The 54,393-nt window shown below is 61.6% G+C and carries 60 protein-coding genes and 1 pseudogene (1 of these 61 only partly in view); 27 read left to right on the top strand and 34 right to left on the bottom strand.

The features are described 5' to 3' along the window. A protein-coding gene (locus J3L12_RS11190) for a VWA domain-containing protein (protein ID WP_208015140.1) crosses the window boundary here: on the top strand, positions 1-101 show its end. It extends 793 nt beyond the left edge of the window; the window shows 101 of its 894 coding nt (coding positions 794-894); its start codon lies beyond the left edge, outside the window; it ends in the stop codon at positions 99-101. After that, the gene (locus J3L12_RS11185; RefSeq protein WP_208015139.1) at positions 102-1,061 is read left to right on the top strand and encodes a VWA domain-containing protein; all 960 of its coding nucleotides are present in this window, start codon (positions 102-104) and stop codon (positions 1,059-1,061) included. A gap of 2 nt (positions 1,062-1,063) precedes the next feature. On the opposite strand, the gene J3L12_RS11180 is transcribed toward J3L12_RS11185, so the two are convergent. The 14 genes from J3L12_RS11180 to hpaB all read right to left on the bottom strand — a co-directional run bounded on the left by J3L12_RS11180 (position 1,064) and on the right by hpaB (position 15,727). Continuing rightward, positions 1,064-1,672 carry an LON peptidase substrate-binding domain-containing protein gene (locus tag J3L12_RS11180; RefSeq protein ID WP_208015138.1) on the bottom strand — a complete coding sequence of 203 codons (609 nt, stop codon included), beginning with the start codon at positions 1,670-1,672 and terminating at the stop codon, positions 1,064-1,066. Between the two features lie 8 nt (positions 1,673-1,680). Further along, positions 1,681-2,142: a thioesterase family protein gene (locus J3L12_RS11175; RefSeq protein ID WP_208015137.1), complete on the bottom strand. Its 462-nt coding sequence runs from the start codon at positions 2,140-2,142 to the stop codon at positions 1,681-1,683. Between the two features lie 65 nt (positions 2,143-2,207). After that, positions 2,208-3,551, bottom strand: coding sequence for a phenylacetate--CoA ligase (locus J3L12_RS11170; protein WP_208015157.1), 1,344 nt, complete (start codon positions 3,549-3,551; stop codon positions 2,208-2,210). Positions 3,552-3,640: 89 nt separating this feature from the next. Beyond that, positions 3,641-4,390 carry an SDR family oxidoreductase gene (locus J3L12_RS11165; RefSeq protein ID WP_208015136.1) on the bottom strand — a complete coding sequence of 250 codons (750 nt, stop codon included), beginning with the start codon at positions 4,388-4,390 and terminating at the stop codon, positions 3,641-3,643. Positions 4,391-4,455: 65 nt separating this feature from the next. Next, complete coding sequence (locus J3L12_RS11160) at positions 4,456-5,658, bottom strand: acetyl-CoA C-acyltransferase (RefSeq protein ID WP_208015135.1); 1,203 nt, start codon at positions 5,656-5,658, stop codon at positions 4,456-4,458. A gap of 56 nt (positions 5,659-5,714) precedes the next feature. Beyond that, the gene (paaI, locus tag J3L12_RS11155; protein ID WP_208015134.1) at positions 5,715-6,095 is read right to left on the bottom strand and encodes a hydroxyphenylacetyl-CoA thioesterase PaaI; all 381 of its coding nucleotides are present in this window, start codon (positions 6,093-6,095) and stop codon (positions 5,715-5,717) included. Between the two features lie 2 nt (positions 6,096-6,097). Beyond that, positions 6,098-6,829 carry an ABC transporter ATP-binding protein gene (locus J3L12_RS11150; RefSeq protein WP_208015133.1) on the bottom strand — a complete coding sequence of 244 codons (732 nt, stop codon included), beginning with the start codon at positions 6,827-6,829 and terminating at the stop codon, positions 6,098-6,100. 25 nt (positions 6,830-6,854) lie between these two features. Next, complete coding sequence (locus J3L12_RS11145) at positions 6,855-8,630, bottom strand: branched-chain amino acid ABC transporter ATP-binding protein/permease (RefSeq protein WP_208015132.1); 1,776 nt, start codon at positions 8,628-8,630, stop codon at positions 6,855-6,857. Further along, positions 8,630-9,661: a branched-chain amino acid ABC transporter permease gene (locus tag J3L12_RS11140; RefSeq protein ID WP_208015131.1), complete on the bottom strand. Its 1,032-nt coding sequence runs from the start codon at positions 9,659-9,661 to the stop codon at positions 8,630-8,632. The genes J3L12_RS11145 and J3L12_RS11140 overlap by 1 nt, the downstream gene beginning before the upstream one ends. A gap of 82 nt (positions 9,662-9,743) precedes the next feature. Next, complete coding sequence (locus J3L12_RS11135) at positions 9,744-10,937, bottom strand: ABC transporter substrate-binding protein (protein ID WP_208015130.1); 1,194 nt, start codon at positions 10,935-10,937, stop codon at positions 9,744-9,746. Continuing rightward, the gene (locus J3L12_RS11130; protein ID WP_208015129.1) at positions 10,934-12,511 is read right to left on the bottom strand and encodes a 3-hydroxyacyl-CoA dehydrogenase NAD-binding domain-containing protein; all 1,578 of its coding nucleotides are present in this window, start codon (positions 12,509-12,511) and stop codon (positions 10,934-10,936) included. Before J3L12_RS11130 ends, J3L12_RS11135 begins: the two co-directional genes overlap by 4 nt. A 142-nt stretch (positions 12,512-12,653) precedes the next feature. Continuing rightward, positions 12,654-13,625 (bottom strand): 3,4-dihydroxyphenylacetate 2,3-dioxygenase, encoded by a 972-nt coding sequence (gene hpaD / locus J3L12_RS11125; protein ID WP_208015128.1) that lies wholly within the window; start codon positions 13,623-13,625, stop codon positions 12,654-12,656. A gap of 90 nt (positions 13,626-13,715) precedes the next feature. Beyond that, positions 13,716-14,189 carry a 4-hydroxyphenylacetate 3-monooxygenase reductase subunit gene (hpaC, locus tag J3L12_RS11120; protein ID WP_208015127.1) on the bottom strand — a complete coding sequence of 158 codons (474 nt, stop codon included), beginning with the start codon at positions 14,187-14,189 and terminating at the stop codon, positions 13,716-13,718. A 38-nt stretch (positions 14,190-14,227) separates the two neighbouring features. Further along, entirely contained in the window at positions 14,228-15,727 is a 1,500-nt protein-coding gene (gene hpaB, locus J3L12_RS11115) for a 4-hydroxyphenylacetate 3-monooxygenase, oxygenase component (protein ID WP_208015126.1), read from the bottom strand. 97 nt (positions 15,728-15,824) lie between these two features. Here hpaB and J3L12_RS11110 point away from each other — a divergent pair, with 97 nt between their 5' ends. After that, a complete protein-coding gene (locus J3L12_RS11110; RefSeq protein WP_208015125.1) occupies positions 15,825-16,196 on the top strand; it encodes an endonuclease domain-containing protein in 372 nt (123 codons plus the stop codon). Positions 16,197-16,228: 32 nt separating this feature from the next. Here J3L12_RS11110 and hpaE read toward each other — a convergent pair whose 3' ends face one another. Beyond that, entirely contained in the window at positions 16,229-17,746 is a 1,518-nt protein-coding gene (gene hpaE / locus J3L12_RS11105; protein ID WP_208015124.1) for a 5-carboxymethyl-2-hydroxymuconate semialdehyde dehydrogenase, read from the bottom strand. Between the two features lie 127 nt (positions 17,747-17,873). Here hpaE and J3L12_RS11100 point away from each other — a divergent pair, with 127 nt between their 5' ends. After that, positions 17,874-18,098 (top strand): hypothetical protein, encoded by a 225-nt coding sequence (locus J3L12_RS11100; RefSeq protein ID WP_208015123.1) that lies wholly within the window; start codon positions 17,874-17,876, stop codon positions 18,096-18,098. Continuing rightward, entirely contained in the window at positions 18,086-18,526 is a 441-nt protein-coding gene (locus tag J3L12_RS11095) for a PIN domain-containing protein (RefSeq protein WP_208015122.1), read from the top strand. Before J3L12_RS11100 ends, J3L12_RS11095 begins: the two co-directional genes overlap by 13 nt. Before the next feature lie 2 nt (positions 18,527-18,528). Here J3L12_RS11095 and J3L12_RS11090 read toward each other — a convergent pair whose 3' ends face one another. Continuing rightward, the gene (locus tag J3L12_RS11090; protein ID WP_208015121.1) at positions 18,529-19,323 is read right to left on the bottom strand and encodes a fumarylacetoacetate hydrolase family protein; all 795 of its coding nucleotides are present in this window, start codon (positions 19,321-19,323) and stop codon (positions 18,529-18,531) included. Positions 19,324-19,382: 59 nt separating this feature from the next. Next, positions 19,383-20,324, bottom strand: coding sequence for a 2,4-dihydroxyhept-2-ene-1,7-dioic acid aldolase (gene hpaI, locus J3L12_RS11085; RefSeq protein WP_208015120.1), 942 nt, complete (start codon positions 20,322-20,324; stop codon positions 19,383-19,385). A 122-nt stretch (positions 20,325-20,446) separates the two neighbouring features. On the opposite strand from hpaI, the gene hpaR reads away from it, so the two are divergent. Then, complete coding sequence (gene hpaR, locus J3L12_RS11080) at positions 20,447-20,920, top strand: homoprotocatechuate degradation operon regulator HpaR (RefSeq protein ID WP_208015119.1); 474 nt, start codon at positions 20,447-20,449, stop codon at positions 20,918-20,920. A gap of 1 nt (position 20,921) precedes the next feature. Here hpaR and J3L12_RS11075 read toward each other — a convergent pair whose 3' ends face one another. Then, positions 20,922-21,491 carry a GNAT family protein gene (locus J3L12_RS11075; protein WP_208015118.1) on the bottom strand — a complete coding sequence of 190 codons (570 nt, stop codon included), beginning with the start codon at positions 21,489-21,491 and terminating at the stop codon, positions 20,922-20,924. 360 nt (positions 21,492-21,851) lie between these two features. Here J3L12_RS11075 and J3L12_RS11070 point away from each other — a divergent pair, with 360 nt between their 5' ends. Then, entirely contained in the window at positions 21,852-24,008 is a 2,157-nt protein-coding gene (locus tag J3L12_RS11070; protein ID WP_347708887.1) for an ABC-F family ATP-binding cassette domain-containing protein, read from the top strand. A 25-nt stretch (positions 24,009-24,033) separates the two neighbouring features. Here the strand turns inward: J3L12_RS11070 and J3L12_RS11065 are convergent, their stop codons facing one another. The 5 genes from J3L12_RS11065 to rpoD form a co-directional block, all read right to left on the bottom strand. Continuing rightward, positions 24,034-24,468 carry a SufE family protein gene (locus tag J3L12_RS11065; protein WP_208015116.1) on the bottom strand — a complete coding sequence of 145 codons (435 nt, stop codon included), beginning with the start codon at positions 24,466-24,468 and terminating at the stop codon, positions 24,034-24,036. A 59-nt stretch (positions 24,469-24,527) separates the two neighbouring features. Beyond that, positions 24,528-24,791 (bottom strand): DUF1871 domain-containing protein, encoded by a 264-nt coding sequence (locus tag J3L12_RS11060; protein WP_208015115.1) that lies wholly within the window; start codon positions 24,789-24,791, stop codon positions 24,528-24,530. Between the two features lie 86 nt (positions 24,792-24,877). Next, on the bottom strand, positions 24,878-25,555 hold the full coding sequence (locus tag J3L12_RS11055) for a hypothetical protein (RefSeq protein WP_347708886.1): 678 nt from the start codon (positions 25,553-25,555) through the stop codon (positions 24,878-24,880). A 52-nt stretch (positions 25,556-25,607) separates the two neighbouring features. Continuing rightward, on the bottom strand, positions 25,608-25,982 hold the full coding sequence (locus J3L12_RS11050) for a VOC family protein (RefSeq protein ID WP_208015114.1): 375 nt from the start codon (positions 25,980-25,982) through the stop codon (positions 25,608-25,610). 6 nt (positions 25,983-25,988) lie between these two features. Then, positions 25,989-27,437, bottom strand: coding sequence for an RNA polymerase sigma factor RpoD (gene rpoD, locus J3L12_RS11045; protein ID WP_208015155.1), 1,449 nt, complete (start codon positions 27,435-27,437; stop codon positions 25,989-25,991). Here rpoD and J3L12_RS11040 point away from each other — a divergent pair. Beyond that, positions 27,400-28,026, top strand: a complete 627-nt coding sequence (locus tag J3L12_RS11040) for a hypothetical protein (RefSeq protein WP_208015159.1) — start codon at positions 27,400-27,402, stop codon at positions 28,024-28,026. The two genes, rpoD and J3L12_RS11040, sit on opposite strands and share 38 nt — an antisense overlap. Positions 28,027-28,330: 304 nt before the next feature. Here the strand turns inward: J3L12_RS11040 and J3L12_RS11035 are convergent, their stop codons facing one another. Together J3L12_RS11035 and tsaB are read right to left on the bottom strand one after the other, a co-directional pair. Beyond that, complete coding sequence (locus J3L12_RS11035; RefSeq protein ID WP_208015113.1) at positions 28,331-29,431, bottom strand: methyltransferase; 1,101 nt, start codon at positions 29,429-29,431, stop codon at positions 28,331-28,333. Further along, complete coding sequence (gene tsaB / locus J3L12_RS11030; protein ID WP_347708885.1) at positions 29,428-29,958, bottom strand: tRNA (adenosine(37)-N6)-threonylcarbamoyltransferase complex dimerization subunit type 1 TsaB; 531 nt, start codon at positions 29,956-29,958, stop codon at positions 29,428-29,430. The genes J3L12_RS11035 and tsaB overlap by 4 nt, the downstream gene beginning before the upstream one ends. Positions 29,959-30,170: 212 nt before the next feature. Here tsaB and proC point away from each other — a divergent pair, with 212 nt between their 5' ends. The 6 genes from proC to metG all read left to right on the top strand — a co-directional run bounded on the left by proC (position 30,171) and on the right by metG (position 35,792). After that, on the top strand, positions 30,171-30,953 hold the full coding sequence (proC, locus tag J3L12_RS11025) for a pyrroline-5-carboxylate reductase (protein ID WP_208015111.1): 783 nt from the start codon (positions 30,171-30,173) through the stop codon (positions 30,951-30,953). A 73-nt stretch (positions 30,954-31,026) separates the two neighbouring features. Then, positions 31,027-31,578: a hypothetical protein gene (locus J3L12_RS11020; RefSeq protein ID WP_208015110.1), complete on the top strand. Its 552-nt coding sequence runs from the start codon at positions 31,027-31,029 to the stop codon at positions 31,576-31,578. 3 nt (positions 31,579-31,581) lie between these two features. Beyond that, positions 31,582-32,070: an adenosine-specific kinase gene (locus tag J3L12_RS11015; RefSeq protein ID WP_208015109.1), complete on the top strand. Its 489-nt coding sequence runs from the start codon at positions 31,582-31,584 to the stop codon at positions 32,068-32,070. A gap of 231 nt (positions 32,071-32,301) precedes the next feature. Further along, positions 32,302-32,778, top strand: coding sequence for a thioredoxin-dependent thiol peroxidase (gene bcp, locus J3L12_RS11010; RefSeq protein ID WP_208015108.1), 477 nt, complete (start codon positions 32,302-32,304; stop codon positions 32,776-32,778). Between the two features lie 200 nt (positions 32,779-32,978). Next, positions 32,979-33,665, top strand: a complete 687-nt coding sequence (gene rpiA / locus J3L12_RS11005) for a ribose-5-phosphate isomerase RpiA (RefSeq protein ID WP_208015107.1) — start codon at positions 32,979-32,981, stop codon at positions 33,663-33,665. Between the two features lie 219 nt (positions 33,666-33,884). Further along, positions 33,885-35,792, top strand: a complete 1,908-nt coding sequence (gene metG / locus J3L12_RS11000; protein WP_208015106.1) for a methionine--tRNA ligase — start codon at positions 33,885-33,887, stop codon at positions 35,790-35,792. A 93-nt stretch (positions 35,793-35,885) separates the two neighbouring features. On the opposite strand, the gene aroH is transcribed toward metG, so the two are convergent. After that, positions 35,886-36,254: a chorismate mutase gene (gene aroH, locus J3L12_RS10995; RefSeq protein WP_208015105.1), complete on the bottom strand. Its 369-nt coding sequence runs from the start codon at positions 36,252-36,254 to the stop codon at positions 35,886-35,888. 96 nt (positions 36,255-36,350) lie between these two features. Here aroH and rpmE point away from each other — a divergent pair, with 96 nt between their 5' ends. Both rpmE and J3L12_RS10985 read left to right on the top strand, forming a co-directional pair. Beyond that, the gene (rpmE, locus tag J3L12_RS10990) at positions 36,351-36,578 is read left to right on the top strand and encodes a 50S ribosomal protein L31 (protein WP_208015104.1); all 228 of its coding nucleotides are present in this window, start codon (positions 36,351-36,353) and stop codon (positions 36,576-36,578) included. 215 nt (positions 36,579-36,793) lie between these two features. Then, entirely contained in the window at positions 36,794-37,396 is a 603-nt protein-coding gene (locus J3L12_RS10985) for a thymidine kinase (RefSeq protein ID WP_208015154.1), read from the top strand. Positions 37,397-37,644: 248 nt separating this feature from the next. On the opposite strand, the gene J3L12_RS10980 is transcribed toward J3L12_RS10985, so the two are convergent. Beyond that, positions 37,645-38,049 (bottom strand): Hsp20/alpha crystallin family protein, encoded by a 405-nt coding sequence (locus J3L12_RS10980; protein ID WP_208015103.1) that lies wholly within the window; start codon positions 38,047-38,049, stop codon positions 37,645-37,647. 41 nt (positions 38,050-38,090) lie between these two features. On the opposite strand from J3L12_RS10980, the gene miaA reads away from it, so the two are divergent. From miaA to J3L12_RS10960, 4 genes are all read left to right on the top strand, one after another. Then, positions 38,091-39,029, top strand: coding sequence for a tRNA (adenosine(37)-N6)-dimethylallyltransferase MiaA (gene miaA / locus J3L12_RS10975; protein WP_208015102.1), 939 nt, complete (start codon positions 38,091-38,093; stop codon positions 39,027-39,029). Between the two features lie 202 nt (positions 39,030-39,231). Further along, a complete protein-coding gene (gatA, locus tag J3L12_RS10970) occupies positions 39,232-40,671 on the top strand; it encodes an Asp-tRNA(Asn)/Glu-tRNA(Gln) amidotransferase subunit GatA (RefSeq protein ID WP_208015101.1) in 1,440 nt (479 codons plus the stop codon). Between the two features lie 389 nt (positions 40,672-41,060). Next, positions 41,061-41,870 (top strand): 3'-5' exonuclease, encoded by an 810-nt coding sequence (locus tag J3L12_RS10965; RefSeq protein ID WP_243455166.1) that lies wholly within the window; start codon positions 41,061-41,063, stop codon positions 41,868-41,870. 7 nt (positions 41,871-41,877) lie between these two features. Continuing rightward, a complete protein-coding gene (locus J3L12_RS10960) occupies positions 41,878-42,996 on the top strand; it encodes a hypothetical protein (protein ID WP_208015100.1) in 1,119 nt (372 codons plus the stop codon). A 47-nt stretch (positions 42,997-43,043) separates the two neighbouring features. On the opposite strand, the gene J3L12_RS10955 is transcribed toward J3L12_RS10960, so the two are convergent. From J3L12_RS10955 to J3L12_RS10930, 6 genes are all read right to left on the bottom strand, one after another. After that, positions 43,044-43,484 carry a hypothetical protein gene (locus J3L12_RS10955; protein WP_208015099.1) on the bottom strand — a complete coding sequence of 147 codons (441 nt, stop codon included), beginning with the start codon at positions 43,482-43,484 and terminating at the stop codon, positions 43,044-43,046. Further along, positions 43,484-43,774, bottom strand: a complete 291-nt coding sequence (locus J3L12_RS10950) for a hypothetical protein (RefSeq protein WP_208015098.1) — start codon at positions 43,772-43,774, stop codon at positions 43,484-43,486. Before J3L12_RS10950 ends, J3L12_RS10955 begins: the two co-directional genes overlap by 1 nt. 448 nt (positions 43,775-44,222) lie before the next feature. Beyond that, entirely contained in the window at positions 44,223-45,497 is a 1,275-nt protein-coding gene (gene icd / locus J3L12_RS10945; RefSeq protein WP_208015097.1) for an NADP-dependent isocitrate dehydrogenase, read from the bottom strand. An 88-nt stretch (positions 45,498-45,585) separates the two neighbouring features. Beyond that, positions 45,586-46,146: a CPBP family intramembrane glutamic endopeptidase gene (locus tag J3L12_RS10940; RefSeq protein ID WP_208015096.1), complete on the bottom strand. Its 561-nt coding sequence runs from the start codon at positions 46,144-46,146 to the stop codon at positions 45,586-45,588. A 7-nt stretch (positions 46,147-46,153) separates the two neighbouring features. Then, the gene (locus J3L12_RS10935) at positions 46,154-46,438 is read right to left on the bottom strand and encodes an Lrp/AsnC ligand binding domain-containing protein (protein WP_208015095.1); all 285 of its coding nucleotides are present in this window, start codon (positions 46,436-46,438) and stop codon (positions 46,154-46,156) included. A gap of 362 nt (positions 46,439-46,800) precedes the next feature. After that, on the bottom strand, positions 46,801-47,532 hold the full coding sequence (locus J3L12_RS10930; RefSeq protein ID WP_208015094.1) for a metallophosphoesterase: 732 nt from the start codon (positions 47,530-47,532) through the stop codon (positions 46,801-46,803). Between the two features lie 164 nt (positions 47,533-47,696). On the opposite strand from J3L12_RS10930, the gene J3L12_RS10925 reads away from it, so the two are divergent. Beyond that, entirely contained in the window at positions 47,697-48,155 is a 459-nt protein-coding gene (locus J3L12_RS10925; RefSeq protein WP_208015093.1) for a regulatory protein RecX, read from the top strand. A gap of 150 nt (positions 48,156-48,305) precedes the next feature. Here the strand turns inward: J3L12_RS10925 and J3L12_RS10920 are convergent, their stop codons facing one another. Beyond that, positions 48,306-49,535 carry an aminopeptidase gene (locus tag J3L12_RS10920; protein WP_208015092.1) on the bottom strand — a complete coding sequence of 410 codons (1,230 nt, stop codon included), beginning with the start codon at positions 49,533-49,535 and terminating at the stop codon, positions 48,306-48,308. A gap of 378 nt (positions 49,536-49,913) precedes the next feature. On the opposite strand from J3L12_RS10920, the gene trpB reads away from it, so the two are divergent. The 6 genes and pseudogenes from trpB to J3L12_RS10890 form a co-directional block, all read left to right on the top strand. Beyond that, positions 49,914-51,164, top strand: a complete 1,251-nt coding sequence (gene trpB, locus J3L12_RS10915; protein ID WP_208015091.1) for a tryptophan synthase subunit beta — start codon at positions 49,914-49,916, stop codon at positions 51,162-51,164. Then, on the top strand, positions 51,161-51,949 hold the full coding sequence (gene trpA / locus J3L12_RS10910) for a tryptophan synthase subunit alpha (protein WP_208015090.1): 789 nt from the start codon (positions 51,161-51,163) through the stop codon (positions 51,947-51,949). Before trpB ends, trpA begins: the two co-directional genes overlap by 4 nt. 10 nt (positions 51,950-51,959) lie before the next feature. Continuing rightward, entirely contained in the window at positions 51,960-52,820 is an 861-nt protein-coding gene (locus J3L12_RS10905; RefSeq protein WP_208015089.1) for a site-specific DNA-methyltransferase, read from the top strand. Further along, on the top strand, positions 52,789-53,652 hold the full coding sequence (locus J3L12_RS10900) for an MBL fold metallo-hydrolase (protein WP_208015088.1): 864 nt from the start codon (positions 52,789-52,791) through the stop codon (positions 53,650-53,652). The genes J3L12_RS10905 and J3L12_RS10900 overlap by 32 nt, the downstream gene beginning before the upstream one ends. Next, entirely contained in the window at positions 53,630-54,043 is a 414-nt protein-coding gene (locus J3L12_RS10895) for an SWIM zinc finger family protein (protein ID WP_208015087.1), read from the top strand. Before J3L12_RS10900 ends, J3L12_RS10895 begins: the two co-directional genes overlap by 23 nt. Positions 54,044-54,080: 37 nt before the next feature. After that, positions 54,081-54,393, top strand: a pseudogene (locus J3L12_RS10890) (hypothetical protein); the annotation flags it as partial.

Below are 54,393 nucleotides of genomic sequence, written 5' to 3'. Positions count from 1 at the left end.
GGCTCCAGACCCTCGAGGTGAGCGGCATCCTGAGCTTGCTGGCAGCGTTCCTGCTAGCCTTGAGCCTGGGCTGGTCGGCCTTGCGGCGGCAGGTGGTTTGAATGGTGTTTATCTGGCCCTGGGCTCTGGGTTTGTTGTTGCTGATACCGCTCTTCATCTGGCATTACCGCCGGGCTTTGCGCCCGCCTGCCGAGTCGGTGGTGCTGCACCCGGACGTGGCCCTGCTGGCGCGGGCCTCGAGGCGAACCCAAAACTGGCGGCAGCACCTCCCCGCCGGGCTTTATTTGCTGGCGCTCGTGGCAGCGGTTTTGGCCCTGGCCCGCCCTACCCTTCCGGTGTTGCAGGCCGACCCCCGCGCGGCGGTGGTGCTGACGGTGGACATCAGCCGCTCGATGCAGGCTACCGATGTGCAGCCCAGTCGGTTCGAGGCCGCCCGAGCCGCGCTGCGAACCTTTATCCGGGAGTTGCCGGAAGGGATGCGGGTGGCGCTGGTAACGTTTTCCCGCGATGCCCAACTGGTGGTGCCCCTCACCACCGACCGGGCGCGCTTGTTGGAAGCGGTAGACTTCCTGGACCTGAACCTGGGCACCGCCATTGGCGACGCCATTCTGGAGAGCATTACGGCCCTGCCCCCCCTGTCCGAACGGGCTGAGGCCCCGGATCCCAAGAGTCTGGCCACCATCATCCTGCTCACCGATGGCCGCAGCCTGGCGGGGGTTGACCCGGTGGAGGCGGCCCAGGAGGCCGCCCGCTTGCAAATTCGGGTGCATGCCATCGGTATTGGCCGCACCACCGAAGGCCCGGTGCCGGGGCTGCCCGAGCAGTATGCGCTGGCTGCACAGTTCGACGAAGAGACGCTCAAGGAGATAGCCCGGGTGGGGGACGGAGAGTATTTCTTCGTGGACTCGGCGGGCAAACTCAAAGAGGCCTACCGCAACCTGACCCGACAGATGATGTGGCGCATCCGTCGGGATGAGGCCACTGCCTACCTGGCCCTGCTGGCCGGGATGTTCTTGATGTTGAGCCTGGGGGTTGCCCAGTTGCGACGTCGGGTGGTGTAGTATCAGGCCTCCGCAGCGGTACTCGAGATGGAACCCTGGCGCATGAGGGTTTGGGCCAGCTCGAGCCTCGCTACCAGCGAGGGGGCCTCCAGCAGCGCTTGCCGATCCAGGGCCGGAACCCGCAGGTTCACGCACAAAAACGAAGCCTGGTACAAAGGGTCGTCGGGCAGGTTGGCAATGGCCTCTTCCAGGGCTTGCGGGTCGGCCACCCCGGCCACATAGCCCCGAAAAGCCTCCATTGCATCCCAGGCGGCCACAATCTCCTCGCTGCGGGCGGTGCGCTCCAATGGAAAGGGGATGTCCAGCGTGGTCTGGTAGAGGTTTTTCTCGAAAACCCCCACCCCCTCCACCCGGCAGCGCTCACCCCCCCGGCACACAATATTGAAGGTGCCATCGGGGTTTTCCGAGGCAGCCAGCAAGTCCACATACCCCCCCACCTCCCGGATACCGGCCTCGGTGGCCAGGGTAATCACAAAACGGCGCTGGTCTTCGCTCTGGGCCAGCAAATCACGCACCATCTGCTTATAGCGCTCCTCGAAAATGTAGAGCGGAATGAGCAACCCCGGAAACACCACCGTCTCGGGCAAAGGGAACAGGGGAAGGCGCTTCATAGTAAAGTTCAGGATAGGTTTGAGGGCTCCCCAGTGGGGTTTTGGTGGGCCTGCCAGCGCTCCTGGAGTTTTTCGAAAATCCGCAGGAGTTTGGCTCTGGGCAGGATTACCTGTTCGGTGTAGCCCTCGCCAATCTGGTCGCCCAGCTCGTTCCAGGCGGTGCACCTGGCATGAACACGGTTGCCCTCGGTGCGGAGGTGTTCGGCCACTATGCGAACCTTCATGCCCGGTAGGGCCGAGGCCTGGTGATCCACGTTCACCTTGGAGCCGATGCCCTCGTCGCCCTCTTCCAGGAAGGGCAGGATGATTTTGCGGCCCGCCAGTTCCATGTGCTTGGCCATCCAGTAGGTGGCATAGACCGGGTGCAGCTTGCCGAGCTGGGGGTCGTCGGGGTGCTCGAAGTCCACGGTCATTTCGTCGGTAACGACCGTCTCGAAGGTAGCCTGGTAGCCGGGAGGGATGGGTTTCATAATTCTGCCGATAGCGAATAGCGGATGGCTTGTGTGCTTGGTTCAAGGCCATCCGCTATAGGCTTTTAGCTCATCTTACGCAAGTCTGCCACCCGCTTGAGCTTGCCGCCCTCGCTGCGGGGGGCGCTGCCGGGGTTAATAAGCGAGACCCGCACCGAGACGCCCACGTTGTCCTTGATTTTTTTGGCGACCTTCTCGCGCAGGTTGTGCAGCCGGTGATCGGCCTCGATCACTTCGTCGGAGAGAATCTTCTGACCGATTTCCCGGAAGAAGGGTTCGGAGACCTCGAGCTTCAGCTCCACCTCGTCCAGGGTGCCCTCGCGGGTGAGCACAATCTGGTAGTGCGGGGCCACCTCGGGAATCTCCTTGAGCACCGCCTCGATCTGGGTGGGGTAGACGTTCACCCCGCGCACAATCAACATGTCGTCGGTGCGGCCCCGAATCTGGGCCATGCGGGCGTGGGTACGCCCGGAGGTGCCGGGTTCGCGGGTGAGGTAGGTAAGATCGCCCGTCCAGTAACGCAGGATGGGCATGGCCTTCTTGGTCAGGGTGGTGAGCACCAGCACGCCTACCTCGCCCTCGGGTAGGGGCTCACCGGTCTCGGGGTCTACCACTTCGGGGTAGAAGTGGTCTTCCCAGATGTACGAAAGCCCCTCGCGCTCGGTAACGTCTTCGTTGGCTACGCCGGGGCCGATAATCTCCGAGAGGCCATAGATGTTGGTGGCCTGAACCCCCAGCCCCGCATCCACGCTCTGGCGGATGGCTTCGGTCCAGGGCTCGGCCCCCAGAATGGCGTACTGGAGGCTGATTTCCTCCGGGGCTACCCCCCGCTTCTTGAACTCCTCGGCCAGGGTCTGGGCATAAGAAGGGGTACAGGAGATCATCTCGGGCTTGAAGTCCTGGATCAGCATGATCTGCCGGTCGGTCATGCCACCGGAGATGGGCACCACAATCATGCCCAGTTTTTCGGCCCCGCCATGCAGGCCCAGCCCCCCGGTAAAGAGACCGTAGCCATAGGCGTTGTGCAGCATCATGCCGGGCCGCCCGCCGGCGGCGGCCAGGGAGCGGGCCACCACCTCGGCAAAGACCTCGAGGTCGCCCCGGGTATAGCCCACCACGGTGGGCTTGCCGGTGGTGCCGGAGGAGGCGTGGATGCGGGCCAGCTCGTGGCGGGGCACGGCAAACAGGCCAAAGGGGTAGGTGTCGCGCAGGTCTTTCTTTTTGGTAAAGGGCAGTTTGTGCAGGTCCTCGATACCCCGAATGTCGCTGGGCTTGAGCCCCCGTTCGTCGAAGGCTTGCTTGTAGAAGGGCACCCGCTCGTACACGTAGGCCACCTGCTCCCGCAGGCGTTCGCTTTGCAACGCGGTCAGCTTGGGGCGGGGGAGGGTCTCGAGTTCGGGTTGAAACATGGGCATAGGCACCTCTTATAACTTGAGTTTCATCCCCTCGTGACTGGAGATGAAGCCCAGGCGTTGATAAAAGATGAGGAGGGCTTCGCTCATAGGGCGGTCATCCCCCCATCCACCGCCAGCACCTGCCCGGTCACATAGTCCGAGGCCGGGCTGCACAGGTACAGGGCGGCGGCAGCCAGCTCGCCGGTTTTGCCGATGCGGCCCAGCGGGGTGCGCTCGCGCACGAGTTGCTCGGTGCGGGCCAGCAGTTTTTCGGTCATGCGGGTCGGGAAGAAGCCGGGGGCCAGGGCGTTGACCCGGATGCCCAAAGGCCCCCACTTGACGGCCAGGTCGCGGGTGAGGGCGATGAGCGCCCCCTTGGAGGCCGAGTAGGCGGCGGCGTCCATGACCTCGCTGGGGCTACCGGCCAGGCCGGCCACCGAGGCGATGTTGAGGATTTTGCCGTAACCACGGGCTTTCATGCTGCGGGCGGCAATCCTCGAGGCCAGAAAAGCCCCCGTGACGTTGATGTCTAGCACCTCGCGGATTTTTTCCACCGGCACTTCCAGCGCATCCTGGCCCCAGGTAACCCCGGCGGCGTTGACCAGGATGTCCACCGGCCCGATGCGGGCAAAGGCGGCCTCGAGGCTCCCTTCATCCTGCACGTTGCCCACAATGGGAACGGCATCCGGAATGAGCCGCAGGGCTTCCTCGAAGAAGCTCTCGCGCCGGGCGAGCAGAGCTACCCGGGCCCCGGCCTCGCGCAAGCCGCAGGCAATCTCCAGACCGAGCCCTCTCGAGCCCCCGGTTACCAGGGCGGTTTTGCCGTTTAGGTTGAACTGCTCGAGGACTCTCATTGATTCACCTGTCTGTAGCTCATAGCCAATAGCTTATCGCGTTTGACTCTTGCACCCTTCATCGCTTAGAGGCCCTCAACTACCATCGCAATTCCCTGGCCCACCCCAATGCACATGGTGGCCAGGCCGAACTGCACCTTGCGACGCTGCATCTCGTGCACCAGGTGGGTCAGGATGCGGGCTCCCGAGGCCCCCAGGGGGTGACCGATGGCAATGGCCCCTCCGTTCACGTTCAGTCGGTCGTCTTCGGCGTCCAGGCCCCACTCCTGCAATACGGCCAGGCTCTGGGCCGCAAAGGCCTCGTTCAACTCAATCAGGCCGATGTCCTTTAGCGTGAGCCCGGCTCGTTGCAGGGCTTTTTGGGTTGCGGGTACCGGCCCAATCCCCATGATGCGCGGCTCCACCCCCGCTACCGCCATCGAGCGAACCCGAGCCATGGGCTTCAGGCCATGCGCCTTGGCATAGGCTTCGGCAGCCAGCAAGACCGCAGCGGCCCCGTCGTTGAGGGAAGAGGAGTTGCCTGCCGTCACGCTGCCGCCCTGCCTGAACACGGGTTTGAGCTTGGCGAGGGCCTCGAGGCTGGTGTCGGCCCTGGGCCCTTCGTCGGCGGTCACCTGCGCCACATTCCCCTTGCGATCCCTCACCTCCACCGGCACCATCTGGCTTTGCAGAACCCCCCTTTGCTGGGCCAGTATGGCTTTTTGGTGCGAGTGCAGGGCAAACCTGTCCTGAGCCTCGCGGGGAATCTGGTACTGCTCGGCCAGGTTTTCGGCGGTCTCGCCCATGGCGTCGGTGCCGTACATTTCCTTCATCCTGGGGTTCACCAGGCGCCAGCCTAAGGTGGTGTCGAACAGGGTCACATTGCCAGTGGCAAAGCCTTTCTCCGCCTTGGGCATCACCCAGGGGGCGCGGCTCATGCTCTCGACCCCCGCGCCGATGTACACCTGGCCCTCGCCCAGCATCAGGGCCCGGGCTGCGCTCGCCACAGCGTCGAGCCCGCTGCCGCACAGCCGGTTGATGGTGGTGCCCCCCACGCTCAGGGGCAGGCCTGCCAGCAGCAAGGCCATACGGGCCACGTTGCGGTTGTCCTCGCCGGCCTGGTTGGCGCAGCCCATGTACACGTCTTCTATATCGCTACCGGGGATGCCGGTGCGCTCCAGCAGGGCTTTAAGGGGAATAGCCCCCAGGTCGTCGGGCCGCACGGAAGACAGAACGCCCCCATGCTTTCCTACGGGCGTGCGAACGGCGTCTATGATATAGGCTTCCATAGTGTTTGAGTTTTACCCTGTTCAGATTTGCCCGGCAAGCGCCTTTTGCGAACACTTCAGGAACCAGAAGCCTCCAGCCGGAAGACCGTGCCCAGGAAGAGCGCTACCATCCGCCCGCCGCTCCGAATCTCGATGCGATAGGTAGCGGTGCGACGGCCCAGGTTTTCCTCGCTGGCGTGGGCTTCCAGGCTTTCTCCGGCCTTAACTGCCTTGAAGTACTGCATCTGGGTGGAGAGGGCCACGGCGGGCGTACCGTGGGAGTTGGAGGCCAGGGCGAAGGCGGCATCGGCCAGGCTATAAAGAAAGCCTCCGTGGCAACTTCCGTGGATGTTCAGGTGCTCGGGCTTTACAACGGTGGTCAGAACGGCTTTGCCGGGCTCTACCAACAGGGTCTGCAGGCCCAGCAACTGCATGTAGGGATCGGTAGTGGCGATCATCTTCAGGCTTCGGTTTTGGTGCGGATGCCCAGGTAGCTCTCAATCACCCGGGGGTCGTGCAGCAGATCCTGGCCCCGGCCTTCCATCACCAGCTCACCGGCCTCGAGTACATACCCCCGGTCAGCCAGCTTGAGGGCCATGCGGGCGTTCTGCTCGACTACCAGAATGGGCACGCCCTGGCTCTTGAGCTCGCCCAGGATGTGAAAAATTTCCTGCACGATCAGCGGGGCCAGCCCCAGGCTGGGCTCGTCCAGCAGCAGCAGTTTGGGCCGGGCCATCAGAGCCCGCCCGATGGCGAGCATCTGCTGCTCCCCCCCGGACATGGTGCCCGCAAGCTGCTTGCGGCGTTCGCGCAGGCGCGGAAAGAGAGTATAGATGCGCTCGAGGTCTTCCTGGATGCCCTTTTCGCGCCGCTGGTATCGAGTGAAGGCTCCCAGCAGCAGGTTGTCCTCCACCTCCATAGAGGCAAACAACTCGCGCTTTTCTGGCACCATCACCAGGCCCGCTGTAGCCAGCTCCTCCGGGCTACGTCGGCTCAGGGCCTGCCCCTGGTAGCGCACCGTGCCGCTGGTGCTCACCAGGCCCACGATTCCCTTCAGGGTGCTGCTCTTGCCCGCCCCGTTGGGGCCAATCAGGGTGATGGCCTCGCCCGCCCCCACCGAAAGCGACAGGTTGCGAACGGCCTCCACGGCCCCGTAGCGCACGGTAAGGTTCTGCACTTCCAGTACGCTCATCTTCGCTCCTTTGCCCTGGGCCCCATCACGCTGCCTCCCCTAGGTAGGCCTCGATGACCTTGGGATTGCGCTGTACCTCGGCGGGGGTGCCTTCGGCCAGCTTTTCCCCATAATGCATCACGACTACGCGGTCTACCAGGCCCATCACCAGATCCATGTCGTGGTCTACCAGCAGCACCGTAACCCCCTCGTTCACCAGCCTGCGAATCAGGGCGGCAAACTGGCGCTTCTCGCCGGCCCGGAGCCCGGCGGCGGGTTCGTCCAGAAGCAGCACCTCGGGCCCCGAGGCCAGGGCGCGGGCAATTTCCAGCAGGCGCAACTGCCCAATGGCCAGGCCATCGGCTTTTTGGTGGGCAATCTGGGCCAGCCCCACCCGCTCGAGGGCCCGGTAGGCTTCGGCGAGGGCGGCCTGCTCCTCGGCCTGGCTGAGCCCGAACATCGAGGCTACCATGCCCCGCCGGGTGCGGGCATAGGTGCCCAGGGCGGCGTTTTCCAGCACGGTCATCTCGGGGAAGAGGTGGGGGTGCTGGAAGGTGCGAGCAATGCCCAGCCGGTGTACCTCGTAAGGCATCCGGCCCGAGATGACCTGGCCCTTGAAGCGCACGGCACCTTCGCTGGGGGCATAGACCGAGGTAATCATGTTGAAGCAGGTAGACTTGCCCGCCCCGTTGGGGCCAATCAGGGCCAGTATCTCCCCCCGGCGAAGCTGGAAATTCATTCGGTTGACCGCCAGCAAGCCGCCAAAGCGCTTGGTCAGGTTGTCCACCTCGAGCACCACCTCCCCCGCTTGCCCTGCGGCCAGCCGGGTGGGGAGGCCCTGGCCGGTGGGGTTTTGCGGCCTGGCTTTGGGCAGATAGCGTTCGATGAAAGGCCACAAGCCCTTGGGGGCAAACATCAAAATCAGTACCAGAATCAGGCCGTAGGCGATAATCTCGTAGTTGCCGGTACGGCCAAAAATGCGCGGCAAGAGGCCCTTGAGGATTTCCTCGAGGCCCGTCACCAGCCCCGAGCCCAGAATCACCCCCGGAATGCTCCCCACCCCGCCTGCCACAGCCGCAATCAGATACTTGATGGAGGCATCCAGGCTAAAAGGGGTGGGGCTGATAAACTTCTGATAGTGCACGTACAGCCAGCCCGCCACCCCGGCGTAGATGGCCGAGAGCACAAACACCTGGAGCTTCAAGACCGCCGGATTGACCCCAAAGCTCGCCGCCGCAATGGCGTCCCCCTTGGAGGCCCGCATGGCCCGCCCGATGCGGCTGTTGGTCAGGTTCCAGGCTGTCCAGGCACCCAGCAGCACAAAAAACCAGGCCAGGTAAAAGTAGCTCCTCGAGTCGCCCAGCGTCCAGCCAAAGATGGAAACCGGTGGAACCCCGCGCAGGCCGGTGTGTCCTCCAGTCAGGCTGATCCAGCTTCCCATTACGATAAACAAGGCCATGCACCAGGCAATGGTAGAGAGAGGCAGGTAGTGGCCCTTGAGGCGGGCGGTAATGCCTCCCAGCACCACCGCCCCGGCCACCGCAACCAGCACCCCTAGCGGCAGGGTGAGCCAGGGGTTCCAACCCTGATGAATGGTCAGCAGGGCCGTGGTGTAGGCGGCCAGCCCCATGAAGGCGGCCTGCCCAAAACTGGTCATGCCCGACAGGCCCGTTAGCAAGTAGAGCCCCAGCGCGACCAGCGCTCCAAAAGCGATGTAGTTCCCTATGGTCAGGTAGAACGAAGACGCGGGTAACAGCAAGGGCACCGCCAGTAGCAGTGCAACCGCAACCAATGTGAGGGGGGAGAATTTCAGGGCCGACATCATTCCTCCTCCCCGACTTCGTGGCTGCGTAAGCTGCGCCAGAAGAGAATGGGCAACAACAAGGCAAACACGATGGCATCCTTATACGCACTGGCCTGGAACGAGGCCCACGACTCCATGGCCCCTACCAGCAAAGCGCCCACCACGGCTAGCGGGTAGCTGATCAGGCCGCCCAGGATGCCGGCTACGAAGCCCTTGAGCCCGAGCAAAAACCCCTGGAAGTAGGCCGGCGAGATGAGAGGGGCCAGCAGCATCCCACTGACGCAGGCGATCAGGGTTGCAATGCCAAAGGAAACATACCCGGCCTGGCTGGGGCTGATGCCCAGGAGACGGGCCCCGTAGCGGTTGACGGCACAGGCCCGAAGGGCTTTGCCGAAGATGCTACGGGTAAAGAAGAGATAGAGGCCCAGCATGGCCAGGAGCGCAAAACCATACACCAGGAAAGCCTGATTGTTGACCGGCACGAGCCCTATGTTGGTCTGGCCCGAGAGAATGGCGGGCAGCCGGAACTGCTCCGGGCCAAAGAACACCAGGCCCAGCCCCATAAACGCAAAGTGCAGCCCCACCGCAATAATCAAATAGGTCAGCACACTGGCATTTTTGGCCGGTTCAAAAAAGAGCCGGTAGGAGGCAGGGCCGATGGGGAGCACAACCAGAACGGCGAAAATCCAGCCGAGCCAGAGCGGCACCCCCTGGGCGCCCCACCAGGCGATCCCTATAACCCCCAGGGCCGCTATGAGCAGCAAACCTGCACGTCTCAGATTTGATCGGTCTAAAATCGCCCACCACAGGAGCATGGCCGCAGAGAGCCAGGCCGTGCCGGGGATCTGGTTTTTCAAATCAAGGCCGCTCACCTCTGCGGGTAGGAACCACACATAGGTCAGTGGGGCGTACACCAGAAACTCGCCCAGGGGCACCAGAATGACCCGCGTGACCGCAAAGACCAGCACCAGCGAAAGCGCCAGCAAGGCATAGATGGTGCCGTTCTGCAGAGCGTCGGCAGTGAGAAAAGAGAGGATGGTCCAATCCATAGATGCGGATAGCCTTTGGCCAATAGCTGATAGCAAGGCTCTATTCCAGGCTATCAGCTATTGGCTATCGGCCATGAGCCTCCTACCTGAACGTCCGCAGCAGCTTCCAGTCCAGCTTACCGCTCGAGTCCCGCACTATTTCAACCATTACGGCGGCCTCGTTGAAGCGCAGCCCCAGGTGGTCGGTGGGGGACATATTGAAGATGCCGTGGGTACCGACTACGTTGCGGGTGGCCTCGAGCTCGTCGCGCAGGGCCCGCCGGAAAGCAGCCAGGTTGGAGGGCTGTTCACGCCGCAGGGTGCGCTCGAGGGCCGGGCGCAAAATGGCCCAGGCATCAAAAGCATGGCCGCCGAAGGTGGAGTAGCTGCCGATGCCAAAGCGGGCTTCGTACTGTTGTACGTAGCTGGTGGCCACCTGGCGGTTGGGGAAGTCGGGGGGTAGCTGGTCAAATACCAGCACCGGGCCGGCGGGCAGCCGGGTGCCGATCAGCACATCGCCGCCCACCCGCAGAAAGTCGGGGTTGGCCACGCCGTGGGTCTGGTAAATCAGGCCGCGGTAGCCCCGCTCGCGCAGGGTGCGCTGGGGCAGCACCGGCGCTGTACCGGAGCCGCCAATCAGCACAGCGTCGGGGTTGCGGGCCAGAATGCGCAGCACCTGGCCGGCCACCGAGGTATCGGTGCGGGCGAAGCGCTCCGAGGCCACCACCTGGATACCTGCCTCGCGGGCTGCGGCCTCGAAGGCCCGCGCCCAGCCCTCGCCGTAGGCATCGTTGAAGCCAATGTAGGCAGCGGTCTTGACCCCCGAGGCGGCCATATCGCGCACAATCGGCTGGCTCATCTGCTGCTCGGTCTGGGGGGTTTTGAAGACCCAGCGGCGCTTCTCGTCCACCGGGAAGACGATCTCGAGGTTGGCCGCCATTGAAATTTTCGGTACGCCCGCCTCGGCCACGGGGTCAATCATGCCCAGGCTGGCCGGGGTGGTGGTGGTGCCAATGATGGCCAGCACCTGATCCTCTTGAATCAGGCGCCGGGTGGCCCGCACGGCCTGGGTGGTGTCGGAGGCATCGTCAATGATGACGAACTGTACCGGGCGCCCGGCCACCCCGCCGCGCCGGTTGACCTGCTCTTCGAGCAGCACCAGGGTGTTGCGCTCGGGGATGCCCAGGCTGGCTGCGGGGCCGGTGGCCGAGACCACCACGCCAATCTTGAGCGGGGCCTGCTGGGCCAGACCCAGGCCCAGGCCAAGTGCCAGAAGTCCTATCAAAGCTCGCTTCATTTTGCCTCCTTTATGGTGCTGGTTTGCAAATCTCCCGGGGTAGAAGCCCCGGATAGATCCCCAAAGGTTTCAAGCCCTGCTGCCACCATGCGGCGCAGCAGGGGGTGTGGGCGGTAGCGATCCTCGCCCAGCTCGGCGTGCAGGCCGTCCAGCGCCCGCAGGATGGGTTTGAGCCAGATGCGCTCGGCCCACTCGAGCGGCCCCAACGGGTAGCCGGTGCCCAGACGCATGGCCCGGTTCAGGTCGTCCGGGTTGGCCACGCCCTCGGCCAGGGCCGAGACCGCCTCGTTGATGAGCAAAGCCAGGATGCGGAACCCCACCCCGCCGGGCTGGTCGGGCAGGCGCAGGGTGTTGTACCCGTGGGCGCTGAAGTAGGTTTGGGCCAGCTCGAGGGCTTCATTCCCACCGCTCAAAGGTGCATACAGCTCAACGATGGCCTTTTCGCCGATGGGGGGCACCAGGCTAAACCCTGCCACGGCCCGGCCCCGGAACTCGGCCTGTATGGAGCTGGCGGAGTGCCCCCAGACCAGCGAGACCACCGGCAGGTTCTCGAAAAACTCGTGTTTGCGCTCCAGCAACACCCGGCAGTCCAGCACGAAGCGGGCCTCGGCCACGTTTTCGGTGTGTTGGAAGCGGGCCCGCAATTCTTTGGCGAGCGGGTTGGGCCCGATGATGATGGGAAGGGGAATGGCTTTGCTCTGGGCAGCCGGGGGGGAGGGGAGCGGGGGTGGCCCAGGGGGATAGCGATACCAGCCCTGGCCGGTTTTGCGCCCCAGCATGCCAGCGGCTACCCGTTGGAACTGGAGGGGATGAGGCCGGTAGCGAGGCTCGCCGTAAAAACTCTGGTAGACCGAGGTCGAGGCGGCGTAGTTGACGTCCAGCCCAATCAGATCCATCAGCTCAAAAGGCCCCATGGGGAAGCCCAGGCCCCGCAGAATCCAGTCAATGTGTTCCTTGGGAATGCCCTCGCCGTGCAGCCGCAGGGCTTCGCCGTAAAACGGGCGGGCTACCCGGTTCACCAAGAAACCGGGCGCGTCCACTACCTGTACGGGTTCCTTACCCCAGGCTCGCATCAGCGTGTGCATGCGCTCGAGGTGTGCCGGGGCGGTCTCTAATCCCCCTACTACCTCCACCAGCTTCATGCGCTGGGCGGGGTTGAAAAAGTGCAGCCCCAGCACCCGCTCGGGGTGCTTGACCTTAGCGGCGATGGCCGATACCGAAAAGGTCGAGGTATTGGTGGCCAGCAGGTTATCCGGGTTGAGCTCACCCAGCTTGCCCAGTAGCTCCTGCTTGAGCTCGAGCTTTTCCGGCACCGCCTCGATCACCAGGTCGGCTCTGGCGCAGTCCTCCAGGGTCTGGGTTGGAGTGATGCGGGCCAGAATTTCTTCTACCGATCCCTGCAAACGCCCTTTCTCGGCCGTTTTTTGCAGGTCGGCGCGGATCTCGGCAAGGGATTTCTCGAGCGCAGCCGGATAGGGGTCGTAAAGCCAGACCGGATGCTGGGCAATTGCTGCTACCTGCGCGATGCCGCGCCCCATAGTGCCCGCACCCACAATTGCTACAGTCTCCTTCACCAGCCCTCCCTAAGCCAAACAAACACTTGTTAGTTCAACTGTTGTTGGGGGTCAGTCTAAACAGAGCCTTTTGCGCTGTCAAGCTCTCAAAGCTGCATCCGGGCTACCCACCCTGCCTTGGGCCGAAGATGCTTACGACCCCTCAGATCACATGCTGGGGCAGCCCTTGCAACTCGGACTCCTGGGTTTGCACCCAGCCGCCCTCAAACGCCTCCAGCAGCGAGCCTTCCAGGAACCAGCTCTTGGGGGTTTTGGCGCCCCAGAGGGTCTGGCGGCGGGGGTCGTTGAGGCTCCAGCGGATGGGCTCAAAGTCGGGGTCTACGGTGCTGTAGTCGGAGGTGTACAGCTCGATGCGGTGGCCGTCGGGGTCGCGCAGGTACAGGAAAAAGGCGTTGGATATGCCGTGCCGCCCCGGCCCCCGCTCGATGGCCTCGGTTTGCATGGCCCCGGCCAGGATGTCGCAGGCCCTGATAATGCTCATGGCATCGGGCATCCAGTAGGCGAAGTGGTGCAGGCGGGGGCCGGTGCCGTTGGTGAGGGCCAGGTCGTGAACGTTGCCCTTACGGTGGATCCAGGCGGCCCAGATTTTGCCATCGTCGCCCTCGGTGTACTCGGACATGCGGAAGGCCAGCTTGTCCATATACCAGCGGGTCATGGCCTCGACCTGTGGGCTCATCACGTTGATGTGGTCAATGCGCTGGATGCCCGGCCCTTTGTGCAGGTCGTAGCGCTGCAAAAGCCAGGGGTACTTCTGGCTTTCGGCATAGAAGGCCACCGGCACGCCGAAGGGATCCTGGAGGCGGAGCATGTGGGGCCGATCCTGCTCAGACTCCCAGCGATAGGGCAGACCCAGGGCTTGGGCCAGTTCGACCAGCAGTTGCAGGTCGAGCTCACCCGCCACCCGGTAGCCCAGGTGCTTGATGCCGGCCTCGGGGGCCAGCTCGAGTTTGAGCGTCCATTCGCGGTCTTCGGTGCCGCGCAGGTAGAGGGCGCTGGGGCTTTCGTGCAGCACGTTCAGGCCCAGCAAATCCACATAAAAGTGGCGCGAGCGCTCGAGGTCGGTCACGTAGAACACCCCGTGGCCGATGCGGATAATGTTGGGTATCTGGTTCATGGTTTACCCCTTTGGTGTGGCAAGTTCCAGGTTCGCTGCAGAGCGGATAGGGGAGGGTTTACGTGATGGCTCTAGGCCTTCAGCTTTAGGCTAGCGTAGCTGCCGATAACCCCGGTTCCAGTACAAAAGCGGCCTGGTGTTTTCCCCCATGGTCACTTTTTCGACCTTTCCCACCACAATTTTGTGGGTGCCCCCCGGGTAGACCGCCCAGGTCTGGCAGTGGAGCGTGGCCAGTGCGCCCTCGAGCGCGGGGCTCTCCTCGCCCGAAAGGGGCTCGTACCCTTCGATGGGGCGACCGGCAAAATGGGCCGAGGTGTGCTCGTGGCCCTCGGCCAGGAGGTTCACGGTAAAACGCCCAGCCTTTTCCAGGAGGGGCCAGAGCTGGGCCGTTTCGTTGATGCAGACCAGGATCAGGGGAGGCTCCAGGCTTACGCTGGTGAAGCTGCTGGCGGTCATGCCCCGGGTTTCGCCCCCGTACTGGGCTGCAACTACCGTGACCCCGCTGGGCCAGTGGCTCATCACCTGGCGGAGCTGGTCTGATAGGGAGGCTTCGGCGGTTTTCATGTGGAGTGAAGTCAATGATCTATAGACTCAGGCAGACCCTAGTCGCTGGCCACCACCTCTGGCTGGGGCTGCTCTTTCCAGCCCAAAAAATCCTTGATGCGCTGTTTATAGGGCTCTTTGTCGTACACCGAGAACAGGGTCTGGTACATCCGCACCGGATCGCCAAAGAAGAAGCGCTCGTAAAGGGTCTGGCGTGCGCCGAACCCGCTAATAGTCATGTCCCAGGCCAGGCGGAAGAGCTGGACACGCTCTTTGGCAGGCAGGGTGGCCGACTGCAAGAACTTCTCGATATAGGGCCCCACAGGCGAGTCGAGGTCGGCCTCGGAGGGCAGGGTGATCATCCCGGAGGCGCCTATCTGCTGCACGATTTCGTTGAGGCGAGGGTAAAGCCTGGGGTAGAGGTTGCGGGCGCCATCTAAGGCCCCCCGGTCGGGGCAGAGCAGGCCGTATTTGTTGGGCCTGGCATCGCGCTCGGCGCGGGCCCAGAAACCCTTCATGGCCTCGAGGTAGACAATCAGCTCGGCAATCTTTTCCTGTACATGCGGGAAGGTGTCGGCCCCAATGGTCTCGCCCATTAGGGCGACCAGGCCCAAAAAGGCTTCAGTCTTGGCGTTTTTGAGCACCACCACCTGATGGGCCATGTGCATCAGGGCCCCGGTCTCGGCATAGGCGGTGTTGCAGCGTGCCAGGTCCTTGTAGATGAACACTCGCTCCCACGGCACAAACACATCGTCAAATACCGTCAGGCAGTCCATCTCTTCCAGGCGGCTGGCCAGGGGGTAGTCGTAGGTGGAGTCCCCTACGGCCATGCTCTCGCGGCTGATGAAGTGGAGCCCCGGGGTGTTGGTGGGGATGGCAAAGGCCACCGCGTACTTATCGGCCCCCGGCCCTTCCTTGAGCAGGGTGGAGGGGAAGACCAGCAGCTCGTCGGCGGTGGGCAGGGTGGAGAGCATCCGGGCCCCCCGCACCACGATGCCCGCATCGCTCTCGCTCACTACGCCCAGGGGAATGTAGGGGTCGGGCTGCTCGAGGTTGCTCTTGGCCCGGTTGACCTGGGGGTTGGTGAGGCAGTGGGTGGTGGAGAGGTCGTGCTCGCGCACGTACTGCACATAGCGGCGCACGTTGTCGGCGTAGGGGCCAAAAAACTCTGCGCTCTGCTCGAAGGCCATCAACACCGCATTCAGATAGTCCGGGCAGCGGCCCATCATGCCCAGGTTGGTATCGGCCCAGAGCTTGTAGGCCGCGCTGCGCCGGGCCAGGTCTTCGTGGGTTTTGGCCGGCAGCAGGCTCATGGCGTATCGGTGTACGGGTGCTGCCCGTCCCGATAGGGGATCGTCCGTGCGCTGACCGTTCTGCTCGTAGGTGAGGATGTCGCGGTAGCGCGGGTCGTGCTGCATGTCGTAAAGCTGCGCCAGCGAGTGGGTGATGCCCTTGAAGACCGGGTGGGTGGTGGGGTCTTTGACCTTCTGGCCCTTGTACCAGAGGTTGGGTGGGTTCTTCCTGAGGGCTTCCAGGTACTCTTTACCGGTGCGTGCCATGAGGTTTGACCTCCTTTTTCCCCCCTCCCCTCCCTCCCCCGCAGAGGGGGGAGGAGAAGGTGAGAGGATAATGGGCGATTTGCAATAGTGCGAGAGGATGACTGATTCGGAGTTTGGCGAGCTGGCCCGTCAGTTGCGGCGCAACATGACGCAGGAAGAGCGCATCCTGTGGAACCGCCTCAAGCGCTCTCAGCTTGGGGTTGCGTTTCGCCGCCAGGAACCCATGCGGCCTTTCATTGTGGATTTTGTTTGCTATGAAAAAAAGCTGATTGTGGAGTTGGACGGAAGCCAGCATGCGGATAATCCGCAAGATAGAGCCAGAGATGCGTATTTTGCACAGCGTGGTTTCCGAACTTTGCGATTTTGGAACCGCGAAGTGCGGGAAAACCTCGAGGGGGTACTGGAGCGTATTCTTGATGCAATAGGCGAGACTGAGCGTGTGGCCCTCCCCCCAAGCGGGGGAGGGTAGGGTGGGGGGGATGAGCGAAGCGAACATGTTACTCAGCGCCCAAACTTCGGAATCGGGTGCTCGGTAAGCGGTACTGCAATGTGCTTGAGCTCGGTGTAGAACTCGAGGCTGTGCGCCCCGCCCTCGCGGTGGGTGCCGCTCATCTTGACGCCGCCGAAGGGGGTGGGCAGGTGCCGCACGTTGTGCGAGTTAATCCAGGTCATGCCGGCCTCGAGGTGCAGGGCCACACGGTGGGCCCGCGCTACGTCGCGGGTCCAGACATACGAAGCCAGGCCGTATTTGGAGTCGTTGGCTTTTTGCAGGGCATCGGCCTCGTCCTTGAAGGGGATAACCGTCAGGATGGGGCCAAAAATCTCCTCCTGGGCAATGCGGTGGTGGTTCTCGGCCACAAAAAGCCCGGGCCGCACGTAGTTACCCTCGGTGCCGACCCGCTCACCACCGAAGATGTGCTGTGACTCCTGCTTGCCAATCTCCACATAGCTGAGCACGCGCTGCAGGTGCTCGGGATGGATCAGGGGCCCTACCTCGGTCTCGGGCTCGAGGGGATGCCCCACCTTGATCCGCGCGGCCCGCTCGGCCACCCGCCGCACAAACTCCTCGAACAGGCTCTCGTGTACCAGGGCGCGGCTGTTGGCGGTGCAGCGCTCGCCGTTGAAGCTGTAAATCTGGAAGATGGTGGCGTCCAGGGCCCGCTCGAGGTCGGCATCCTCGAAGATGATGGCGGGGGACTTGCCGCCAAGCTCGAGGGAGAGCCGCTTGAGGTGCTCGGCCCCGTTGCGCGTGATGATGGTGCCGGTGGTGGTCTCGCCGGTGAAGGCGATCAGGGGGATGTCCGGGTGGCGCACCACCGCGTCGCCCGCTTCCTCCCCGAAGCCCTGCACCACGTTGAACACCCCCGGCGGCAGGTCGGCCTCCTGCACAATCTCGGCCAGCTTCCAGGCCGTGAGCGGCGACCACTCGGCAGGCTTCAGAACCACCGTATTGCCAAAAGCCAGCGCGGGGGCAATGCGCCAGGTGGAGAGCATCATGGGGGCATTCCAGGGGGTGATGATGCCGCAGACGCCCACCGGCACCCGTACCGAGTAGTTGAGCCACTCTCCGTCCACCGGGTAGCTGTGAGCATCCATGGCCCGCTCGGCATACTCGGCGTAGAAGCTAAAGTTCTCGGCGGCCCGCGCCACCTGGGCCCGCACAATCCGCAGGGCCTGCCCTGCGTCCAGGCACTCCATCACGGCCAGCTCGTCGCCGTGCTTCTCCAGAACCTCGGCAATTTTGAGCAGGTACTTCTTGCGGGCCCTGGCGTTCAGTTTCCACTGGCCAAAGGCTTTTTTGGCGGCCCTGGCGGCCTTGTCCACATCCTCGGCGTGGCCCTTGTAGGCCCGCGCCAGCACCTGGTTGTTGGAGGGGTCGAGGCTCTCGAACAGCTCGCCCCGTACCCCCGGCTGGAATGCACCGTCAATGAAGTGCTCTACGGTGTGGCTGGCTATCTTCTGCCGTACCTGGGCGATGAACGCGGGGCTGATGGCCTGGGTTTTCTCGGCAAATTTCACTGGGATTCCCTCCAAAGCTATGCGGTGTGCATTTCAGCAAGAAAGCCGACCCTTTCTTCTTGTAAATCGAGGCTTGGTAGTTTGGGGCAAAGGTTTTTGGGTGCAGGGAACCTGATACACTGAGGGCATGGTTGCGGTAAAGCAAAAAGTGGTGGTAAAGAAGGGCGGGCGTATCGAACTCGAGTCTTCTGAGCTACCTGAAGGTGCTACGGCCGAGGTAATTGTGCTGGTAGAAGCCGAGGCTAAAGTGCCGCCCCTCTCAGGTTTGCTGGGAAAAGCCAAAGGCAACTTCAGCTTTGGGGCCGATGCCGATGAACACATCCGCCAGGAGCGCAACGCTTGGAGATCTTGAGCCGCATTGCTGGCCGAAAAACCTATCTGGATGTCAATGTGTTTATCTATGCCCTCGAAGGTTTCCCCCAACTGAGGCAGGCTCTCGAGGCATTGTTCAAAGCCATAGATAGCGCTGCGCTTCAAACCGTCACCAGCGAGCTTTCGCTGGCAGAAGCGCTGATAAAGCCGATCGAGAACAAGAACCTTCAACACCAAGCCGTTTATCAGAGCGCGATTCGTAGTCGAACGGGGCTTGAGGTCGTACCGGTTTCGCGGAGTATTTTGCTCGAGGCCGCCCGGCTGCGTGGAACGGCTGGGCTCAAATTGCCCGATGCCATCCACGTTGCAACGGCTTTGCAAACGGATTGTGAAGTTTTTTTGACCAACGATGAACGCATTCAGCACTCCAGCCTCGAGGTGCTGTTGCTGCGTGACTTTGCGCTTTGAGCTCATAAAACCAGCGACCTGTCACCTTCCTCAGAAAGAACCGGCTCGGCTTCTTCGGTTTCCCACTCGATGTTGTTTTCCAGGGCGCCCAGCCCCTCGATCTCCATCCGCATCACGTCGCCCGGATGTACCTGCGAGATGCCCTTGGGGGTGCCGGTCAGAATGACGTCTCCGGCCTCCAGGGTCATGAACCTCGAGATGAACTCAATCACCTCGGGGATGGAGAAAATCATGCCCTGGGTGGTGGTCTCCTGGCGTAGTTCGCCGTTCACATAGGCCCGCATTTTTACGTTATGGGGGTCGGGCACTTCGTCGGCGGTCACGTAGTAGGGCCCCAGTGGCCCGAAAGTGTCCCAACCCTTGCCCCGGATGGGGGGTCGGAAGGTATTGGACACGTAGTCGCGCACCACCAGGTCGTTGGCGATGGTGTAGCCCCCCACGTAATCGAGGGCGTCTTTGGCCCTGACCCGCCTTGCGTTGCGCCCGAGGATGACCGCCAGCTCGCACTCAAAGTGCATGAAGCGGGCCCCCTGGGGGTAGATGACCGTGCCCTTGTGGGGCAACAGGCTGGTGTTGGGCTTCCAGAAAAGGGCCGGCTCGGTGGGCTTGCGGAGGCCAAACTCCTCGGCGTGCTCGGCAAAGTTGAGGGCCAGGGCCAGCACCTTACCGGGCTGCACCGGGAGCTGCCAGACCACCTCGTCGGGGTGGTGGGCCTCTTTGGCATGGTCAACCAGCATGCCGTCCTGCAGATGCCCCTGCAAGAGGCGGCCTTTGGAGATGAAGCGGGCGAGTTTCATGGTGTTTCGCTTTATGGCTATCAGCTATCGGCATTTAGCTATCAGCTCAAGCTATCGGGTCAGACAAATTGCTTCCCGGCGGGGTCGGGCAGCACCGGGGGGTGGCCCGCTGGGGTGGGAATCAGGCCATAGGACTCGGCCATGCGGCGCAGGCGGGCCTCGACCTCGGGGGTGGTGGGGCCTAAGGGCTCGCGCCACTCCTTCTCGCACAGGCCCATCCAGGCCAGCACGGTTTTGAGCGGGATGGGGTTGGTGTCCCAGAAGACCGCGTCGTTGGCCTCTAGACTAAAGTAGTGAAGCTCGAGGGCCTCTTTGTACCGGCCCTCCAGGGTGAGCTGGCACATCTCGGCGGTTTCTTTGGGCAGCCAGTTGGCAGTAGCGGCGATGGTACCTACTGCCCCCACGCACATCATGGGGAAGGTGAGGGCCTCGAGGCCGCAGTAGACCTTGAAATCCCGCCCCACCCGGCGCAAGAGCTCGGAAACGTACTCCACGTCCTTGGAGGAGTGCTTGATGCCCACGATGTTCTTGAAGTCGCGCCTGAGGCGGGCCACGGTCTCAATCTTGATCTCGATGCCCGAGCGCCCCGGAATGTTGTACAGCACCACCGGCATCTCCGGTACGGCCTGGGCCACCTGGCCAAAAAAGCGGTAGAGCCCCTCCTGGTTGGGCTTGATGTAGTAAGGGGTAATCACCAGCGCACCCTGAGCGCCCATCTTGTGGGCGGCCTGGGTGATTTCCAGGGTTTCGTCGAGCCGCAGGGTACCGGTTCCGGCCAGCAGGGGCACGCGGCCCCGAATGAAGCGCAGCGCCAGTTCAATCAGGTACATGCGCTCCTCCACGGAAATGGTGCCCGGCTCGCCGGTGGTGCCCCCCACGCTCAGGGCGTGGGAGCCGGCCTCGATCTGCCGCTCGATGAGCCGCTCGAGGGCGGCCTCGTCAATCGCACCGTTCTTGAACGGTGTCACCAGGGGTACGATGCTGCCTTTGAACTCGACCATTGCACTCCTTTGCGGGTATGTAGCCCAGGTTGCTTATCGTCCTGCTTAGATGCTTAACATATTAAGTAAAACGGTAGCATAGTTTGCAAGCCCAGGTACAATTGTCCCCAATCCCAAACCCTATGGCCTCCCCCCTACCCAAAGACCCCTCCAGCCGGCTTTTGCGGGATCTGACCCACTCCTTGCCGATGTCGCTCTTGCGAGCCCGTGAGGCGGTGGTGCAGCGCTTTCGCGAAGTGCTCTCGCGGCATGGTCTGACCGAGCAGCAGTGGCGCATCCTGCGGGCGCTGGATGGGCGAGAAGGGCTGGAAATTTCGCAGCTAGCCGAGCAGTGCCAGATTCTGCCGCCCAGCATGAGCGGCATCCTGAAGCGCATGGAGCAGCGGGGGCTGGTGCTTCGCAAAGCCAACCAGGCCGATGGCCGCAGTGTCCTGGTGGCCCTGACCAAAGACGCGCAAGCCCTGGTCGAGCAGATCAAGCCCGAGATTGTGGAAGTCTATGCAGAAATTGAGCGAATACTGGGAAAGCGCAAGCTCGAGCAGCTCTACGCACTACTGGAAGAGCTGGAGACGGGTCTGAAAGAGCGGACAGCCTGATTCAAGAAGCAGACTGTGCCAGAGGGTGAATTGTGCTCAGAGGAGGAAATTCTGCTCGCAACATGCCAAACAGATACACGTCTTCCTTAATGCCCTGGCGGGTTTCGTGCTGGCGGAGGATGCCCTCGAGCTGAAAGCCCAGCTTCTCCAGGAGGCTGCGCATGCGGCTGTTGGAGCTATGCACCTTGGCGACAATGCGCTCCAGGCCCAGCTCCGCAAAGCCATACTCGAGCATCTGTAGGCCCGCCGCATACCCCACACCCTGCCCCCGATGCACTTCCTCACCAATGGCAATTCGTAAGCGGGCCCGCTTCTCCAGTGGGTTGAGTTCTCGCAAATCCACAAACCCCACCAGATGCCCGCTGGGGTACTGAGGGGAAGTGACCACAATGCCCCGCCGCACCAGGTCTACCGGGGGATTGTTGAGCAAGCGCACGAACCAGTCCTGGAGTTGCTCAGGAGGTAGCCCCACCGGCCAACCGTTGGCCAGGCAAAAGGCCTCGTCACGGCTCCAATCCAGCACGTTCGGAAGGTCGCGCAGGGCCAGGGGACGCAGACTTACTTCGAACATCTTCCTTCTACCCTACAACGCAGCATGGCCAAAAAGGGTGAAGTTAATCGGAATTGACACAAAGTTACCACTTTTTATGGGCTGTTCACGCAGGAGATGTGGCCGATGAAACGGGGGCTTGACCACACCTCTGTGTGCTCTGGCGGTGTTGGGGTGTCCGGCCTGTGTCAGCTGACTGGATGCCCTGGCCAGAGCTCCTTCCAGGCAAGGCAGGGCTAGCCGTTGGTTTTCCAGACAACTAAACGAGACTCAGCCAAGATGCAAACTGGCATCCACGGGCACCGTGAGCAAAAAAGAACTAAGTCAGGTATTGCGCATGGCTTTGACGGTTTTCCGGCAAAGCGCTACCCTCGAGGGGTTGTGGTGCGAGCCCGACCCCAGGTACTGCTGCGCTTGCGCGAAGGTGAGAAATCCTATGCGGAGCGGGTTTTGTTTAGCGGGGCCGATTTCTGGCTCGAGCAGGGCGAGCGGGCGGTTCTGGTGGGGCCCAACGGAGCCGGCAAGAGCACCTTGTTTCAGGTGCTGAGCGGGCGACTGCCCCTCGAGGGAGGCCAGCTAAAGCGCTCTGGAGGGGTTCGTGTGGTCTATCTGCCGCAGGATTTTCGCCCAAGCGGTTCCACCGTGTATGCGTTGGCCTACAGCATGACCCCCCTGCACCGGGCCGAGCAGGCACTCTCCCACACCCCACCCGAACGGGCGGGCGAGGTATGGAGCCAGATCCGTGAACTTTCGTTCTGGAAAGGGCGGGTGGCCCGCACCCTAGCCGACTTTGGTCTGGACTCTCTCTGGGAACAACCTGCGGAGAAGCTTTCCGGGGGCGAAGGTGTGCGCTTGGGGCTGGCGATGGCGTTTCTTTCCGGTGCGGAGGTCTTGCTGCTGGACGAGCCCACCACCCATCTCGACCTGCGAATGCGCCTGCGTCTGGAAGAGATGTTGTTGGCTTATTCCGGTGCAGTCGGGCTGATTTCCCATGACCGGGCGCTGTTACAGCGGGTGGCCACCACGGTGTACCACCTGGAAGCCGGGCGCTTGTTCCGGGTAGCAGGGGGCTATGCCACCTATTTGCAGGAGCGCGAACGCATTCGGCGAACCCTGGAAAAAGCCCGCCACGAAGCTGAAAAAGAGCGCCAGCGGCTGCTGCAAGCCATCCCAGACCGGAGGCGGCCCGGTTCGGATCGCCGGACCCGCGAAAGGGCTTCGCTACAAACCAGAGCCGAGCGTATCCAGATGCCCGATCCCCTGCCCCCCGAGCGCCGCTGGAGCCTGGAAATTGCAGCGGAGGGGACGCCCAGGCTGGTGCTCGAGGCGAAGGGCTTGAAAAAGTCCTATCCAGGCACGGGTGCAGCCGAGCGGGGTAGAGGAGACGAGGGCCGGCGCAGCGTTATCCGGGAGGCCACCCTTCGCATCTTCCGGGGGGACCGGATTGCGCTGGTAGGGGCCAACGGGGCCGGCAAGACCACCCTGCTCCGCTTGTTGCTCTCCAGAGAACTGCCGGACGACGGCGAGCGAACCCTGGGCTACGGAGTGAGCACCGGCTACCTCGACCAGCTCTACCATGGCCTGGAACCTGACCAGCCCATCTTTGCCCAGTTTGCCTCGAGGTTCGGGGAGACGCGGGCGGCGGCGCTGCTGGGCCGGATGGGCTTTCGCCCCCCACACTGGCACGACACCCCCCGCAGTTTTTCTGGCGGTGAGCGAGCCCGCGCGGGCCTGGCCTTGCTGGGGGCCTTGCGGGCGGGTCTGCTGGTGATGGACGAGCCCACCAACCACCTCGAGCTCGAGCTGCTCGAAGCCCTCGAGAGAGCCCTGACCGACTACCCCGGCACACTGCTCTTTGTCTCACACGACCGCGAACTGGTCAAAAAGGTAGCCACCCGCTTCTGGGGGCTGGAAAACGGGGTGCTGGTGGAGTACCCCAGCTATGCCGAGGCTGAGGCCGCCATGCTGGGCAAGCCCGCCCTGCGGCTGAACCCCTATGGGGAGACCCCTCTGGAAGCAGAGCCGCCCCCCGAAGAGCGCGACCTCGAGCAAGAACGCATGACCTTGCTGGCACAACTCGACGAACCGGGCCTGACCGAGCGCAGCCGCCAGCGCCTGCGGGCCGACCTGCTGGCCCTGGAAGAGGCCCTGTACCGACAGTACGCCCTGATGTTTTTCCAGCCCTACCCCTACCGCTACCGCTTACAACAGGAGGGTCTGGAGGTTTTTGCCGACGAGGAACTGGGCTGCTGGCGCTTCTGGAGCCGCGAGGAGGCGTGCTGTGGCGCGTTTTCAGGTGGTGTACTGAGCCTCGAGGGGCGGGCCAGCCCCCGGATGCTGCGGGCCATCCTGCGGGTGGCTTTTGAATGGCTGGACGCTCTGGTGGTGCGGTATGGCAAGCAGAGCTTTGGCCGCAAGGGCTACCTCGAGCAGTTCGCCGGGCACAGCCCTCCAAGCTCAGAGGAATTCTCACCTGCTCGAGCCAAGCGCCGCAGAGAGCACAGAAAAACGCCTCAGAAGGTACAACTTCCACCCTGACCCCAGAGCCCTGAGCCCGGAACCCTCACTGCGCTTCGCGCACCTGGCGCTTGATGCGGGTGAGCACGGCCTGCAAGCCGCGCAGCCGCAGGGGGGTGATGATTTCCTCGAGCCGGGCCAGGCTGTAAAAGTCCTCCGGCACACCCAGCACGGCCTCGGGGCTTTCGCCCTCGAGCCCTTCGGCCAGTAACCCGGCAAAGGCCCGCACCGTGGGGGCTTCTTTGGGGGCGTCGAAGAAGAGGTGAACCTTGCCCCCCTGGAGCTCGGCATGCACGAAGAAAGGCGTGGTGCACTCGTGGACTTGCTCGAGTTTGCCCTGCATGCCCTCGGGCAGGGGCGGCATTTTCTTGGCAAACTCCAGGAGCATCTCGGTCTTGATCACCTTGGGGGCGCTCCCCAGCACCTGCACAACACGCTGGAGTTTAGGTGGCAGTTGGGCCAGTCGTTGGTCGGCGGTCATAGACACCAGGGTAAAGGGTCAGGAAGGAAGGGTCTAGGGTTTTGTTTACGATGCGGTGGTCAAGCGCCGTTACGCACCAGCTTGAACAGATCGCGCCCCAGGTCGGCGTAGTTGCGCACGTGCCCGGCCTGGTTGCCGTAGGTCAGGTACAGCACCCGGTGGATGGCCTCCGCGGCCTCTTCGCTGCTCTGGACAGTTGATAGTTTTTCCACGATCTCGTCCACTACCGGCCCATAAAGCGCCTCAAGAGGTGCCAGCTCGCCCATTCCCAGGGGGTCGTAGATTTGCAGATAGGTTTGCACCTGCGCCGCGAGGTTATCCATGAGGGTGCTTCCTGTAAGGGCCAAAAGCCCAGGGCCGAGGGCTGAAAGCGTAGGTTTTGCGTCACCCATGTAAAAGGAATGGTCTTCTACGGTGCAGGGTTGACGGTAAAGGGCGCACTCTCCCCCAGGGCCATGTTGAACTGACCGGGCACGATGGGGGGGTCGGTGCTGATGTTGCTGCTGGCTGGGTAGACCTCCACCACATAGGAATCGGAGGTGTTCAGGTTCAGGTTGCTGAAGCTGGTGCTGAGGGCCGCAATGATGTTGCGGGCGACCACGGTACTGGTGGTGCGGTTCACCAGGCGTACCAGATAGGCCGTGGCCCCACTGCTGGCAGTCCAGGAAGCCGATACGCTCTTGGTGGTGGGGTTGTTGCCAATGGTCACGGTGGGCCTGGTGAGGGTAGTACTGGCATCCACGTTCAGGCTGACCTGTTCGGTTTGCCCGTCAATGGTGGCCGAGAATGTATAAGTGCCGCTCAAGAGGGTTTTGGAGGCATCCCACCCAATCTCCCACCAGACCCCCGAGGGAGTGCGGGCCGAAGCGCTTTGCAGGGCAAGGGTCTCGCTATAGCCGCCCGGCCCGCTCACGCTTATGGTAATGCTGTTGGGTTGTTGCTGGGGTCGCAGAACCAGGATGTAGGCTCTTCCAGTAGTGGCGGCATTGTAAGTTCCGATGGAAGCCTGAAGTTTGGGCTGGGGGGCGCTCGAGCACCCACTCAAGAGGCCCAGCATTATGATTCCGGCGAGCAGATAGGGTTTCACACATCACCTCGAGGCCCAAGCCTATACCACGACTATGAGAAACCTTCAATTCCTACGGCAGTTTGTACTTGAAAACCTTTATGGCGTAGCCGTTGGGGTCACGCAGAATAAAACCGTAAGGGCCTTGCCGGTGGCGGTAGGTCTCGCGCAGGTCACGCTCGATGGGTAGGAAGTCAGAGAGCTTCTGATACATGGCGTCTACCTGGGCAAAGTCGTCGAGCTCGAGGCCCAGGTAGGTCAGGGCACCTGGGTCGGGCGGCACGGAAGAGCGATCGAAGCGCAGCACAAAGCCGTCGGGGAAGTTAACCCACACCGTGCCTACCTCACCGTCGTAGCGAACCTCCGGGAGTCCCAGGGTTTCCCGGTAAAAGTCGCGGGTAGCCTCCAGGCGGCTGGACTGTAAGGCGATGTGCTGCAGACGAGGCATAAGCCATCAGTCCAGGAAGTCGCGCAGTTTGCGGGTACGGCTCTCGTGGTACTTGAGCTTGCGCAGGGCCTTATTCTCGATCTGGCGGATGCGCTCGCGGGTCACGCCGAAATAGGCGCCCACCTCTTCTAAGGTGTGCTCGCGCCCATCAATCAGGCCCTTGCGCAGCTTCAAGACCATGGCCTCGCGCTCGGAAAGCTTGCCGAGGGCTTTTTCCAGCTCCTCCGAGAGCATGCTCTGGGCGGCGGAATCCACCGGCGAGGCCATGTGCTCGTCGGGGATGAAGTCGCCGTAGAAGCTGTCCTTCTCGTCGCCGATGGGGGTTTCCAGGCTTACGGGCTCCTGGGCAATCTTGAAGGTCTCCTCGACCTTCTTGGCGTCCCAGCCGGGCCCCATGGCCTCGGCAATTTCTTCGTAAGCCGGTTCGCGGCCCAGCTCCTGCTGCATCTGGCGGGCGGTGCGGGTCAGCTTGTTGATGGTCTCCACCATGTGCACCGGGATGCGGATGGTGCGGGCCTGGTCAGCGATGGCCCGGTTGATGGCCTGGCGGATCCACCAGGTGGCGTAGGTGGAGAACTTAAAGCGACGCTTGAACTCAAACTTCTCCACTGCCCGGATAAGGCCCTGGTTGCCTTCTTGGATCAGGTCGAGGAAGGATAGGCCCCGGCCCGTGTACTTCTTGGCGATAGAGACCACCAGCCGCAGATTGGCCTCAATCAGATGCTGGCGGCAAATTTCGCCGTCCCGCGCGATATGCAGGTGGCGCTTGACCTCGCGGGGCAGCGCCCGCAGGCGGGCATCCACCGCCTGCACTGTGTCGGGGTCAATGCGCAGCTCAGTGCCGGGGATGCTGGCAATGCGGCTGCTACCCTGCACCTGGCTGCGCAGCACGTGGCGGATCAGCTCGGCCTCCATCCCGGTTTCCTCGGCCAGCCGCTGAGCAGCAGCTACTCCGTCCTCCACGCGGCGGGCCAGGTCAATCTCCTCTTCCAGGGTCAGGAGGGGCACCTGCCCGATCTCGTGCAGGTATTGCCGGACGGGGTCGGAGGTGGAGATGCGCGGCAGGGGCAGGTCTTCCTCGAGCTCCTCCTCGACCTCCTCCACCGGCAGGGTGCCCAGCTCGAAGTCGGGCTCGAGGATCTCGATGTCCTCGAGGTCGGCCTCCAGCACCTCCTCGCCGATTTCTTCGTCTACCAGTGCAACGTCGGTCAGCTTACCGGCTTTAGGGGTGGGAGGCACCAGCGCGTCGAGGTCGGGCTCGGCCTCGAGGTCGTCCACATCGGCGATTTCAAGCTCGGGGGCCTCGAGTTCATCGGCATTCAGGGCCAGCTCCTCTTCCGGGAGTTCTTCCACATCCTCGACTACGGCACTGCCTTTGGCGGGCGCTTTGGATACCGGCCTGGTAGACGTTGGAGCCTTGGATTTAGCTGCCGCAGCTTTTTTGCTGGTTAGTATCTGGACAGTTTCATTGGGTTTGGGATTGGACGCTGCCTTGGGTTCAGGACTGGTCTTGTCTTTGCTCTCGGTTTTGGCAGGAGCAGGCTTATTGGTTGCTTTGGCTTTGCTCACATCCTTTTCTTCAGATTTGGCTTTGGCCAGAGCTTTGGGTGCGCCATTGCCCTTAGACTCGGGCCTGGCAGGGGCTTTTTCCGATTTGCTGACGGGTTTTGCTGGAGTTTTGGGCATAGCTTCAGTTGGTGCTTTGGCAGCGGGCTTGGCGCTTGGCTTGGGCAGGGTGGTTTTAGATTTGGTCACGTTTTTTTGGGTTGGCTTGGCGCCGGTTTTGCTGGGTTTGGGTTGGGACTTCGAGGCTTTGTCTGGTACGGCTTCGGTAGCTATGGGTTTGCCTTCATTAACTCCTTTGGCTTTAGGTCTCAGGGCCGACTCGCTGGGAGTGGAGGTCGCCTTTTGTAGAAGGCTGGCCTTGCGAACGGGGGTCTTGGCTTTGGCAGGCGTTCTTTCTTGTTGCTTGGTAGCTGTTTTGTTGGGCGACTTCGCTTTTGTCTTGCTGGTCACCGCGCTTTTGCCTACCGGCTTGACCTGAGCGGCGGGCTTGGTAGCCGATTTGGGTGGGGTCTTGCTCGGCTCGAGGGGCCCGGCGATAGCTTTGGTACCCGAGGTTTTACTGCTAGCTGCTTTGGTCGTGGCGGGAGGATCTTTTGCCTTGGCGCTGGAAGCCGTGGCCCTGGCCACCTTTCCCGACTTGGATCGCTTCGAAGGGGCTCGGACGTTGGTTTGTCCTGAAAGGGATTGTCCCTTCGTGCTAGCAGCGGCTTTGGGTTTGCTCAAGCAGTTCACCTCCCAGTGAGGGGCCCCAGGCCCCCGGCGATGCCGGTACTACAGGGGTGTTAATCCAACTTACGGGCTTGCAACACTTTGTGGCTGTCCACGGCCAGGGTGCGTACGCTGGTAAAGCGGGCCTCGAGCAAAGGCTCGTAGGGCAGGAAGCGGTTTGCCACAAGATAAAAGCTCCCGCCCCTCTCCAGGCGGGCGTAGGCGGCTTCTACAAAGGCGGCGGCGGTTTCTAGCACGACAAGGCCCCCCACGTGAAACGGGGGGTTCGAAACAATGGTAGTGAAAGTTTGGCCCGGTGTCAAGGCCTCATCCACATCCGAATGCAGCACAGTGGCCTTTTCATCCAGATTTTGCCGGGCCGAGAGCACGCTGGGCCAGTCGTCCTCGAGGAGAGTGAGGCTCTGGGCCCGGCCCACCAGGGGGCGGCTCAGGGCGCCATACCCCCCGCCGATGTCCAGCACGTGGCCGGGTTGATCGGGCAAGGCTCTCAGCAACATGGCACTGCCGGGGTCTATATGCCCACCGGAAAAAACCCCGGGCAGGTAGGCAAAATGCAGGGTTTGGCCCTGAATCTGGCAAGCAAAGGACTGCCATACAACCGGCAGTTCGGGGGCAGGTTTTTCTTTTTCCAGCACGGCCACCCGCAAGGCTCCATCTCGCTTAACCAGCAAACCAAAGCCCAGCAGTTCCTGGGCCAGCTTGAAATAGTGCTCGAAGCCCTTATCTTTGCTGCCCGCTATCCAGAGCCGCCCCCCCACCCGCAGGGCTTTGGCGGCTCCCAGGAGCGATAGCTCCACGTACCGCGTCCCGCGGTTAGCAGGTAACACCAAGGCCACGAGGTCGCACGATTCGGGCTCCGTTTCCCAGGGTAACCCCCGGATGAGCCTTACAGCATCGGCAAAACTGGCTTCCAGGCAGCGCAGCGAGGCCCTCGAGGTCTCGAGGGCTTGGGTAATAAGCCCGTGCTGACGCAGGGCGTGGGTGACCCGCCCGATGCCCGGATTCAGGTCGAGGGCGGTTTCGCCGTGGGGCTCGAGGTGCTGCGCCAGCAGCTCGTAGGCGGGGTCGGCCAGCCCCCGGGCCCCCGCTTTGGTGTACAAATACCCTCCGGGGACGGGGGTCTTGTGCAGCGAGTGGTATTCTGCAAGGGTCATAGGTACAGGGGTTCTATCAGGGTGTGCCCGGCTTTCAGGGCCTCGATGCCCAGGTGGGCCAGGGCCCTGCCGGAGGGGGGTTCGTCCAGTACAAACAGGCCGGTGGGTTGGAGCGCATCCAGCCGGCTGCGATGGGGTGCTTGCAGGGTTTCCGACCGGGCCGCTTCAATCTGGTAGCTGGCGGTGTAACAGAGCCCATTGCGTGTGGTGTGGGCCACCGTGACCCGTCCCCGGTAGCGCAGGGCTGTGGCTTCCAGGGTTTCCACTCCGGTCACCGGAACCCCCAGACCTCTGGCCAGCCCCAACCCCGCCGCAATGCCCACCCGTAGCCCGGTGTAAGAGCCCGGCCCACGCCCGACGGCAATCCCTTCCAGTTGGCGTAGCCCGACCCCGGCCTGCTGCAGAAAAGCCTCGAGCTCTCCCCACAGCACCTCGGCATGGCGACGCCCCAGGCGGATGGCTCGCTCGGCATGGGGCAAGCCCAGCACCAGATAAGACGTGGCAGTGTCGAGTGCGAGAACCAGCACCACAGGAGTATAGCAATGCAAGAGGCTCAAAGCCCAATGCTGAAAGCCGATAGCTGCCAACTAAAACAAGTCTGGCGTTAACCGCTGTCGCCGGGTGAGGGGTTGAAATTACGATGCCCAGAAAAATGATAAGAGCCTGACCCCAAAGCAACAGACGGTGCAAGCCCTGTTCCCCCTGTCCCCACCGCCTGCTTGCTGCTAGACTTGGGGCCATGAAATTGGCGATTGTCGGCGTGGGCAAGATGGGCAAGAGTATTCTGGAGGGTCTGTTACGGGCTGAGATGCTCGAGGCTTCCGATATTGGCATACTGGACACCCCCGAACGCACCCAGCAGGTGGCCCTCGAGACCGGGGTCACCCCCCTGCGCCTGGAAGATCTGCGCCGTTGTGAGCGGATACTCCTGAGCGTGCAGCCCAAGGACGTCGCCACCCTGGCCCCGCAGGTCGCCCATCCCAACACGGGCTACATCTCCATCATGGCCGGGGTCTCCACGGCGGTGTTGTCGCGGCGGCTGGGCACCCGGCGGGTGGTGCGGTGTATGCCCAATCTGGCGGCTACCATCGGCAAAAGCTCCACCGCCATCACCGGCCCCCGCGAAGCCGAAGAGGCGGGCGACCTCGAGTTCGCCAGGGCTTTGTTTGCCACGGTGGGCGATGTCTACGACCTGCCAGAGCGCCTCTTCGACGCCTTCACCGGCATGTCGGCCTCGGCCCCGGCCTATGTAGCGGTGGTGGCCGAAGCCCTGGCCGATGGCGGGGTGAAGCAGGGCATCCCGCGGGCCCAGGCCCTGCAACTGGCCGCCGATGTGCTCATCGCTACCGGCGAGTTGCTCCGCAAGAAGCACCCGGCAGTGCTCAAGGATGAGGTCAGCAGCCCCGGCGGTACCACCATCCACGGTCTGGCGGCGCTCGAGGCCCGTGCAGTCCGAGCAGCCCTGATCGAGGCGGTGGAGGCCGCTACCCTGCGCGGTCACGAGCTGGGGAGGGACGAGTAAGCATCTAACCGGCTAACTTACGTGCTGGCTGAATGCACCTTGATTTGCCTCGAGGGGGCGTAGCATAAAAAGGATGAAGCGCTTCTTGACATTTGGATTGCTGCTGCTGGGGGCGCTGGCCGCGCCTACTGCCTACTACCCCAACGGCATCGGCTACTCCTGGACGTACTCCTCCGGCATGGAGCAGGTTTTCACTCGCGAGCAAAACGGGATGCTGGTGTTTGAGCGCAGGCTCGACAAACAGCCGGTTAGCGCCGACCTGCTGCGCTACACCCCGGATAAGGGGGTGCTCCTGGAGGGCTTGATTATCGGTCAGGCAGTGCAGCGCTACAACCCGCCCCTGCAACTATATCCGGCTCCTCCTCTGGTACTGGGACAAGAATGGGGCGGACGTAGCAATTTCGGTGGCCAGAGTGTGGCCCTGCTGGGCAAAGTTTTGCGCATTGAAGGGGTGAACGTTCCGGCGGGCCGCTTCAACGCCTATGTCATCCGAACCTCCACCGTCACGAGCGGCGGCGGCAGTCAGGTAATGGAGATTTTCTTTGTCCCTGGGGTGGGTATCGTGCGCTACGCGACCCCGGATGGCGCAACGGTTGACCTGGTGAAGTTCAGTGTGCCTAAATAAGGCATGGAACTTCAAATTGTCAGGGTTGAGAAACCGGAAAACCTGAACGTAATCCTGGGCCAGAGCCACTTCATCAAGACCGTCGAGGACTTGCACGAAGCCCTGGTGACGGCGGTGCCGGGCATCCAGTTTGGACTGGCCTTCTGTGAAGCCTCCGGCAAGCGCCTGATTCGCAAGAGCGGCACATCGGCCGAACTGGTAGAGCTGGCCGTCCGCAACGCAGGGGCCATTGGGGCCGGCCACTCCTTCCTGATTGTGCTGGGCGAGGGTTTCTTCCCCATCAACGTGCTTCACGCGGTTAAGGCCACGCCCGAAGTGGTGCGGATTTTCGCGGCCACGGCCAACCCCCTTGCGGTGATTGTGGCCGAACAGGACGACCAGCGCGGAATCCTGGGGGTTCTGGATGGGCACAAACCGCTTGGGGTCGAGGCCGAGGAGGATATCCAGTGGCGTAAGGACATCCTGCGCAGGTTTGGTTATAAGCTCGGTTAGGTACATCGTCGGAACGATGCTTGATTCAAGTCCAGGTCAACCTTTCATTCGACGAGGCATAGGGGCAGCCAATCTGCATCCTTGATTTTTGATGGCCTCTATGAATGGGGTGTCGTCACCTTCGTCCCAAGGGGAGAAGGCAGAGGCGCCCTGCAAAGTCGGTATGTGCAGAGGGTGCTTGAAATGCAGGCAACACTGGGGCTATGGTGATTGGGTTATCATTTCTCCGCTATGCTGAAAGTTGGCGACTCCGCACCGAACTTTAGCCTGCCCGACCAGGAAGGAAAGGTACATACTCTGGAAGACTACCGGGGGAAGTGGGTAGTCCTTTACTTCTACCCCAAGGACGACACCCCCGGTTGCACCAAGGAAGCCTGCAACTTCCGCGACGAAAAAGGCCGCCTGGAAGAGCTGGGGGCGGTGGTGCTGGGCGTATCTGCCGACGATGTGAAGAGCCACGACAAGTTTCACCGTAAGTACGGCCTCAACTTCCCGCTGCTGTCCAACCCCGACCAGGACATGATTCGTGCCTATGGGGCCTGGGGCCGTAAGAACTTTATGGGCAAGGAGTATGAAGGCGTCTTTCGCTATACGTATCTGATTGACCCCAGGGGCCGGGTGGCGAAGGTATGGGACAAGGTCAAACCCGACGAACACGCCCTCGAGGTGGCCGAAGCGCTGATTGAGCTACAAAAGCAAGCAGTGTGACGAACTCGAGACGACCCAGGCTCACACACCGAACCCGCCGCCCGGATGGGCGGCTATTTCTTTTGCAGAGGAAGGACTCCAGAACCTGCAGGGTTTTTGAATCGCGCTCGAGAAAACCGGTGATCTGCCCAGCCACCGGTGCAAATTCGGTAATCTGAATGGGGCCGTGCCTTTAAGGGGTAGGGCTATCAAGAGAAACTATGAATAACCTGGATACCTACAAGCAACAAGCGGCCCTCGAGGCCGTCAAGTATGTTCAGTCGGGCATGGTGGTGGGGCTCGGTACCGGCTCGACGGCCAAATATGCAGTCATGGAGCTGGGCCGTCGGTTGCGCGAGGGCGAGATTTCAAACGTAATGGCCGTGCCCACCTCCGAGGCTACGGCCCTGCTGGCCCATGACCTGGGGATTCCCCTCTGCGAACTCGAGCCCCACGGGGTGGATCTGGCCATTGATGGCGCCGACGAGATTGCCCCCGACCTTTCGCTCATCAAGGGGCTGGGGGGGGCTCTGCTGCGGGAAAAGATTGTCGAGGCCAGTGCTAGGCAGTTTATCGTGATTGCCGACCACACCAAAAAAGTTGCCCAGCTCGGGCGTGGGGTGGTTCCGGTGGAGATTGTGCGCTTTGGCTACCGCGCCACCATGCACGCCCTCTCACGTATGGGCGAACCCACCCTGCGTATGGATGGCGACGAGTTTTTCTATAGCGATGGGGGCAACCTGATTGTGGATGTAAACTTTGGCCCCATTTTGAATCCTGAAGGCCTCGAGGCCGAACTCAAACGTATTCCGGGCGTGGTGGAAAGTGGGCTTTTTGTGGGCCTGGCCACCCTGGCGATTGTGGCAGGGCCGGGGGGGCTCGAGTACCTTGGTACACCTCCCGGTTAGCCATCAAGCGATCATCCACGGATCCACGGGTTAGCAAGCTTGTCAAACGCAGGTTTAGGCGAATAAAATATACCTTGTGATACGGCATCGGTTTACCCGAATGATGCGAATGTCCCGACGATAGCAACCAGTAGGCTATCGGCGGGGCGCGTTTGCGCCCCGGTTTTTTTGCAGAACGTTTCCGGGCTGGATGCCCACCCAAAACCGAAGGAGTTACCCGTGAGCAAAATCTTTTACGAAACCGCCGCCATTGACTACGCCAATGCGGCGCCCCATATCGGCCATGTTTACGAGAAAATCATCTGCGACTTTCTGGCCCGCTTTCACCGGCTGGATGGCTACGAGACCAACTTCGTGACCGGTACCGACGAACACGGCGAAAAAATAGCGCGGGCAGCCAAAAATGCCGGACAAGAACCGCAGGCGTTTGTAGATTACGTTTCGGAGCAGCTTTTTCAGCCCGCCTACCAGCGCCTGCTGATCAGCTACGACGACTACATTCGCACCACCTCGGAGCGCCACAAGCGCTTCGTGCAGGAAATCCTGCGCAAGGTTTACGAAGCGGGCGACATCTACTACGCCGAGTACGAGGGGCTTTACTCGGTGGGCTCCGAGCGCTTTGTAACCGAGAAGGAGCTGGTGAATGGCATCCTGCCCGGCGACTCGGAGCCGCCCATCCGGCGAAAGGAAGCCAACTACTTCTTTCGCATGGAAAAATACCGCCCCTGGCTGGTGGAATACCTCCACCAGCACCCCGAGCTAATCCAGCCCCAGGCCTACCGGAACGAGGTGCTGGAAATTCTCAAGGAGCCCATTGGCGACCTGTCCATCTCCCGCCCCAAAGACCGCGTGCCCTGGGGCATTCCCATCCCCTGGGACGAACACCATGTGACCTATGTGTGGTTCGATGCGCTTTTGGCCTATGCCTCCTCGCTGGCCAGCCGGGGCCTCTTCGAGAAGTACTGGCCCCATGCCTGGCACGTGATCGGCAAGGACATCCTCAAACCCCACGCCATCTTCTGGCCCACCATGCTCAAGAGCGCAGGCCTGCCCGTTTACAAGCGCCTGGTGGTGCACGGCCATATCCTGGCTATGGATGGGCGCAAGATGGGCAAAAGCCTGGGCAACGCCATAGACCCACTGGCCCTGCTGGACAAGTTTGGGGTGGATGCGGTGCACTACGCCCTGCTGCGCGATACCACCCTGGGCTCGGACAGCCCCTTCGGCGAGGAAGTGGTGGTACAGCGTCTGAACAGCGACCTGGCCAACGACCTGGGCAACCTGCTCTCGAGGGTGCGCACCATGCTGCTCAAGTACACCGGGGGCGTGATTCCTGCCCCCTCCGCGCCCGACTCTGAAATTGCCAAAGCCGGGGTAGCCCTCGCCGAAAAAGTGCGCAAGGAGGTGGACGCCCTGCGGATTCACCTGGCTTTGGAGGAGGTTCTCCAGTACGTGCGCAGCCTCAACAAGTTCATCAACGACGCCAAACCCTGGGAACTGGCCCGCCACGAGAGCCGCAAACAAGAACTCGAGGATGCGCTCTACACGGCGGTAGAGGGGCTGCGCATTGCCAGTGTGCTACTGGAGCCGGCCCTCCCGACCAAAGCCCGGGAACTGCGGGCAGCCCTTGGACTGGGCGACTACACCATTGCCCAGACCGAAACCTGGGGGCTTGCGCCTGCGGGCACTCAGATTCCCCAGGAGGCGCCGATCCTTTTCCCCAAGCTCGAGGTCGGGGAGCCCAAAGGCGAAGGCCCTAAGCCGAAAGCGGCGCCTTCGTCCGAGCCGAACGCTGCCAACGGGCAAATCAGCATCGATGACTTTGCCAGGGTGGACTTCCGGGTAGCCGAGGTGGTCAAAGCCGAAAAACACCCCAAGGCCGACAAACTCCTGATACTCACCCTCAATGTGGGGGATCACACCCGACAGGTGGTTTCGGGTATCGCCAGGGACTACACCCCCGAGAGTCTGGTGGGCAAGAAGCTGGTGCTGGTGGCCAATCTGAAGCCTGCGGTCCTGCGTGGTGTGGAGTCGCAGGGCATGATTCTGGCCGGTGAGAATGCCGAGGGCAGGATTGTGGTGGTCACACCGGAGCAAGACCTGCCACCAGGGGCCAAGGTACGCTGAGAAGCCGATAGTCGATAGCTGATAGCCGATAGCCAATGGCTGATGGCAAAAGCATCTCTGACTTTGGAACTATCAACCATCGGCTATTGACCTTTACTGCGCGCTTTCCAGGTCGGGCCGCAGGCGTACTGCCTCGCGCAAATAAACGTGCTTGACCTGTTTTTGGGGTATGTCGGTGTTCCAGAGCATCATCACCCGAATGACCCTGGGCAAAGCACCCGGCACGGGAATTTCGCGGGAGTTGATGAGCGGAACCATCTGCATCCCCAGTTGCCGGGCAGCCTCGGCGGGAAAAGCGGCGCAGAGGTCGTCGGTCAGGGTAAAGATCATGGCCCCAATGGTGTCGAAATCGGTGATCTGGTTGACCTCGAGCATCTTTTGCAATAGCTCGCGGGTGGCACTCAGGATGGCCTCCCGGCTGTCTTCTTCTACGGTAATGGCGCCGCGTACCCCTCGAGTCATGGTGTGCGCGATTTTAACCCAGTCTTGCCCTTACCGCCTAGACCTGCTATAGTGCTACAGTTGACGTCACGGCCAAATCCGTGCGCAGGAGAGAGCATGAAAGAGAAAATTCACCCCAAGCTGGTTCCCTGCAAGATCATCTGCAACGGTGAGGTGGTCATGCATACCTACAGCACCAAGCCCGAGATTCACGTCGAAGTCTGGAGCGGCAACCACCCCTTCTGGACGGGCCAGCAGCGCTTTGTGGACACCGAGGGCCGGGTCGAGAAGTTCCAGAAGAAGTTCGGTGGCAGCTACGGCAAGAAAGCCGCAAAGAAGCAGTAATCGCCCTGCGTGCAGACAGGCGGGCAGTCGCTCGCCTGTTTTTTGTTTGAGCTGTGATGATATGCGCTAATCGGTATCCAAACTTGAAGGCTATTTATCGGCCATAGACCATGAACTATAGACCATAGACCCTTCAACCGATGCTGGCCGTTGGGTTTGCGCCCATTCCCGCCAACGTTGCCGCCAATACGATATGCTAGGCCCCGGTTATGAGCTTGCCCCATCTTCCGCACCACCAGGGTTGGATTGAAGTTGTGGTTGGGCCGATGTTCTCGGGAAAGTCCGACGAGCTGATTCGGCGCATCAAGCGGGCCCTAATTGCCCGGCAGCGTGTTCTGGTATTCAAGCCACGTCTAGATGACCGCTACCACGCAAGCGATGTCTCGAGCCACGATGGCAGGCGCGCCGAGGCCATTCCGGTGCGCGATTCGGCCGAGTTGCGAGCTCACCTGACCGACCCCCTCCCCGATGTGGTGGCCGTAGACGAAGCCCAGTTTTTTGATGCGGGTCTTATTAGGCTGGTGCTGGATCTGGCCGACAAGGGCGTGCGGGTCATTTGCGCGGGTCTCGACATGGACTTTCGTGGTGAACCGTTTGGCATCATGCCCGACCTGCTGACCCGCGCCGAGTACGTGGAAAAGCTCTACGCGGTGTGTCCGGTTTGTGGAGCTCCCGCAACTCGCACCCAGCGCTTTGTGAACGGCAAACCGGCCCGCTACGACGATCCGGTTATTTTGGTGGGGGCCAGCGAAGCCTACGAGCCGCGCTGCCGCAAGTGTCACACCGTGGTGACCAAAGAAGTACAGGAGATACTGTAATTCCAAACTTTACGTGGACAGCTGAGATCGAGGCGCGTGGGGCAAGTTGGCGGTAGGGGGTGGGTGGTGGAAACCAACCCCCCACCCTTGCTCCCTCTTGGAGAAGGCGAGAGGAATCGTTTAGATCTGGCAAATATGGTTTTGCCCCAAGGGTCAAAGGGGGGTGCATAGGCTGTTCAGAGTCATGACGATGAGAGCCAGGCCGACCTAGCAACCCAGCAAGACCCGTCAAGCTGCCGGGTTTTGATTCACTTCTTGCCCTTGCGGGGGGCTTTGCGGGCTTTTTGCACCACCAGCTCGAGCACCCCGCTCTTTAGAGAAGCCTGGGCGCTATTGGGGATGATGGCCTCGGGCAGGGTCAGGGTGCGTCGAAATGGCCCGGTAGAGCGCTCCTGGCGTGCATAGCTCCCCACCCTGGGATGCCGTATACCGGCCAGGGTGATGGTCTGACCTTCCTCGTGTAGTTCCAGGTCGTCGTTTTTCACGCCTGGCACGTCCACCAGAATGCGGTACTGTGTGCCCTCGTCGAGTACATCCACCGCCGGCACCCACTCGCCAAAGGCTTCCTGGGAGGTAAACCGCCTCGAGAGTTCGTCGAGCTGCTGGCGGATGGTTTGCAGACGCTCAATGGCATCAAAGCGCTCAATGCTCATGCTGCCGAGAATATCATGATTGGAGCACTGGGCTATGAGTTATGCGTGATGTGAAACCACAACCCCATCCGGCCATTCCAGTGTTGACCGGGCCCACCGCAACCGGCAAAACCGAGCTGGCCCTGCGCCTGGGGCAGATGTTCCCGCTGGCGGTGGTTTCTGCCGATGCCAGCATGGTGTACCGGGGCATGGACATTGGAACGGCCAAACCCAGCAAAGCCGAGCAGCAACGGGTCAGGCATTTCTTGATAGATTTGCTGGAGCCTGACCAGCCCTTTAGCGTGTCGGACTTTGTGCACCACGCCGAAGAAGCGATTGAAGAGATTCTGGGGCAGGGCCAAATTCCTGTGGTGGTGGGGGGAACCGGCTATTACATTCGTGCGCTATCGGAGGGACTGCACGAACTACCCGAGCCCGATGCGGCGCTTCAGGCCGAGCTTTGGGCCGTAGTGGAGACGCGGGGAATTGAGCCCTTGCTGGAGGAGCTCGAGGCCGCCAGCCCCGAAGATGCCCTGCGGGTACAGCGCAACCCCCGCCGCGTCGTGCGGGCGGTGGAGATACTGCGCCGTACTGGTGTGCCACCGGCCAGGATGCCCAGGCGTGCGCCCCGGTTCCGGTACCAAAAACTGATTTTGTGGCCCCCCTGGGAGTGGCTTGAGCCGCGCCTTATGGCCCGGGTCGAGCAAATGTTTGCGCAAGGCCTGGTTCAGGAGGTCGAGCGCTTGCTGGCAAAGTATCCAAATATGCCCACCGCCTTGCAGAGCATCGGCTACAAGGAGGTAGCAGGCTATTTGCGAGGCGAGTACACGCTCCAGGAGGCCCAGCAAGCTGTGGTGCGAGCAACGCGGGCCTATGCCAAACGCCAGTACACCTGGTTCCGTAAGGAGCCCGGTTCGGTCAGCTTTTTGCCGTTCGGCGGAGAGGCTGCCTGGCCTGGGGTGCAAAGCTGGTTTGAAAGCAGCATCCGGGAGTGGTTTTGATTGTGAGCACTGAGCTCAGTCCGGGCCGGTGATCCCGATACTTGTCCCGAAGCACCCTGACAAATTGCCGCATGCCCTACGCCCAGAAAGGTGGCTTTTGACCTGAGACTTGTGACCTGCGACCCATAAACAGCATTTCTACAACACTGCGGTAAAACCATATTTGCTATTTATCGCCCTACCAGCCTTATCATGAGGCGGTATGTTGGCGCAGGAAATTATGCAGCAAATCCAGTCGGGCCAGCGCTCACCCCGCGAGGTAGTGGAACACTACTTGCAGCGTATTGAGCAGCTCGAGCCCCATATCCGTGCCTTTATCCGTTTGAACCCCCAGGCCCTGCATGAAGCCCAAACCGTAGAAGAACGCCTGGCCGGAGGGGAAAACCTGCCGCTGGCCGGGGTTCCGGTTGCCGTCAAGGACAATATCTGCACCCAAGACATTGAAACCACCTGCGGCTCGAAAATGCTGGCTTCCTTTGTGCCCCCCTATAGCGCTACGGTTGTTCAAAAGCTGCGAAGAGCGGGGGCCATTGTAATTGCCAAGGCCAACATGGACGAGTTTGCCATGGGTTCTTCCACCGAGTATTCAGCTTTTGGCCCGACCCGCAACCCCTGGGACCTGGAGCGGGTGCCGGGGGGAACCTCGGGGGGCTCGGCGGCAGCCGTAGCAGCCGATATGGTGCCGGTTGCGCTCGGCACCGATACCGGCGGTAGCGTTCGGCAACCGGCTGCGCTGTGTGGGGTGTATGGCTTCAAACCCACCTATGGCCGCATTTCGCGCTATGGGGTGGTGGCCACGGCCAGCAGTCTGGATCAGGTGGGTACCCTGGCCCGCTCGGTAGAGGATCTGGCTTTGTTGACCGATGTGGTCAGTGGATACGACCGCAAAGACAGCACCAGCCTGGAGGCCGTGCCGCAGTTTGCGAAGGCCCTAAAGGTTCCGGTGCAGGGAATGACGATTGGCATCGTCAAGGAAGCCCTGGCAGTGGGCAACTCGCCGGGGGTGCTCGAGGCCCTCGAGCGCTTCCGCATCGTGATGGAGGGGCAGGGGGTGCGCTTTGTGGAGGTCAGCATCCCCACCCTGCAGTATGCCCTGGCGGCCTACTACATCGTCAACACCGCCGAAATCAGCTCCAACCTGGCCCGCTACGATGGAACCCTCTATGGCCTGCGGGTGTCTGCCGAGGACGGTATTGCCACCATGATGCAAAGCCGCGAGCACGGTTTTGGCCCCGAGGTGCAGCGGCGGGTTTTGATGGGAACCTTTGTGCTTTCTTCGGGCTATTACGATGCCTACTACGGCAAGGCCCTGCGGGCCAGGGCCAAACTAAAAGCCGACCTGGACGATGGTTTTACCCAGGCCGATCTGCTGCTCACCCCCACCAGCCCCTTCCCGGCCTTCCGCTTTGGCGAGAAAACCAGCGACCCCCTCTCGATGTACCTGGCCGATATAGATACCGTGGCCGTCAACCTGGCCGGCGCACCGGCTATGAGCATCCCCGCCGGGTTCGAGGGGGGCTTGCCGGTGGGCGTACAGCTTATCGGGAAACCACTCCAGGACGAGCAAATCTTTACCGTAGCCCATGCCTTCGAGCAAGCCACCGAGCGGGCTTTTGCTCGAGTGGCCAGGTTGAACCTCTAAGCTTTCAACCTTCGTCGTGGGTGTGCCAGTACCCTTGAATGTTACAAGTTTCGATTGGCTATTAAGTTGCGCCCGTATAAGGTCTAGAGATGAATCCAGGCTGCACTAGAAAATCATGCTCCAGGCGCAATACCCGAACGATTTTCGATCATGCCATTATCCAAAACATAGGCGGGAGGCACATAGCTAGTGGCAATGAGCTATCAGCATAGCAGAATCAATTGCAAAAGCAACGCTGTGCTTAACGTTAAGGCGTTAATCTCTGTGAAGCTCTGTCATATCCGTGTAAGCTGCGGTATACTCGCCCCGAGACCTATTTATTCTTGTAAACTTGCGTAATTTCCAGGACTTTTTTCAGGTCTCTTAGCATCCCTCGAGGTTTCGTGCTTATGATGCACGTATCGCCGCTCCACCCCCGCCATTCCATGAGCCCGACCCACTACCGCCTTGCAACCCGATTGGCCCGCCATCTGCGCAGCATTGGCCGCCAGCTTCCCGAACAGGCCCTGGCCGAGCAGGTGCTGGCTTCACCAGGATTGCCCAGGGGTGCTTGGACCGGCCAACTGCTACGGGACTTGCTGGATGGGCGTTTCGAGCGGGGAGAAGCTGGGGTTGGTCTGTGGGAGTGGAAGTATTCCTTTCCGGTCAGGGGAGAAGCCATTGTGGTGCTGGATGTAGAGACCACCGGACTTTCGCCCGAGCAGAACGAAATTATCGAGCTTGCTATGGTGCGTCTGGAGAATGGCCAGCGCACGGTATTTGAGCGCCTGGTGAATCCGGGGGCTCCCATTCCCCCTTTCATCAGCCGTCTGACCGGAATCCGCAATGAAGATGTACGTGGTGCTGCCGACATCTACACGGTTTTGCGGGAGGCCCTGCCGCTCCTGGAAGATGCGACCCTGATCATTCAGAATGCGGGTTTTGACCTAGGTTTTTTGCAGCCACGCTTCAGGCGGCTGGGATACCGACTGGATAATCCAGTGGTGGACACGATACACTGGGCGCGCAAGGCTCTGCCGGGGCTGAGCAAACGCGGTCTGGACTCACTCGCCTGGGTCTTTGACCTGGATCCTATTTCAGGTCGCCACCGCGCTCTGGGAGACGTGGAAACCACGCTTCAGGTAGCGCACGAGATGTATTACATGCTAACCGCCGGTAAGCCCACCTCGGCCAGTCAAGTTGTTGCAAGAGCCTCTTAGGAAATTTATGATTGCGCGCTACGTCCTCACCAGTGCTTGCCTCAACAGCGGAACCATGAATCTTACCCAGTCGCTGCGGGTTTTCTTGCAGGGCAAAGATCGCATTATCCTTCGTGACGAGGAGGGCGAAACCTACGACGGCACCGTGAACTGGCGTCAAAACCGTCTGGAGGGCCTGGCACCCTACTATGCCAAGCGACGGCTGGGCGTCAACGACAAAATTGCCCTGCACCTCGAGGGGGAAGAGATTGGCCTGGAAGCCCTTACGCCTGCGGCCAAACCTGCAAGGCCCCGTTCTCCCGAGGTCGAGCGTTCCAGGCCGCAGGCCACCGAATCCACCCCGGAAAAAACCGAGAAGCGGGTCAGGGTCACGCCCTACCCCAAAGAGGTGATCTTTCCACACAAGCCCGTTGCCAGCGAAGTGCCTGCGTTTTCGGTAGACCTCGAGGCCCTGGGCTTTTCCCGCGAATCGGGCAGTGCGCCCTGGGTGTTCAGGGCTGCGATGGGTCGCCGAACCTTCCACCTGGCCCTGGCCCGGTTTGGGGAAATGGAAGCCAGGGAACTGCTGGCCTACCGCCAGCAAGGCCGGGTGCAGTACGCCGCTATGGTGGCCGGTGAGTCTTCCAAACCCGAAGCCCTGGCCGAAATCGCGGCCGTGCGCCCCTCGGGGCTGGTACAGGTGGGCCTGGGGTATGTCTCCCCTGAAGCCCTGCAACGCCTGACCAAGCTGAGAGGGGCCTTTCCGGTTGGTCCCCTGGACATCGAGCGGCTGCTGCGGGAGGGCCGGATTGACCTGGAAGCTATTCAGGGTCTCGAGCGCGAAATCTCGGGCGTGTTGCGCGAGCGTAGCCACTTTTCGGCGGTTCTGACCCTGCTGGCCGACCAGCCTCCACAGCAGGTTTTTTTGCTGGCTGACCTGATGCCCATGGCGCGGGAAATGAACCTCGAGGCCGACCACTTGCAAAGTATTCTGGAAAGCCTGAGCAGCCCGCCATTCCTGCTCTTGAAGCGCTTGTCGCCCGGCGAGTTCCTGATGCGGCAGTCGGTAGACCGAGCCCTTGCAGACTGGGTCGAGTACGCCGAGGTCATGACCCGCCGCCTGCAAGGGGTGCTGCAAGAGCGATAAAAGACCAGGTTTCTTTACGCTTGGAGATTGGGGTTTCTTCTGAAACCTTAGGTAAAGAGCGTCTTGAGACGGGCCTCGAGGGCCTCGGCAGCTTTCTGACTGATGGTGAGCCGCAGTTTCAAAACCAGCTTCAGACTCCACTCCTCCAGTTCGGCCAGGCTTTGCTTTTGCTCAATCTCGGAGCGGTACTTTTCAGCTTTTGTGCCCAGCTCGGCCTCGAGGGCGGCGAGAAGCTGGGCTTTGACAGGGGCCAGGGGGTCGCTCTCTTCAGGCTTTATAGAAGGTGTGCCCTGGGTACCCGCAACGGTTTCAATCAGGCCGTACTCCAGCAAACTGGCAAGTATGCCTTTTAGCACATCTAGCGGAAGATGGGTTCGTTCAGCAAGCAGCACATCGCTAATTTCTTCACGGCACAGGGCATACACCAGCCGCTCCTCCCGGCTCAACAGGATGTTCAGGGCTTTTGAAGTGTGCCGGTAAATCTGCATTAGCCCTCAAGTGCGGCTAATACCGCCTGCACCAGCCGCAAAACCAGAAAAACGAAAACCGCTCCAAATAGCAGAATCAGCGATAGGATGACCAGAACGGTGTCGGCCGGGTAACTCCAGGTCAGAACCCCCACCGCCAGGTAACCCAGCGTAAACAGCACGATGAAAATGTTGAGCTGCGAAAGCCGCTCGCCAATGATGCCCCCCGGAGCTTTGCCTTTCAGTCCAAAACCCACATAGCTGTTGTAAAGCATCAGAAGCACGCCAATTGCTAGAAGTACCTGTACCATTAGAGCCACCCCCTCGAGTACCCGACGGTTCGTTCGTCCAGGTTGAGGTCATTATAGGGAAGGTCAGGCCGGTCTTGGCTGTATTCTGCACTTGAGTTACCCCTCTGGTTGGCGGCATAGAGGTAGAGCGCTCTTCACAAAAATCGAGCCAACCAGTACTCAGAAATCCGTGTAAAGGAGGGAACAGGGGCCGCCGGGAAATTCGAAGCCTAAGCACCTGTGGGCCGAGCCCGGCCCACGCTGGGGTGCGTAAGCTGTGTCTGGGCCCAGGCGCACTCTCCTTCTCGTGGGCGGCCACGTCTGTGAAGTGCGCTGAAATCCCCAGAGTACACCCCTCCCTGGCGTTCGACGAAAAAAGCGCCTCCCTTGTGAACGGCGGTATCGCTTTCCGCTACGTGGATAACCTCGACCGGGTTGGTTCGTTGCCGTGAACTCACCGAGTCTGGTATTACATATTTTCGATCAAAGCCTGGCCAAACTCGCTGCACTTGAGCAGGGTTGCGCTGCGCCCTTCGGCCACCATCAGGCGGTGGAAGTCGTAGGTAACCCGACCCTGGGCGATGGTCTTGGTCATGGCGTGGATAATCAGGTCGGCGGCTTCGGTCCAGCCCATGTACCGCAGCATCATCTCGCCCGACAGAATCACCGAGCTGGGGTTGACCTGATCCTTGCCCGCGTATTTGGGTGCGGTGCCGTGGGTGGCTTCGAACACGGCGTGGCCGGTGTAGTAGTTCACGTTGGAACCAGGGGCGATGCCAATACCCCCGACCTGCGCGGCCAGGGCGTCGGAGATGTAATCGCCGTTCAGGTTGAGGGTGGCAATCACGCTGTACTCGGCCGGGCGCAGCAGAATCTGCTGGAGGAAGTTGTCGGCGATCATGTCCTTCACAACAATCTGTTTTCCTGTTTTGGGGTTGGTGAAGGTCTGCCAGGGGCCGCCGTCCAGGTCTACCGCCCCGTATTTGCTCTTGGCAAGGGCATAGCCCCAGTCGCGGAAAGCGCCCTCGGTGAACTTCATGATGTTGCCCTTGTGTACCAGGGTGACCGAGGGGAGGTCGTTGTCAATGGCATAGTTGAGGGCCGCCTCGACCAGACGGTGGGTTCCTTCCTCCGAGACCGGCTTGATGCCGATGCCGGCGGTTTCGGGGAAGCGAATTTTGCTGTAGGGTTTGGGGAATTCCGCCTTGAACCACTCGAGGAACTTCTGCACCTCGGGGCTATTCTTGGGAAACTCGATGCCGGCGTAGATGTCCTCGGTGTTCTCGCGGAAAATCACCATGTTGACCAGCTCGGGGTGGCGCACCGGGCTGGGCACGCCCTCGAACCACTGCACCGGGCGTACGCAGGCATACAGATCCAGCTCCTGCCGCAAGGCCACGTTGATGGAGCGGATGCCCCCACCCACCGGCGTGGTCAGGGGCCCCTTGATCGCAACCAGGTACTCGCGGATGAACTCGAGGGTCTCTTCGGGCAGCCAGATGACCTCGCCGTAAACCTCGTTGGCCTTTTCACCAGCATAGATTTCGGCCCAGGCAATCTTGCGCTTGCCCCCGTAGGCCTTGGCCACTGCCGCGTCCAGCACAGGTTGAGCAGCCCGCCAGATGTCGGGGCCGGTTCCATCGCCTTCAATAAAGCCCACAATGGGGTGGTCGGGTACGTGTAGTTTGCCGTCGTGGATGGAGATTTTCTCGCCAGCAGGAACTTTGATTTTTTGATAAGCCATACTTCTCAAAGCATAACAGAAGATGAAGCTTTGGGGCTTGCGACGAAATAAAGGCAAAGGGTAGTGTCAGGAAATCCACCAAACCGCCTCAAGCAGCCTTTTTTGGCTCGGCCTGATCAAGCAACTGATAAAAACCCCTGGCGTTGTGCAAGTAGTGCGCCAGGATGCCAGGAATCAGGCTTCCGGTGAGCAAATAGGCGGCACCAAACATCAGGCCCCCAAAAAATATGAATACGGGATAAGCCCAGGCTCTCCGGTCTGGTACGGGGTGAAAGGCCATGAAAAGAAAGGCTTGTAGCAGTACCCCCAGCCAACCGCCAAACAGTGCATTCTGGAGCGCTCCACGAAAAAAAACCTCTTCGCTCAGGCCGGAAGCCATGGCCAGCAGCAGGGCCTGGTGGTGGCTTACTCCCTGGGCACGCATCACTGCGCCAATCTGGCCATGCAGGGCTTCGGTGGCCCGGAAGCTTTTGGGGAACAGGCGGGAGAACAGGAGCTCGAGGCCCATCAAGCCATAAAAGAGCACCAGGAAGGCTACCCCATCGCGCAGGGGGTTGGGGTGCTGGATAGCTGCATAGCCTGCCAGCGCCATCCAGATGAGGCCCACCAGCAATAGCCCAAGCTGGATCAGCATGAAAAACTGGAACATGCGGTTTTCAGAGCCCTTCGCTACCGATGTTGAAGCCCTGCTCGAGCAATTTGCGGGAATATGCTCTAAAGGCCAGCAGGGTCTGGGTGCGTTCAATGCCTTTGAGCTTTCGCAGGCCCAGGGTTACGATGTCGTCGAGCTGCTCGAAGTCCTTGAAACGCAGAATGGCGACCAGATCCCATTCCCCCGTAACCGAGTACACCTCGGCCACCCCTGGAATTTCGGCCACCGACTCCGCAGTCTCGGCGGTGGATTCGCGGCTGGTTTGGATCAGGACAAAGGCGGTAATCATGCCTGGATGATACCCCAGATATTGAGAACGGGCAGCCGGGGGGGTAGTAGTGCAACATTGCTGTAAGCCCAAAGCCGAAGGCCGAGAGCGAAGCCAGGTTGCTACCAATCCCGGTAAAGTCCTCAGTGGTCTGGTAACAAAGTAATCGGGATGCCTCCAGTGAAACCAACCTCTGCCCTCGTCGTCTTTTTGTCATTCCGAGGCGCACGCAGTGCAACGAGGAATCTGGCACTGCATGGGTACAGTGAATGCATTGGACTGCACCGCATTAGATTCCTCACTTCGCTTCGCTCTGTTCGGAATGACACGAAAATTTACTTACCAGACCACTCAGCCACAGGCCACAAGCCACTAGCCACTTGCTATTCGGCACCTGTAACATCCACCACATGCGTCTGGTGGGAGGTCTCGAGGATCAATTGCGGCCTGAACCGCACCACATCGGCAGAAACGAAATGCAGGGGAATTCCGTTCCAGGCCTTGGGCAACCGCTCGGGGTCGGCTCCGTGCAGGTGCCCGTAGACCACACAGGTGGGCCGGTAGCGGTCTATAAGCTCGGTAAAACCGGTAGGGCCGCCGCTGGGGCTATAGGGGGGGTAGTGCATGGCCAGAATCAGATACTCGTATTCCTGTCCCTGAATGCTCTTGAGCGAGAGGGCCAGCCGCTCCACCTCGCGCTTGTAGATTTTTTCGTCCTCGGGGCTGAAGTTGTAGCTACCGGGGGTGTCCCAGCCGCGGCTACCGGCAATAGCCAGGTTGCCCAGAATCAGCGAGTCGTGCTGAAGGGCGTGCATGCGTGGGGGCAACATCTGACGCAGGCGGCTGATGGAGGGCCACCAGTAGTCGTGGTTGCCGCGCAGCAGGATTTTGGTGCCGGGCAAGGCGGCCAGGTCGGCCAGGTCTACCAGGGCTTCGGGCAGTTTCATGGCCCAGGAGATGTCCCCGGCCACAATCACCAGGTCGTCTTCGCCCACGGTTTTGCGCCATTCCTCGAACACCGCCTCGGGGTGGCCATCCCATTCGGGCCCAAAGATGTTCATGGGCTTGGGGTAGGCTTTGGAGAGGTGAATATCGGCAATGGCAAAGACGCGCATAGGTCTCGAGGCTTACAAAAACTCAGGGACTAAAGCCGCAAATAGCAGTGTCTAGTGTCTAGGGTTCTGGGCAGGGCGTCAAGTGTGGCACTGGACGACCCCAAAAAAAGCCTAGCCTCTGCCAGGTATCACCCGCCTCATTACGTTCGTGGCAAAATCAGACCATGAAGGAAGCAACCCCCGACGAACTGTTTTTGTATGCGGTGCGGGTGCTGGGGGCCAGGGCCTATTCGGAAGCCGCCCTGCGCAAAAAACTGGCCCGAAAAGCCTGTCCAGAGGTGGTGGAGTCGGTGTTGCAGCGGGTCAAGGGCCTGGGTTACCTGGACGACCAGAAATTCGCCGAGGGGTACGCCCGGCTCTACGCAGGTAAGTGGGGTGCGGCCAAGCTGCGCCGAGCGCTATTGGAAAAGGGGGTATCGCACAGTATCGTAGATCGTGTGCTGGACGAGCACTCCTCCCAAAACAACGCCGAGGACGAGGCCCTGGCCTTACTAGAGCGCTACCAGAGCCGCCACCGGGGCGAAAAGCCCAGGGCTATTCGCTTTCTGGTGAACCGCGGCTATGCCCTGGGCCTGGCCCTGGCCGCCTGGGAGCGGTACCAGAGGCAAGTGAACCTGCAATAACATTCATGCAGGCCACCTTTGCCTGAAGACATTGCTTGCTTCAGAAGCGAAGGGGGTAGGGGACAGATGTTAGAAACCCACTACCTACTTCCTACCACCCACCCCCATCATGTGTGTTGCTGAAATTAGGGTATACGGCTAAGGTTGGTATCAGACCCACTCACCCCCGCGCATGAGGGGTTCGGACTGTCCGGACGGGCTGATGCCGTCTACGTCTACCTCGCTCGAGCCGATCATCCAGTCAATGTGAATCAGGCTGCTGTTGGCCCCTTTGGCAGCGAGTTCCTGCGGGCTGAGCTGGCTGCCCCCCTGAATGCATTCGCTGTAAGCCTGGCCCAGCGCAATGTGGCTGGCGGCGTTTTCATCGAACAGGGTGTTGTAGAACAGAATCCCGCTCTGGGCAATGGGGGAGGAGTGCGGCACCAGGGCCACCTCGCCCAGGCTGCGGGCCCCCTCGTCAGTCTGGAGAATCCGCTCCAGGACTTCGCCGCCACTCCTGGCTTTGGCTTCCACCACCCGCCCCTTTTCAAAGCGCACCTCGATCTCCTCGAGCAGGCTGCCCTGATAAGAGAGCGGCTTGGTGCTCCGGACGTAGCCCTCGATGCGGTCTTTGTGGGGGGCGGTAAAGACCTCCTCTGTGGGGATGTTGGGGTTGCAGACCACCCCGTTTTTGGCCTGTACGGCGCCGCCTGCCCAGACGTGATCGTCGGCCAGTCCCACCAGTAAATCGGTGCCGGGGCCTTTGAAGTGGAGGGCGCTGTAGCGCTTCTGGTTCAGGTAGGCCACCCGCTCGGCAAGGTGTTGGTTGTGGGCCTGCCAGGTGGCCACGGGGTTCGGGGTGTCGAGCCTCGAGGCTTTCCAGATGGCCTCCCAGAGCTTTTGTACGGCTTCTTGCTCGGTCAGTTCTGGAAAAACCGTGCGTGCCCAGGCCGGGTGGGGGTAGGCCACAATGGTCCAGTTGATGTGATGGGTGGTGATGAGTTCCATGACGGGGCGGTAGGCCAGCGAACGGGCGCGGTTGGCTCGGGCTACCGACTCCGGGTTCTGCCCCCGCAGCAGGTTGGGGTCGTTGCCGGCGATGTGCAGGCGTGCAGCCCCGCTCTGGAATGCGGCAGCCATCCCGTCAAAGAGCCATTTCTGGGTTTGGTCGAAAGCACTTTCTGGGGCGTGCTGGTAGCGGAGCAGGGTGGCGGCATCGTCGTCGTAGAGCACCGTTACCAGGGGGCTTCCGGCCCGGTAGGCGTGCTCGGCAATCTTGCGGGCCAGGGGCGCCGCCTCGATAGGCGCAGTTACGATGAGTTCCTGGCCTTCGCGGAGGCCAAGCCCCACATGAACAGCTACCTGGGCCAGTTGGTCGAGTTGGGTCTCAAAAGATTCCATCCTGCCAACTTTACCCTATCGCGCCCTTTTCAGACGTGACCACCCCTCAAGGCGGCCACCGTTTTGTTCAAGACAAAGCTTTCTCGAGGTCCGCTGGCTCAAAATGGGTAAAGCGCTCTAACCTTGACGTAAGCAGCCGGGCTTGTTAACCTTTGGGCAACATGCGGATTCGTACCCCCCGCAGCTATAAGTGGCACCACCAGCGCTGGTGGCGTGGATAGGCTCGAGCGCACTTTCGAACGCGGCGCTTGGGCTTTTCTCGAGGTGTGGACCTCGAGTTTTTGTTTGTTAGCCTCAAGCGTCAATAGCCGATAGTCCATAGCCAATAGCCGATAGCCGATAGCCGATAGACCGTATCACCCTCAGGAGATTTTTTCCATGCAACTACCCAGCTACCCTCTGCCCGACGCCAAAGGGCGCTATGCCGACTTTGGTGGGCGCTACGTACCCGAGACCCTGATGCCGGCCCTGGAAGAGCTCACCGAGGCCTACCTGCACTACAAAAACGACCCCGAGTTTCTGGCCGAGTACGACTACTACCTGCGCGAGTATGTGGGCCGCCCCTCGCCTTTGTACCTGGCCGAAAACCTCACCCGTCACCTGGGCGGGGCCAAAATCTACCTCAAGCGCGAAGACCTGAACCACACCGGCGCTCACAAGATCAACAACACCCTGGGCCAGGCCCTCCTGTGCAAGCGCATGGGCAAGAAGCGGGTAATCGCTGAGACCGGGGCCGGTCAGCACGGGGTGAGCGTGGCCACGGTGGCGGCCCTGATGGGCCTGGAGTGCGTAGTCTACCAGGGGGCCGAGGACGTGCGACGGCAGGCTTTGAACGTCTTTCGCATGAAGCTCCTGGGGGCCGAGGTGCGCCCGGTGGAGAGCGGCACCCGCACCCTCAAGGACGCCACCAACGAGGCCATCCGGGACTGGGTGACCAACGTGCGCGATAGCTTCTACATCATCGGCTCGGTGGTGGGGCCGCATCCGTACCCCATGATGGCCCGCGACTTCCAGAGCATCGTGGGCGAGGAGATCAAGGCCCAGCTACGAGAGAAGGAAGGGCGGGAGAACCCCGATGCAGTGATTGCCTGCGTGGGCGGGGGCTCCAATGCCATTGGGGCCTTTGCGCCCTTTGCCTACCAGGAAAACCGCCCGCGCCTGATTGGGGTAGAGGCCGCGGGCCACGGGGCGGCTTCGGGGCTGCACTCGCTCTCCATTGGGGCGGGTCGCAAAGGGGTGCTGCACGGGGCCAAGATGTTCTTGCTCTACGACGACGACGGCCAGATTCGCCCGGCGCACTCGGTCTCGGCGGGCCTGGACTACCCTGGCGTGGGCCCGGAACACAGCTACTATGCCGAGGCGGGCCTGGCCGAGTATGTGGGCATCACCGACGAAGAGGCCCTGGAAGGCTTCCAGCTTTTGTGCCGCCTGGAGGGGATTATTCCGGCCCTCGAGTCGGCCCACGCCATCGCCTACGCGGCCAAACTGGCCCCCGAGATGGAGCCCGAGCAGGTGATGGTGATCAACCTTTCGGGCCGGGGCGACAAGGACGTGGTGGAGGTGATGCGCGTCATGGAGGAGGGTCAGGGGGCAAGGGCCGAGGGGCTTGTGCAGGGAGGGCAGTCATGACCACCCGCGAAGCGTTTGCCAGGGCCAAAGCCGAAGGGCGCGCGGCGCTGATTCCCTACGTGATGGCCGGTTATCCGAGCCGGGGGGCCGACCTCGAGATGGTCAAGCAGGTGTTGCCCTATGCGGATTTGCTCGAGGTGGGCCTGCCCTACTCCGACCCCCTGGGCGACGGCCCGGTGATCCAGCGAGCCTCGGAACAGGCCCTGCGGCAGGGGATTCACGTGGCCGATGTGGCGGCCTTCGTGCGGGAAATTCGGAGCCTTACCGATAAGCCCCTCTTCCTCATGACCTACATCAACCCGGTGCTGGCGGTGGGGCCGGAACGCTTTTTCGGCATGTTCAAAGAGGTCGGGGTGAACGGGCTCATCCTGCCCGACCTGCCCCCCGACGAAGACCCCGAGCTGGTGGGGCTGGCCCAGGGGGCGGGCCTCGAGACCACCTTTCTGCTGGCCCCTACCTCTACCGAGGCCCGCATCCAGACCGTGGCGCCCTACTGCACCGGCTTTGTGTACACGGTTTCGGTGGCGGGGGTCACGGGGGCGCGGGACAGGCTTCCCGAGGGGCTGCCGGAGCTGGTGGGGCGCATCCGCCGGGTGACCGATGCCCCGGTGGCCATCGGTTTTGGCATCTCCAACCGGGCCACCGCCCAGCAGGCCGCCCAGGCCGCCGATGGGGCGGTGATTGCCAGCGCCCTGATCCGCGCCCACGAAGAGGGGAGAGGGCTGGTGGAGGTGCTGCGCGAGGTGCGGGCGGGCCTCGAGGGCGCTCCCGGCCTGGTGCTTTAGAATCAGGCCGATGAAGCGCATCGTGCAGGCCGAGTGCCTCCAGTACATCGCCACCTTGCCCGAGGCTTCCTTTCCGCTCATCTACCTGGACCCCCCCTTCAACACCCGCAAAACCCAGCAGCGGCGTCGAATTCGGGCTGTAGCGGACGAAAATGGCCCACGTCGGGGCTTTGGCGGCAAGCGTTATCGTACCGAAGCACTGGCGGCCCCGGTGTATGCCGACCGCTTCGAGGACTTCGAGGCTTTTCTGATTCCCCGGCTCGAGCAAGCCTACCGCCTGCTCACCCCCACGGGCTCGCTTTTTGTGCACCTGGACTACCGGGAGGTGCATTACATCAAAGTGGCGCTCGATACCATTTTCGGGCGTAAGAGCTTTCTCAACGAGATTATCTGGGCCTACGACTACGGGGGTCGTTCCAGGAAGCGTTGGCCCGCCAAGCACGACACCCTCCTGTGGTATGCCAAAAACCCCCACCAGTACACCTTCAACTACGAAGCCATAGACCGCATCCCCTACCTCACGCCCAAGATGGTAGGCCCCGAAAAAGCAGCCAGGGGCAAGACGCCCACCGATGTCTGGTGGCAGACCATCGTCCCGACGGGCTCCAGGGAAAAAACCGGTTATCCCACCCAGAAGCCCCTCAAGCTCTTGGAGCGCATCGTGCGGGTGCACTCCAACCCCGGCGATGTGGTGCTCGACTTTTTTGCGGGCTCAGGCACCACCGGCGAGGCCGCCGCAAAACATGGCCGAGGGTTTGTGCTGGTGGATGAAAGCCCCGAGGCCATCGCCATCATGCAGCGTAGACTGGCCCCCTATGGCCCTGAGATAATCGGTTTTGATGCGACCCATTCTGTATCACAAACTCGGTAACTTCGAGCTCTGGTTCCTGAGCGACGGCGAAATCTGGCTGGATGGGGGAGCCATGTTTGGGGTGGTGCCCAGGGTGCTCTGGTCGAAGCTGGCGGCGTCGGACGAGCAAAACCGCGTACGGTTGGGGATGAACCCCCTGCTTCTTCGCATGGGCGAGCGGTATGCGCTGATCGAAACCGGCATTGACCGCAAGCCCGGTGAGAAGTTTCGGCGCATCTACGGCCTGAGCGAAACCCATCCACTCTTGGGCCAGCTGGCGCTTCTGGGCCTGGGGCCCGCGGATATCTCGCTGGTGATTCACACCCACCTGCACTTCGACCACGCCGGGCTGAACACCCGCCTCGAGGGGGGCCGGCTGGTGCCCACCTTTCCCAACGCCCGCCACCTCGTGCAGAAGCAAGAGCTGGAAGACGCGCTACACCCCCACGAGCGCAGCCGGGCCAGCTACCTGCCAGAGAACATCGAACCCATTCTGGAGCAGTTTGAAACCGTGGAGGGGGAGCAGGAAATCCTGCCAGGGCTGTGGGTGGTGCCGGTGCCGGGTCATACCCTGGGGATGCAGGCCGTGGAGATTCGCTCGGAAGGCCAGCATTTTGCCTATACCGCCGACCTGATCCCCACCATGGCCCACGCCCCCTTGCCCTACATCATGGCCTACGACCTCTACCCCATGACCACCCTCGAGACCCGCAAACGCCTGTATGAGCGCTGGGTTCAAGGCCAGTACCTGCTGGGCTTCCCCCACGAGCCGGGGCATCCTTTGGGGCGGCTGGTGCACTCCGAGAAGGGCTATGCAGCGGAGGCTGTGTGTGAAACTGCAAGACTGGTTTAGCTTGAGGGCCCTGGGCTTGGGCCGCGAATACCTGGAGGAAGGCCGGCTAAAGCAGATGTGGCGCAAGGGAGACCGCCTCGAGGCCAGCGTGGAGGGCAGCCGTGATCGGCCTTACAAGGTCTGGCTTCGTCTGGAGGGAGAACGCATTGCAGATGGGAAGTGTAGCTGCCCGGTGGGGGAAGGGGGCGACTGCAAGCACGCCGCCGCGCTGGCTCTGGCCTGGTTAGAGGAGCCAGAGGCTTTCCTGGAGGCCGAAGGCGCGGAAAAAGAGCTGGAAAAGTTGAGCAAACCGGAGCTTGTTGCGTTGATTCGCCGGATGCTGGAGCAACGCCCCGAACTTTCAGTACTGCTGGAGACCCGGGCTCCTGCCTTAGATAATCACTGGTGCTAGTTGAAAAGTAGCGGGAGAAAGGAATAGGGTCTGGTGTATGCGGCCAGACCCGAGATGCATTCTATCGCTGGAAGACGTTGCTTTGGTGATGTACGTTGGGGTAGACGATGCCCTGCGTTCGAAGGCTGAACAGCATGAACATCAACAAGCCAAGCTCAGCCTTAGTGAGTTGGTCACCATCGGGCTGATGTTCAGCCTCAAAGGCGGCTCATTCCGCCGGTTCTACCTGTGGCTGGTCGCCAACCTGGGTGACTGCTTCCCCCATCTACCTGAACGCACCCGTTTGCAGCGACGACTACTCCAGTACCAAGCTTTGGTCGTACATTTTCTGGCCGAACCCAGCTTGTTCT

Origin of the sequence: Meiothermus sp. CFH 77666 (genome assembly GCF_017497985.1) — a bacterium.
Classification (GTDB): Bacteria; Deinococcota; Deinococci; order Deinococcales; family Thermaceae; genus Meiothermus.
Note: the sequence above shows the minus strand (reverse complement) of the source record. Positions and strands in the feature narration are given on the sequence as shown.

Excerpts from the sequence above, each read along its gene's own strand:
- J3L12_RS11185 (WP_208015139.1), top strand. The coding sequence starts at position 102 with ATGGTGTTTATCTGGCCCTGGGCTCTGGGTTTGTTGTTGCTGATACCG.
- J3L12_RS11180 (WP_208015138.1), bottom strand. The coding sequence starts at position 1,672 with ATGAAGCGCCTTCCCCTGTTCCCTTTGCCCGAGACGGTGGTGTTTCCG.
- J3L12_RS11175 (WP_208015137.1), bottom strand. The coding sequence starts at position 2,142 with ATGAAACCCATCCCTCCCGGCTACCAGGCTACCTTCGAGACGGTCGTT.
- J3L12_RS11170 (WP_208015157.1), bottom strand. The coding sequence starts at position 3,551 with ATGTTTCAACCCGAACTCGAGACCCTCCCCCGCCCCAAGCTGACCGCG.
- J3L12_RS11165 (WP_208015136.1), bottom strand. The coding sequence starts at position 4,390 with ATGAGAGTCCTCGAGCAGTTCAACCTAAACGGCAAAACCGCCCTGGTA.
- J3L12_RS11160 (WP_208015135.1), bottom strand. The coding sequence starts at position 5,658 with ATGGAAGCCTATATCATAGACGCCGTTCGCACGCCCGTAGGAAAGCAT.
- paaI (WP_208015134.1), bottom strand. The coding sequence starts at position 6,095 with ATGATCGCCACTACCGATCCCTACATGCAGTTGCTGGGCCTGCAGACC.
- J3L12_RS11150 (WP_208015133.1), bottom strand. The coding sequence starts at position 6,829 with ATGAGCGTACTGGAAGTGCAGAACCTTACCGTGCGCTACGGGGCCGTG.
- J3L12_RS11145 (WP_208015132.1), bottom strand. The coding sequence starts at position 8,630 with ATGTCGGCCCTGAAATTCTCCCCCCTCACATTGGTTGCGGTTGCACTG.
- J3L12_RS11140 (WP_208015131.1), bottom strand. The coding sequence starts at position 9,661 with ATGGATTGGACCATCCTCTCTTTTCTCACTGCCGACGCTCTGCAGAAC.
- J3L12_RS11135 (WP_208015130.1), bottom strand. The coding sequence starts at position 10,937 with ATGAAGCGAGCTTTGATAGGACTTCTGGCACTTGGCCTGGGCCTGGGT.
- hpaD (WP_208015128.1), bottom strand. The coding sequence starts at position 13,625 with ATGAACCAGATACCCAACATTATCCGCATCGGCCACGGGGTGTTCTAC.
- hpaC (WP_208015127.1), bottom strand. The coding sequence starts at position 14,189 with ATGAAAACCGCCGAAGCCTCCCTATCAGACCAGCTCCGCCAGGTGATG.
- hpaB (WP_208015126.1), bottom strand. The coding sequence starts at position 15,727 with ATGGCACGCACCGGTAAAGAGTACCTGGAAGCCCTCAGGAAGAACCCA.
- J3L12_RS11110 (WP_208015125.1), top strand. The coding sequence starts at position 15,825 with ATGACTGATTCGGAGTTTGGCGAGCTGGCCCGTCAGTTGCGGCGCAAC.
- J3L12_RS11100 (WP_208015123.1), top strand. The coding sequence starts at position 17,874 with ATGGTTGCGGTAAAGCAAAAAGTGGTGGTAAAGAAGGGCGGGCGTATC.
- J3L12_RS11090 (WP_208015121.1), bottom strand. The coding sequence starts at position 19,323 with ATGAAACTCGCCCGCTTCATCTCCAAAGGCCGCCTCTTGCAGGGGCAT.
- hpaI (WP_208015120.1), bottom strand. The coding sequence starts at position 20,324 with ATGGTCGAGTTCAAAGGCAGCATCGTACCCCTGGTGACACCGTTCAAG.
- hpaR (WP_208015119.1), top strand. The coding sequence starts at position 20,447 with ATGGCCTCCCCCCTACCCAAAGACCCCTCCAGCCGGCTTTTGCGGGAT.
- J3L12_RS11075 (WP_208015118.1), bottom strand. The coding sequence starts at position 21,491 with ATGTTCGAAGTAAGTCTGCGTCCCCTGGCCCTGCGCGACCTTCCGAAC.
- J3L12_RS11065 (WP_208015116.1), bottom strand. The coding sequence starts at position 24,468 with ATGACCGCCGACCAACGACTGGCCCAACTGCCACCTAAACTCCAGCGT.
- J3L12_RS11060 (WP_208015115.1), bottom strand. The coding sequence starts at position 24,791 with ATGGATAACCTCGCGGCGCAGGTGCAAACCTATCTGCAAATCTACGAC.
- J3L12_RS11050 (WP_208015114.1), bottom strand. The coding sequence starts at position 25,982 with ATGCCTCGTCTGCAGCACATCGCCTTACAGTCCAGCCGCCTGGAGGCT.
- J3L12_RS11035 (WP_208015113.1), bottom strand. The coding sequence starts at position 29,431 with ATGACCCTTGCAGAATACCACTCGCTGCACAAGACCCCCGTCCCCGGA.
- proC (WP_208015111.1), top strand. The coding sequence starts at position 30,171 with ATGAAATTGGCGATTGTCGGCGTGGGCAAGATGGGCAAGAGTATTCTG.
- J3L12_RS11020 (WP_208015110.1), top strand. The coding sequence starts at position 31,027 with ATGAAGCGCTTCTTGACATTTGGATTGCTGCTGCTGGGGGCGCTGGCC.
- J3L12_RS11015 (WP_208015109.1), top strand. The coding sequence starts at position 31,582 with ATGGAACTTCAAATTGTCAGGGTTGAGAAACCGGAAAACCTGAACGTA.
- bcp (WP_208015108.1), top strand. The coding sequence starts at position 32,302 with ATGCTGAAAGTTGGCGACTCCGCACCGAACTTTAGCCTGCCCGACCAG.
- rpiA (WP_208015107.1), top strand. The coding sequence starts at position 32,979 with ATGAATAACCTGGATACCTACAAGCAACAAGCGGCCCTCGAGGCCGTC.
- aroH (WP_208015105.1), bottom strand. The coding sequence starts at position 36,254 with ATGACTCGAGGGGTACGCGGCGCCATTACCGTAGAAGAAGACAGCCGG.
- rpmE (WP_208015104.1), top strand. The coding sequence starts at position 36,351 with ATGAAAGAGAAAATTCACCCCAAGCTGGTTCCCTGCAAGATCATCTGC.
- J3L12_RS10980 (WP_208015103.1), bottom strand. The coding sequence starts at position 38,049 with ATGAGCATTGAGCGCTTTGATGCCATTGAGCGTCTGCAAACCATCCGC.
- miaA (WP_208015102.1), top strand. The coding sequence starts at position 38,091 with ATGCGTGATGTGAAACCACAACCCCATCCGGCCATTCCAGTGTTGACC.
- gatA (WP_208015101.1), top strand. The coding sequence starts at position 39,232 with ATGTTGGCGCAGGAAATTATGCAGCAAATCCAGTCGGGCCAGCGCTCA.
- J3L12_RS10965 (WP_243455166.1), top strand. The coding sequence starts at position 41,061 with ATGATGCACGTATCGCCGCTCCACCCCCGCCATTCCATGAGCCCGACC.
- J3L12_RS10960 (WP_208015100.1), top strand. The coding sequence starts at position 41,878 with ATGATTGCGCGCTACGTCCTCACCAGTGCTTGCCTCAACAGCGGAACC.
- J3L12_RS10955 (WP_208015099.1), bottom strand. The coding sequence starts at position 43,484 with ATGCAGATTTACCGGCACACTTCAAAAGCCCTGAACATCCTGTTGAGC.
- J3L12_RS10950 (WP_208015098.1), bottom strand. The coding sequence starts at position 43,774 with ATGGTACAGGTACTTCTAGCAATTGGCGTGCTTCTGATGCTTTACAAC.
- icd (WP_208015097.1), bottom strand. The coding sequence starts at position 45,497 with ATGGCTTATCAAAAAATCAAAGTTCCTGCTGGCGAGAAAATCTCCATC.
- J3L12_RS10940 (WP_208015096.1), bottom strand. The coding sequence starts at position 46,146 with ATGTTCCAGTTTTTCATGCTGATCCAGCTTGGGCTATTGCTGGTGGGC.
- J3L12_RS10935 (WP_208015095.1), bottom strand. The coding sequence starts at position 46,438 with ATGATTACCGCCTTTGTCCTGATCCAAACCAGCCGCGAATCCACCGCC.
- J3L12_RS10930 (WP_208015094.1), bottom strand. The coding sequence starts at position 47,532 with ATGCGCGTCTTTGCCATTGCCGATATTCACCTCTCCAAAGCCTACCCC.
- J3L12_RS10925 (WP_208015093.1), top strand. The coding sequence starts at position 47,697 with ATGAAGGAAGCAACCCCCGACGAACTGTTTTTGTATGCGGTGCGGGTG.
- J3L12_RS10920 (WP_208015092.1), bottom strand. The coding sequence starts at position 49,535 with ATGGAATCTTTTGAGACCCAACTCGACCAACTGGCCCAGGTAGCTGTT.
- trpB (WP_208015091.1), top strand. The coding sequence starts at position 49,914 with ATGCAACTACCCAGCTACCCTCTGCCCGACGCCAAAGGGCGCTATGCC.
- trpA (WP_208015090.1), top strand. The coding sequence starts at position 51,161 with ATGACCACCCGCGAAGCGTTTGCCAGGGCCAAAGCCGAAGGGCGCGCG.
- J3L12_RS10905 (WP_208015089.1), top strand. The coding sequence starts at position 51,960 with ATGAAGCGCATCGTGCAGGCCGAGTGCCTCCAGTACATCGCCACCTTG.
- J3L12_RS10900 (WP_208015088.1), top strand. The coding sequence starts at position 52,789 with ATGCGACCCATTCTGTATCACAAACTCGGTAACTTCGAGCTCTGGTTC.